At 72.4% G+C, this 55,706-nt stretch carries 51 protein-coding genes (2 of these 51 running past the window's edge); 22 read left to right on the top strand and 29 right to left on the bottom strand.

Going from position 1 to position 55,706, the window contains the following annotated elements; translation table 11 throughout:
• The 5 genes from ACIO9J_RS29110 to ACIO9J_RS29090 all read left to right on the top strand — a co-directional run.
• A protein-coding gene (locus ACIO9J_RS29110) for an enoyl-CoA hydratase/isomerase family protein (RefSeq protein WP_402005875.1) crosses the window boundary here: on the top strand, nt 1-707 show its 3' portion. It extends 127 nt beyond the left edge of the window; 707 of the gene's 834 nt are visible here — the last part of the coding sequence; its start codon lies beyond the left edge, outside the window; its stop codon occupies nt 705-707.
• 215 nt (nt 708-922) lie between these two features.
• Nucleotides 923-1,231 (top strand): hypothetical protein, encoded by a 309-nt coding sequence (locus tag ACIO9J_RS29105; protein ID WP_402005872.1) that lies wholly within the window; start codon nt 923-925, stop codon nt 1,229-1,231.
• A gap of 8 nt (nt 1,232-1,239) precedes the next feature.
• Nucleotides 1,240-2,025 (top strand): ATP-binding cassette domain-containing protein, encoded by a 786-nt coding sequence (locus ACIO9J_RS29100; protein ID WP_402005870.1) that lies wholly within the window; start codon nt 1,240-1,242, stop codon nt 2,023-2,025.
• Nucleotides 2,025-3,236, top strand: coding sequence for a hypothetical protein (locus tag ACIO9J_RS29095; protein WP_402005867.1), 1,212 nt, complete (start codon nt 2,025-2,027; stop codon nt 3,234-3,236). Before ACIO9J_RS29100 ends, ACIO9J_RS29095 begins: the two co-directional genes overlap by 1 nt.
• Complete coding sequence (locus ACIO9J_RS29090) at nt 3,217-3,843, top strand: hypothetical protein (RefSeq protein ID WP_402005865.1); 627 nt, start codon at nt 3,217-3,219, stop codon at nt 3,841-3,843. The genes ACIO9J_RS29095 and ACIO9J_RS29090 overlap by 20 nt, the downstream gene beginning before the upstream one ends.
• A gap of 95 nt (nt 3,844-3,938) precedes the next feature.
• Here ACIO9J_RS29090 and ACIO9J_RS29085 read toward each other — a convergent pair whose 3' ends face one another.
• Entirely contained in the window at nt 3,939-4,889 is a 951-nt protein-coding gene (locus ACIO9J_RS29085) for a hypothetical protein (RefSeq protein WP_402005862.1), read from the bottom strand.
• Between the two features lie 83 nt (nt 4,890-4,972).
• Between ACIO9J_RS29085 and ACIO9J_RS29080 the strand changes: the two genes are divergently transcribed.
• Nucleotides 4,973-5,611, top strand: coding sequence for a flavin reductase family protein (locus ACIO9J_RS29080; protein ID WP_402005859.1), 639 nt, complete (start codon nt 4,973-4,975; stop codon nt 5,609-5,611).
• Nucleotides 5,612-5,623: 12 nt separating this feature from the next.
• On the opposite strand, the gene ACIO9J_RS29075 is transcribed toward ACIO9J_RS29080, so the two are convergent.
• A complete protein-coding gene (locus tag ACIO9J_RS29075; RefSeq protein WP_402006804.1) occupies nt 5,624-6,973 on the bottom strand; it encodes an MFS transporter in 1,350 nt (449 codons plus the stop codon).
• Nucleotides 6,974-7,124: 151 nt separating this feature from the next.
• Between ACIO9J_RS29075 and ACIO9J_RS29070 the strand changes: the two genes are divergently transcribed.
• Nucleotides 7,125-8,129, top strand: coding sequence for a GlxA family transcriptional regulator (locus ACIO9J_RS29070; RefSeq protein ID WP_402005856.1), 1,005 nt, complete (start codon nt 7,125-7,127; stop codon nt 8,127-8,129).
• Here ACIO9J_RS29070 and ACIO9J_RS29065 read toward each other — a convergent pair.
• From ACIO9J_RS29065 to ACIO9J_RS29050, 4 genes are all read right to left on the bottom strand, one after another.
• Nucleotides 8,058-9,368, bottom strand: a complete 1,311-nt coding sequence (locus tag ACIO9J_RS29065) for an MFS transporter (protein WP_402005853.1) — start codon at nt 9,366-9,368, stop codon at nt 8,058-8,060. The two genes, ACIO9J_RS29070 and ACIO9J_RS29065, sit on opposite strands and share 72 nt — an antisense overlap.
• Nucleotides 9,369-9,438: 70 nt before the next feature.
• On the bottom strand, nt 9,439-10,488 hold the full coding sequence (locus ACIO9J_RS29060) for a Zn-dependent alcohol dehydrogenase (protein WP_402005850.1): 1,050 nt from the start codon (nt 10,486-10,488) through the stop codon (nt 9,439-9,441).
• Nucleotides 10,489-10,498: 10 nt separating this feature from the next.
• Nucleotides 10,499-11,734: an acyl-CoA dehydrogenase family protein gene (locus tag ACIO9J_RS29055; RefSeq protein ID WP_402005847.1), complete on the bottom strand. Its 1,236-nt coding sequence runs from the start codon at nt 11,732-11,734 to the stop codon at nt 10,499-10,501.
• 8 nt (nt 11,735-11,742) lie between these two features.
• Nucleotides 11,743-12,654, bottom strand: coding sequence for an SDR family NAD(P)-dependent oxidoreductase (locus tag ACIO9J_RS29050; RefSeq protein WP_402005844.1), 912 nt, complete (start codon nt 12,652-12,654; stop codon nt 11,743-11,745).
• An 84-nt stretch (nt 12,655-12,738) separates the two neighbouring features.
• On the opposite strand from ACIO9J_RS29050, the gene ACIO9J_RS29045 reads away from it, so the two are divergent.
• Nucleotides 12,739-13,698, top strand: coding sequence for a cyclase family protein (locus tag ACIO9J_RS29045; RefSeq protein ID WP_402005841.1), 960 nt, complete (start codon nt 12,739-12,741; stop codon nt 13,696-13,698).
• A 505-nt stretch (nt 13,699-14,203) separates the two neighbouring features.
• On the opposite strand, the gene ACIO9J_RS29040 is transcribed toward ACIO9J_RS29045, so the two are convergent.
• The 3 genes from ACIO9J_RS29040 to ACIO9J_RS29030 all read right to left on the bottom strand — a co-directional run bounded on the left by ACIO9J_RS29040 (nt 14,204) and on the right by ACIO9J_RS29030 (nt 17,166).
• Nucleotides 14,204-14,692, bottom strand: a complete 489-nt coding sequence (locus ACIO9J_RS29040; RefSeq protein ID WP_402005839.1) for an ATP-binding protein — start codon at nt 14,690-14,692, stop codon at nt 14,204-14,206.
• 388 nt (nt 14,693-15,080) lie between these two features.
• On the bottom strand, nt 15,081-15,995 hold the full coding sequence (locus tag ACIO9J_RS29035) for an acyl-CoA dehydrogenase family protein (RefSeq protein ID WP_402005836.1): 915 nt from the start codon (nt 15,993-15,995) through the stop codon (nt 15,081-15,083).
• Between the two features lie 7 nt (nt 15,996-16,002).
• Complete coding sequence (locus ACIO9J_RS29030; protein WP_402005834.1) at nt 16,003-17,166, bottom strand: acyl-CoA dehydrogenase family protein; 1,164 nt, start codon at nt 17,164-17,166, stop codon at nt 16,003-16,005.
• Between the two features lie 201 nt (nt 17,167-17,367).
• On the opposite strand from ACIO9J_RS29030, the gene ACIO9J_RS29025 reads away from it, so the two are divergent.
• Entirely contained in the window at nt 17,368-18,945 is a 1,578-nt protein-coding gene (locus ACIO9J_RS29025) for an AMP-binding protein (protein ID WP_402005831.1), read from the top strand.
• A gap of 61 nt (nt 18,946-19,006) precedes the next feature.
• On the opposite strand, the gene ACIO9J_RS29020 is transcribed toward ACIO9J_RS29025, so the two are convergent.
• Nucleotides 19,007-19,519, bottom strand: coding sequence for an EF-hand domain-containing protein (locus ACIO9J_RS29020; protein WP_402005828.1), 513 nt, complete (start codon nt 19,517-19,519; stop codon nt 19,007-19,009).
• Nucleotides 19,520-19,727: 208 nt separating this feature from the next.
• A complete protein-coding gene (locus ACIO9J_RS29015) occupies nt 19,728-20,102 on the bottom strand; it encodes an STAS domain-containing protein (protein ID WP_402005825.1) in 375 nt (124 codons plus the stop codon).
• A gap of 259 nt (nt 20,103-20,361) precedes the next feature.
• Here ACIO9J_RS29015 and ACIO9J_RS29010 point away from each other — a divergent pair, with 259 nt between their 5' ends.
• Together ACIO9J_RS29010 and ACIO9J_RS29005 are read left to right on the top strand one after the other, a co-directional pair.
• Nucleotides 20,362-20,970, top strand: coding sequence for a sigma-70 family RNA polymerase sigma factor (locus ACIO9J_RS29010; protein WP_402005822.1), 609 nt, complete (start codon nt 20,362-20,364; stop codon nt 20,968-20,970).
• Complete coding sequence (locus ACIO9J_RS29005; RefSeq protein WP_402005819.1) at nt 20,967-22,340, top strand: zf-HC2 domain-containing protein; 1,374 nt, start codon at nt 20,967-20,969, stop codon at nt 22,338-22,340. The genes ACIO9J_RS29010 and ACIO9J_RS29005 overlap by 4 nt, the downstream gene beginning before the upstream one ends.
• A 65-nt stretch (nt 22,341-22,405) precedes the next feature.
• Here ACIO9J_RS29005 and purU read toward each other — a convergent pair whose 3' ends face one another.
• Nucleotides 22,406-23,287, bottom strand: coding sequence for a formyltetrahydrofolate deformylase (purU, locus tag ACIO9J_RS29000; protein WP_402005816.1), 882 nt, complete (start codon nt 23,285-23,287; stop codon nt 22,406-22,408).
• Nucleotides 23,288-23,397: 110 nt separating this feature from the next.
• On the bottom strand, nt 23,398-23,898 hold the full coding sequence (locus tag ACIO9J_RS28995) for a hypothetical protein (RefSeq protein WP_402005813.1): 501 nt from the start codon (nt 23,896-23,898) through the stop codon (nt 23,398-23,400).
• A gap of 118 nt (nt 23,899-24,016) precedes the next feature.
• Here ACIO9J_RS28995 and ACIO9J_RS28990 point away from each other — a divergent pair, with 118 nt between their 5' ends.
• The gene (locus ACIO9J_RS28990) at nt 24,017-25,288 is read left to right on the top strand and encodes an ABC transporter substrate-binding protein (protein WP_402005810.1); all 1,272 of its coding nucleotides are present in this window, start codon (nt 24,017-24,019) and stop codon (nt 25,286-25,288) included.
• A gap of 37 nt (nt 25,289-25,325) precedes the next feature.
• Here the strand turns inward: ACIO9J_RS28990 and ACIO9J_RS28985 are convergent, their stop codons facing one another.
• Nucleotides 25,326-27,479, bottom strand: coding sequence for a hypothetical protein (locus tag ACIO9J_RS28985; protein ID WP_402005807.1), 2,154 nt, complete (start codon nt 27,477-27,479; stop codon nt 25,326-25,328).
• A 159-nt stretch (nt 27,480-27,638) separates the two neighbouring features.
• A complete protein-coding gene (locus ACIO9J_RS28980) occupies nt 27,639-29,027 on the bottom strand; it encodes a transcriptional regulator (protein WP_402005803.1) in 1,389 nt (462 codons plus the stop codon).
• Between the two features lie 285 nt (nt 29,028-29,312).
• Between ACIO9J_RS28980 and ACIO9J_RS28975 the strand changes: the two genes are divergently transcribed.
• From ACIO9J_RS28975 to ACIO9J_RS28960, 4 genes are all read left to right on the top strand, one after another.
• On the top strand, nt 29,313-29,972 hold the full coding sequence (locus tag ACIO9J_RS28975; RefSeq protein WP_402005800.1) for a bifunctional DNA primase/polymerase: 660 nt from the start codon (nt 29,313-29,315) through the stop codon (nt 29,970-29,972).
• A gap of 69 nt (nt 29,973-30,041) precedes the next feature.
• A complete protein-coding gene (locus ACIO9J_RS28970; RefSeq protein ID WP_402005797.1) occupies nt 30,042-30,821 on the top strand; it encodes an ABC transporter ATP-binding protein in 780 nt (259 codons plus the stop codon).
• The gene (locus tag ACIO9J_RS28965) at nt 30,818-32,416 is read left to right on the top strand and encodes a transporter (protein ID WP_402005794.1); all 1,599 of its coding nucleotides are present in this window, start codon (nt 30,818-30,820) and stop codon (nt 32,414-32,416) included. The genes ACIO9J_RS28970 and ACIO9J_RS28965 overlap by 4 nt, the downstream gene beginning before the upstream one ends.
• 480 nt (nt 32,417-32,896) lie before the next feature.
• Complete coding sequence (locus ACIO9J_RS28960; RefSeq protein ID WP_402005791.1) at nt 32,897-34,273, top strand: PAS domain-containing protein; 1,377 nt, start codon at nt 32,897-32,899, stop codon at nt 34,271-34,273.
• A 468-nt stretch (nt 34,274-34,741) separates the two neighbouring features.
• Here the strand turns inward: ACIO9J_RS28960 and ACIO9J_RS28955 are convergent, their stop codons facing one another.
• Genes ACIO9J_RS28955 through ACIO9J_RS28940 form a run of 4 tightly spaced genes read right to left on the bottom strand, consistent with a single transcriptional unit; the run spans nt 34,742 to nt 38,242 of the window.
• Nucleotides 34,742-35,965 carry an ABC transporter permease gene (locus tag ACIO9J_RS28955; RefSeq protein ID WP_402005788.1) on the bottom strand — a complete coding sequence of 408 codons (1,224 nt, stop codon included), beginning with the start codon at nt 35,963-35,965 and terminating at the stop codon, nt 34,742-34,744.
• Complete coding sequence (locus tag ACIO9J_RS28950) at nt 35,965-36,669, bottom strand: ABC transporter ATP-binding protein (protein WP_402005785.1); 705 nt, start codon at nt 36,667-36,669, stop codon at nt 35,965-35,967. The genes ACIO9J_RS28955 and ACIO9J_RS28950 overlap by 1 nt, the downstream gene beginning before the upstream one ends.
• On the bottom strand, nt 36,666-37,736 hold the full coding sequence (locus ACIO9J_RS28945) for a peptidoglycan-binding protein (RefSeq protein ID WP_402005782.1): 1,071 nt from the start codon (nt 37,734-37,736) through the stop codon (nt 36,666-36,668). The genes ACIO9J_RS28950 and ACIO9J_RS28945 overlap by 4 nt, the downstream gene beginning before the upstream one ends.
• A complete protein-coding gene (locus tag ACIO9J_RS28940) occupies nt 37,733-38,242 on the bottom strand; it encodes a hypothetical protein (RefSeq protein WP_402005779.1) in 510 nt (169 codons plus the stop codon). Before ACIO9J_RS28940 ends, ACIO9J_RS28945 begins: the two co-directional genes overlap by 4 nt.
• Nucleotides 38,243-38,365: 123 nt before the next feature.
• Here ACIO9J_RS28940 and ACIO9J_RS28935 point away from each other — a divergent pair, with 123 nt between their 5' ends.
• Together ACIO9J_RS28935 and ACIO9J_RS28930 are read left to right on the top strand one after the other, a co-directional pair.
• Nucleotides 38,366-39,034, top strand: coding sequence for a response regulator transcription factor (locus ACIO9J_RS28935; protein ID WP_402005776.1), 669 nt, complete (start codon nt 38,366-38,368; stop codon nt 39,032-39,034).
• Nucleotides 39,035-39,081: 47 nt separating this feature from the next.
• Complete coding sequence (locus tag ACIO9J_RS28930; protein ID WP_402005773.1) at nt 39,082-40,275, top strand: sensor histidine kinase; 1,194 nt, start codon at nt 39,082-39,084, stop codon at nt 40,273-40,275.
• A gap of 406 nt (nt 40,276-40,681) precedes the next feature.
• Here the strand turns inward: ACIO9J_RS28930 and ACIO9J_RS28925 are convergent, their stop codons facing one another.
• Nucleotides 40,682-41,446 (bottom strand): SIS domain-containing protein, encoded by a 765-nt coding sequence (locus ACIO9J_RS28925; RefSeq protein WP_402005770.1) that lies wholly within the window; start codon nt 41,444-41,446, stop codon nt 40,682-40,684.
• A 150-nt stretch (nt 41,447-41,596) separates the two neighbouring features.
• Here ACIO9J_RS28925 and ACIO9J_RS28920 point away from each other — a divergent pair, with 150 nt between their 5' ends.
• Complete coding sequence (locus ACIO9J_RS28920; RefSeq protein ID WP_402005763.1) at nt 41,597-42,289, top strand: metal-dependent transcriptional regulator; 693 nt, start codon at nt 41,597-41,599, stop codon at nt 42,287-42,289.
• A gap of 610 nt (nt 42,290-42,899) precedes the next feature.
• Nucleotides 42,900-43,763: an alpha/beta fold hydrolase gene (locus ACIO9J_RS28915; RefSeq protein ID WP_402005760.1), complete on the top strand. Its 864-nt coding sequence runs from the start codon at nt 42,900-42,902 to the stop codon at nt 43,761-43,763.
• Nucleotides 43,764-43,860: 97 nt separating this feature from the next.
• Here the strand turns inward: ACIO9J_RS28915 and pdxH are convergent, their stop codons facing one another.
• Nucleotides 43,861-44,499 (bottom strand): pyridoxamine 5'-phosphate oxidase, encoded by a 639-nt coding sequence (pdxH, locus tag ACIO9J_RS28910; protein ID WP_402006801.1) that lies wholly within the window; start codon nt 44,497-44,499, stop codon nt 43,861-43,863.
• Nucleotides 44,500-44,854: 355 nt separating this feature from the next.
• Between pdxH and ACIO9J_RS28905 the strand changes: the two genes are divergently transcribed.
• Entirely contained in the window at nt 44,855-45,955 is a 1,101-nt protein-coding gene (locus tag ACIO9J_RS28905) for a citrate synthase 2 (RefSeq protein WP_402005757.1), read from the top strand.
• A 99-nt stretch (nt 45,956-46,054) separates the two neighbouring features.
• On the opposite strand, the gene ACIO9J_RS28900 is transcribed toward ACIO9J_RS28905, so the two are convergent.
• Nucleotides 46,055-46,387: a DNA-binding protein gene (locus tag ACIO9J_RS28900; RefSeq protein ID WP_402005754.1), complete on the bottom strand. Its 333-nt coding sequence runs from the start codon at nt 46,385-46,387 to the stop codon at nt 46,055-46,057.
• A gap of 494 nt (nt 46,388-46,881) precedes the next feature.
• On the opposite strand from ACIO9J_RS28900, the gene ACIO9J_RS28895 reads away from it, so the two are divergent.
• Nucleotides 46,882-47,619 (top strand): protein kinase, encoded by a 738-nt coding sequence (locus tag ACIO9J_RS28895; RefSeq protein ID WP_402005751.1) that lies wholly within the window; start codon nt 46,882-46,884, stop codon nt 47,617-47,619.
• Nucleotides 47,620-47,768: 149 nt separating this feature from the next.
• On the opposite strand, the gene ACIO9J_RS28890 is transcribed toward ACIO9J_RS28895, so the two are convergent.
• The 7 genes in view from ACIO9J_RS28890 to ACIO9J_RS28860 are tightly spaced (at most 29 nt apart) and all read right to left on the bottom strand, a layout consistent with a single transcriptional unit that may run on beyond the window.
• Complete coding sequence (locus ACIO9J_RS28890; protein WP_402005748.1) at nt 47,769-48,356, bottom strand: TetR/AcrR family transcriptional regulator; 588 nt, start codon at nt 48,354-48,356, stop codon at nt 47,769-47,771.
• The gene (locus tag ACIO9J_RS28885) at nt 48,344-49,078 is read right to left on the bottom strand and encodes an enoyl-CoA hydratase family protein (protein ID WP_402005745.1); all 735 of its coding nucleotides are present in this window, start codon (nt 49,076-49,078) and stop codon (nt 48,344-48,346) included. Before ACIO9J_RS28885 ends, ACIO9J_RS28890 begins: the two co-directional genes overlap by 13 nt.
• Before the next feature lie 11 nt (nt 49,079-49,089).
• Nucleotides 49,090-50,283 (bottom strand): acyl-CoA dehydrogenase family protein, encoded by a 1,194-nt coding sequence (locus ACIO9J_RS28880; RefSeq protein ID WP_402005742.1) that lies wholly within the window; start codon nt 50,281-50,283, stop codon nt 49,090-49,092.
• Nucleotides 50,280-52,148 carry an acetyl/propionyl/methylcrotonyl-CoA carboxylase subunit alpha gene (locus ACIO9J_RS28875; RefSeq protein ID WP_402005739.1) on the bottom strand — a complete coding sequence of 623 codons (1,869 nt, stop codon included), beginning with the start codon at nt 52,146-52,148 and terminating at the stop codon, nt 50,280-50,282. Before ACIO9J_RS28875 ends, ACIO9J_RS28880 begins: the two co-directional genes overlap by 4 nt.
• Nucleotides 52,149-52,177: 29 nt before the next feature.
• On the bottom strand, nt 52,178-53,782 hold the full coding sequence (locus ACIO9J_RS28870; protein WP_402005736.1) for an acyl-CoA carboxylase subunit beta: 1,605 nt from the start codon (nt 53,780-53,782) through the stop codon (nt 52,178-52,180).
• Nucleotides 53,779-55,518, bottom strand: coding sequence for an acyclic terpene utilization AtuA family protein (locus tag ACIO9J_RS28865; protein WP_402005733.1), 1,740 nt, complete (start codon nt 55,516-55,518; stop codon nt 53,779-53,781). The genes ACIO9J_RS28870 and ACIO9J_RS28865 overlap by 4 nt, the downstream gene beginning before the upstream one ends.
• Nucleotides 55,515-55,706, bottom strand: partial view of a TIGR03084 family metal-binding protein gene (locus ACIO9J_RS28860; protein WP_402005730.1) — the 3' end only. The gene runs 606 nt beyond the window's last position; 192 of the gene's 798 nt are visible here — the last part of the coding sequence; its start codon lies off the right edge, out of view; the stop codon is at nt 55,515-55,517. The genes ACIO9J_RS28865 and ACIO9J_RS28860 overlap by 4 nt, the downstream gene beginning before the upstream one ends.

Raw genomic sequence — 55,706 nt, 5'->3', positions numbered from 1 at the left:
GGGACCAGCGCGAACGCGTCATCGCGCTGCTCGACGACGCCTCGGCCGACCCCGCCGTACGGGCCGTCGTGATCACCGCGACCGGCAAGGGGTTCTGCGCGGGCGCCGATCTGCGCGGCGCGCCCGCCACCACCGGCGAGCGCGTGCCGGGCGACGTCGCCCGCACCATCAGGCGGGGCGCGCAGCGGCTGATCGCCGCGATCCTCGACTGCGAGAAGCCGGTGATCGCCGCGGTGAACGGGACGGCGGCCGGGATCGGCGCCCATCTGGCGTTCGCCTGCGATCTGGTCGTCGCCGCCGAACCCGCCCGGTTCATCGAGGTGTTCGTGCGCCGGGGCCTCGTCCCCGACGGCGGCGGCGCCTATCTGCTGCCCCGTCTCATCGGGCCGCAGCGGGCCAAGGAGCTGATGTTCTTCGGCGACGCGCTGTCCGCCGCGGACGCCGAGCGCCTCGGGCTCGTCAACCGCGTCGTACCGGCCGACGAGTTGGCGAAGACCGCGCGTGAGTGGGCGGAGCGCCTCGCCGCCGGGCCCACCCGCGCGCTCGCGATGACCAAGCAACTGGTCAACACCTCGCTGGAGTCGGACCGCGCCACGGCGTTCGCCGCCGAGGCCGCCGCGCAGGAGATCAACATGACCACGGCGGACGCGAACGAGGGTGTGGCGAGCTTCGTGGAGCGCCGGTCGCCTTCGTACGAAGGACGCTGACTCCCTTTCGTACGACGGTTGTTGCCGCAATTCCTGAATTTCCTTTATGGCGACCCGATTGTGAACGGCCGTGACTCTCTACATGACCTCTAGAGCTATAGCAAATTTTGGCTCTTGCTTTACTTGATTCATACTCTGCGGGTCCCTGGTGCTTCCCTGCATGTCTTGTTGGGTGCTGTTTGACCAGGGGGGGAATCAAGTCGAAGGAGACTTACATGTCGATCGCCCGTCGAGTCATGTCCGGTGTCGTCACCGTCGCCATTGGAGGGGGACTCATCGCGGTTACCGCTCCGGCGGCGCAGGCCGCTCCCAAGGTGTCCTGCACCAAGAAGGTATTCAACACTTCCGGTTGGGGAAGCTGCTCGAACTACGGACCGGGCAGCATTCGGGTCAAGCACGTCTTCGACTGCTCCATGCAGGCCGACATGCACTCCGAGTGGAGCAATGTCAGCGCCAACCGCAAGGTCACGCACCACAACGAGTGCCGCTTCTCCATGCGTGACGTCACCGCCCACCTGAAGTAGGCCGGCTGATGACTCCGCCACACACCACGAGTGCGACGACACGCGTCGAAACGTGCGTCGAGACCAGGGAACTGGTCCAGGGATACCCGGGCCGGACCGTCATCGACGGCCTGGACCTCGCGGTCGACGAGGGGGTCTTCGGCCTCCTCGGCCCGAACGGCGCGGGCAAGACGACCCTGCTCAAGACGTTGGCCACCGTCCACGCCCCCAGGGCGGGCACGGTACGACTGCTCGGCCACGACGTGAGCGACCAGGGTGCGCGCCGGCTCGCCAGGCGTGAACTGGGATTCCTGCCGCAGGAATTCGGCTATTTCCCTTCGTTCACCGTGCTCGACTTCGTGCGCTACTGCGCTTGGCTGCGCGAAGTGCCGCGCAAGCGAATAGACGCGGCCGCCCGTGAAGCCGTACAGCGGGTGGGACTTGATGGTGTGCGGCGGAGGAAGCTGCGGCAGCTCTCCGGCGGCATGCTTCGGCGTTGTGGAATCGCCCAGGCCATCGTGGCCGAACCGAAGGTGATCGTGCTCGACGAACCCACCGTCGGTCTGGATCCCGAACAACGCCTTGAGTTCAGAGAGCTGCTGCGCGAACTCGCCCAGTCATCCGCTGTCGTATTCAGCACCCACCTGGTCGAGGATATCGCCGCGGCCGCGGATACCGTCGCCGTCTTCACCTCCGGTTCGGTGCTTTTCCAGGGAACCCCGGAAGGTCTCGCCTCGCTCGCCGACGCGCGGGACCGCGGGGATTCCCCCATCGAGCGCGGCTACATGAAGCTGCTCGCACGAGAGGCCCTGTGATGGGCGGTCTGCGCATCGAACTGCGCCGCTCCCCCCTGCCGTGGTGGACCCTGGCCATGACCGTCGTCGGTCTCGGCTGGCTCTCCGCCCAGTCCGGTGACTGGGACCTGGTGTGGCCACAGGCCGCTGCCGCCGCCCAGGCGACGGTCGTGTTCCTCGGCCCCATGGCCGCCGCGGCCGCCGCCTACGCCGCGGGGCGCGTCCACGGCAACACCGCGTACGACCTCACCCGCGGCGCGGCACGCCCCACCTGGCAGCAGTCGTCGCTCCAGCTGGCATCGACGTGCCTGTACGTCCTCGTCCCGTATCTCCTGGTGGTGCTCGTCGCGCTCGCCGGGCCGCTGTCCGGCGGAGTCTCACCGGGCGGCCCATGGCCCTCGTACGTGCTGCTCGGCGCGATCGCGTTGATGGTGTGCACGGGCGTCGGGCACGCCACGGGACGTCTGGTGGCGGGTCCCGCCGCACCGGCGGCCGTCGCTGTCGCCGCCTTCGTGGGCCTGGGGGTCCTGGCCTCCGACAGCCCCTTCAACCTCACCGTGATCTCCGGGCCCCCGCACCGCGAACTGAGCACGGGCGCGGTGGCCGTCCGCCTGCTGCTCGCCGCGTCGGTCCTGTTCTTCGCGGCCGTCGCCGCACGCCCGGCACCCCGAGCGCGAGCGGGCCGGTTCTGGCTGCTGCCCGGCGCGGCCGCCTCCGTCGCGGTCCTCTCCGTCCTGGCCATGGGTCAGATGGGGTTCCCCCAGGTGGACCGGAGCCCGGTCGCGGCGGTCTGCTCGAAGGGCGCGGCGCAGGTCTGCGTCTGGCCCGAGAACGAGGCCCACCTCGACCACACGGCGAAGCTCGCACGCAAGGTGTCCACGGCGGCGGGGCAGGCGGTCGCCGTCCCCGAGCGCTTCTACGAGCACGGACTCCGCCCGTCCGACGACGGCGAGTCCTCCGGCTTCCGCCTGGCCGTCGGCGACGCCGGGACCATGGACGGCATGATCAGCGAGATCATGCCGACGGCGCCCGACTGCCGGGTGACCGACGCCGGGATCGACCGGCTCGCCGCCGCGGCCCCGGCGCTCGAGGAGTGGCTGTTCGCCCGCGCCCTCGACGAGGAGAGCGACATTCCCACCGTGCGCGAGGTGCTGCACAAGCCCGAGAAGCAGCAGCAGCGGTGGGCCGAGGAACGGGTCGAGGCGATCACCGATGCCCCCTGCCGCCGCTGACTCCCTCGCGTGGGAGTGGACCGGATACCTCAGGGCGAGGGGCCTCGCGCGCATCGCCGGCGGTCTCGCGCTGCTTCTCGCCCTGACCTGGTGCACGGGCGGCCACGCACTGAACCTGCCGAGCTGGCCGGGGATCTCCGCGCCGGTCGACGCCAGTGTCCTGCTCCCGGTTCTCTTCGGACCGTGGGCCGCGTCCTGCCTCCGCAGCCGCATGGTGAGTCTCGAACTGCACGCGGCCCGGCGGCTCCAGCACTGGGACGTGGCCCTGGCCGCGGGTGCCGTCGCGGCAAGCCTCACGCCGAGTCTGCTCGTGCTGGTACAGGACGGTGGACAGCAAGCCGGTGTCACCGCCCGCAACACCCTGTTGTGGGCGGGCATCGCGCTGGTGCTCGCGCGGGTCGTGGGGCAGCAGCGCGTCTGGCTCGTGGTCCTCGCGGCGGCCACCGTGCTGACCGTCACCGGCTGGGACCGGCACGCGTCCCCTCGTGGCTGGGCGCTTCCCCTCCAGCCGCTCGACAGCACTCACGCGGCCGTCGCGGCAACCGTGTCGTCGGCTCTCGGCCTGGCCTGCGTCGCGGCTCCCTGGCGCCGGAGAGCGGACCACTGAGGGGGCGGGCCCTAGGGTCTTTCGTTTGGATCAGGCCGGGCTCGCGGGGTCTGGCACGCCCGCTCCCTGATCCGGCCTGATCCAAACGAAAGACCCTAGCCCTGGTGCAGCTTCTCGATGTCCGGCGCGTCCATGTCCCCCGACACCACGAACAGTTCGAGGTCGTCCTCCGTGCCGCCGATCGTCCAGGACCGGACGCCCTCGCACTTCTTGATCTCGATCAGCACCACCGGTCGCGGCTCACCGCCGAATTCCGCGCTGGTGCCCACGGACCACTTCCCGTCCCCGCCGCACTCGTCACGCGCGCGTGGCACCCTCGCGTGCCCGTCCTCGTCCAGGGTGAACGCGACCTTGCCGCCGTCCTCGTACCGCCAGCTCCCTGCCAGTTGCCGGGGTGAGGGCTGCGGCGGCTCGTACTCCTCGATCAGGCCCGTCGTCGTGGCCAGGACCGCCAGCCCGAAGAGTGCCGCGGTGGCCACGACCGAGGCGAGGGCCGCGCGGAGCCAGACCTTGCGGGCGCGCGGCGGGCGGCCGACGCGGGCCCCGCGCCGCCGGGTGTACTCGGCCGCCAGTACGGGGACGACACCGCTCGCCGCCGCGCCCAGCGCCAGTGCGACGAACGGGCCGCCGAGCAGGGCGAAGAAGGCCCCCCACGCGGCGCCGACCGGCAGCAGTCCGGCCAGCGCGAGCCCGGCCGACCAGGTCTGTTCCCCGCGCCCGTCCCGGGGCCTGCCCGCTGCGCGCGGTCCGATCCTGCGTCGTGCGAGCCGCCCGAGCGCCAGCGCGGGCAGCGTTGTCAGGGAGGCGTGGACCAGGCCCATGACCGGCAGGAGCAGCGGCGCGAAGAGCAGGACGCAGGCGAACCCGGCGCCGGGGACGCTGCTGGCGCCGTAGTCGTCCCGGCCGAGCGACAGGACGTACGCCAGCAGGCCCGCGACCGGCAGCTGGGCCGCGCACGCCGCCGCCGCGACGGTCATGCCGTCGCCGCTCCACAGCTCGTCCGCGGCCGTCCGCGCCGCGGGCTTCGCGGCATTCCCCCACTTCATGGGCCTGAAGATACGCAGCCCCCGGGCGGGGTCCGGCAGCACCCTTCCCATCTGACACCCCGTCAGCTTCAATGGTGGATGTGATGGGACACGCAGGGATGGCGGCCACCGCCGTCCGATACCTCAGGTCGGTCGGGGCCCCCACCACGGGGCCCGTCGAAGCGCACCCGGCTGCCGCGGGACCGTGCGATCCGCCGCGCCCCCGGCTGCGCGCGGTCGGCGACGACGAGCGGGCGCCGCTCGATCCGGGCGAATTCCGGCGCGTGCTCGGGAACTTCGCGACGGGCGTGACCGTGGTCACCGCACCGGCCGCCGAAGGCGAACCGGGCCCGGCGGGCTTCGCCTGCCAGTCCTTCTCCTCGCTCTCCCTCGACCCGCCGCTGGTCTCCTTCATGGTCGCGCGTACGTCCACGACCTGGCCCCGCATCGCGCGCGCGGGCGTCTTCTGCGTCAATGTCCTGGGCGCCGACCAGGGCGAGCTCTGCCGCGGCTTCGCGGTGAGCGGCGCCGACAAGTTCGCGGGGGTGGCGTACGACGCGGCGCCGGTGTCCGGTTCACCGCGCCTGACCGGCGTCCCCGCCTGGATCGACTGCACGATCCAGGCCGTGCACACCGGCGGCGACCATCTGATCGTGGTCGGCAGGGTCGACGCGCTCGGCGCCGAGGACGACGCGGAGCCGCTGCTCTTCCACCGGGGCAGGTTCGGCCGCTTCACGCCCTGACGGCCACCGTGGTCACGCCGCGACGGGCCGCGCGTCCCTCCCGTCGCCGCGCCGGATGACCAGCGCCATCAGCGCCGCCGCCGCGCACAGCGCGCCCGAGGCGTACCAGACCACGTCGTACGACCCGAAGGTGTCCCGCGCGAGCCCGCCGAGGAAGGCGACCAGGGCGGCGCCCACCTGGTGCGAGGCCAGGACCCAGCCGAAGACGATCGCGCTGTCCTCGCCGTACTGCTCGCGGCACAGGGCCAGCGTCGGCGGGACCGTCGCCACCCAGTCGAGGCCGTAGAAGACGATGAAGAAGATCATCGGCGGGTGGACGGTCTCCATGAGGAGCATCGGCAGGAAGAGCAGCGAGATGCCGCGCAGCGCGTAGTACACGGCGAGCAGCCGCCGGGCGTCGAAGCGGTCCGTGAACCAGCCGGACGCGACCGTCCCCACCACGTCGAAGACTCCGATGACGGCGAGCAGCGAGGCGGCCGTCGTGATCTTCATGCCGTGGTCGTGCGCCGCGGGCACGAAGTGCGTCTGGACCAGGCCGTTCGTGGAGGCGCCGCAGATCGCGAAGGTGCCGGCGAGCAGCCAGAAGGGGCCCGTGCGGGCGGCCTTGGCCAGCACCCCGAGCGTGCGCCGCGCGGCCCCGGTGACGGGCGGCGGCTTCGGCACGAACTCCGTGGCCCCGTACGGCTTCAGGCCCACGTCGGCCGGATGGTCGCGCAGCAGCAGCCAGACGAAGGGCACCACCGCGAGGGCGGCGAGCGCGACGGTCACCGCGGCGGGGCGCCAGTCGTGCTCCTCGACGATCCAGGAGAGGACCGGCAGGAAGATCAGCTGGCCGGACGCGGAGGCCGCGGTGAGGATGCCGGTGACCAGACCGCGCCGTTCGGTGAACCAGCGGTTGGTGACGGTGGCCGCGAAGGCGAGCGCCATCGATCCCGAGCCGAGACCCACCAACAGGCCCCAGCAGAGCAGCAGTTGCCAGGCGGAGTCCATCCAGACGGTCAGTCCCGAACCGAACGCGATGATCACGAGCGCGACGGCGACGACCTTGCGGATGCCGAAGCGGTCCATCAGGGCGGCGGCGAAGGGGGCGGTCAGGCCGTACAGCGCGAGATTGACGGAGACCGCGAGCCCGATGGTGCCGCGCGACCAGTGGAACTCGTCGTTCAGCGGGTCGATGAGCAGTCCGGGCAGGGAACGGAAGGCGGCCGCGCCGATGATCGTCACGAAGGTCACCGCGGCGACGAACCACGCCCGGTGGACACGGCGCGTGCGGCGCGGTGGCCGCGGGGCGGCGGTGTTGGGCGTGGGTTGGGTGGTGCCGGGCGGGGGTTGGGTGGTGCCGGGCGCGGGCTCGGCGGGCACGGCCACGGCTCCGGTTGTCGCCGCCAGCCCGGCTGTCGCCACCGGCTCATCCGTCGCCGCCGGGTCGGTTGTCTGGGTCACGCCATAAGGATCCGTACGGATCCGGTCCCGAACGAGTGGCCCGAGGGACAGTGTTCGCTAGGATCGGGCCATGGCCGTCAGCTCCGAACCACCCCCGCCCCCGCCCCACCGCGTCGTGGTCCTCGCCCTCGACGGGGTGATCCCGTTCGAACTCGGCATTCCGCAGCGGATCTTCGGGCGGGCGCAGCGCGAGGGGAGGCCGTTGTACGAGGTGGTGACCTGTTCGATCCGGCCGCCGGGGACCGTGCGGACCGACGCCGACTTCGATCTGCTCGTCGCGCACGGGCCGGAGGCGCTGGCCGGGGCGGACACCGTCGTGGTGCCCGCCTCGTACGAGCTGGGTCCCGTGTACGAGGAGGGGCGGCTGACCGACGAGCTGGCCGCCGCGCTCGCGCACATCAGGCCGGGCACCCGGCTGATCTCCATCTGCTCGGGCGGGTACGTGCTGGCCGCCGCCGGATACCTCGACGGCCGCCCCGCGACCACCCACTGGCGGTCCGCCGAGCACTTCCAGCGGCTCTTCCCGCAGGTCAAGGTCGACGCGGACGTGCTGTTCATCGACGACGGCGACGTACTGACGTCGGCGGGCGTCGCGGCCGGCATCGACCTCTGCGTGCACGTCGTACGCCGCGACCACGGCACCTCGGTCGCCAACGCGGTGGCCCGGCTCACCGTGGTGCCCCCGCACCGCGACGGCGGTCAGTCCCAGTTCATCCAACGCCCGGTTCCCGAGCCCCAGTTGGCGTCCACCAGCGCGGCCAGGGCCTGGGCGCTCGACCGCCTGGAACGGCCGCTCCAGCTGCGCGACCTGGCCGAGCAGGAGTCCATGTCGGTGCGCACGTTCACCCGCCGCTTCCGCGAGGAGGTCGGCATCAGCCCCGGCCAGTGGCTCGCCCAGCAGCGCGTCGAGCGGGCCAGGCACCTCCTGGAGTCCAGCGGCCTCTCCGTCGACCAGGTGGCGCGGGACGCGGGCTTCGGCACGGCCCAGTCGATGCGCCAGCACCTACAGGCCGCGCTCGGCGTCACCCCCACCGCGTACCGCCGTACGTTCCGCGACGTCGGCGACGCCCGCTGAAGAGCCGCTCGCTGAAGAGCCGTCCACTGAGGATCCGCTCGCCGAGGAGCCACCCGCCGAGGACCCGGCCCCCGGCACGGACGGCGCGGGCCGCACCTCGCCCAGGACGCCGACCACCAGCAGGACCACTCCGAGGCCGACGCCCGCCAGGATCGCCGTGGACGGCGCGGCGACGCTGAGCAGCGCTCCCGCCAGTGAACCGCTCGCCGCGTACCCCGCGCCCACCGCCGCGTACATGATCGAGTAGCCCGCCGCGAGCGCGCTGGGCGGCAGGATCTCGCGCAGCGCCAGGTTCCGCGTGAGCATCGCGCCCGCCTGCGCGCAGCCCGCGACGCCGAGGACGGCGAACAGCAGGACCAGTGAAGGCATCAGCGCGACCAGGGCCAGGCAGCCCGTGACGAGGAGCATCAGCACCGTGCTCTGGGTCCGCAGGCGTCCGGGCCAGGTCCGCAGGCCGTAGACGAACGATCCGACGGCGGAGCCGATCGCGAGCCCGGCCAGCAGTGGTCCCGCCCAGCCGACGGCCATCCCGCGCTGCTCCAGGAGCGCGGGCAGGACCAGCTCCGCGAGCGCGAGCATGGACAGGCTCGCGGCCCCGGTGACGTAGACCGGCCAGGCCCGCACGAGGATCCGCGCCATCGGCTCGCCGTCCCGGTCGCCCGCGTCGGAGCGCCAGCCCACGGGCAGCATCCACAGGCCCGCGACGGACGACGCCATCAACGCGGCGCAGAGCAGCGGCGGCAGGACCGGTGAAAGACCGATCGCGAGCCCGGTGACGGCGGCGGGCGAGACCGCCCATATCCCGAAGGTCAGCATCGACTCGACGGACAGGGCCTGGGCCGCGGCCTTCTCCGGCACCACGCTGTTCAGGAGCGCGCGCAGACCGCCGGTCGCGGCGGCGGGGGCGGCTCCCGCGACGAACGCGAGGAACCCGAGGACCACGGGGTGCGCCTGCGACAGGGCGCCGAGCCCGGCGAAGGCGAGCGCGCCGATGCCGAGCCCGACGGCCAGCTGCGGCCGCGCCCGCTCGGCCCGCAGCCGTACGCCGAGCAGCGGGGCGCCGATGATCTCCCCCACCACGTACACCGCGGCGAGCACCGCGCCCAGCGCATAGCCGCCGGGCCGCTCGCGCACCAGGAACACCACGGCGAGCGGCGCCGCGGCCACCGGCATCCTGGCGCCGATGGCCACCGCGCCCCAGCGGACGACGTCCTTCGTCAGCACCTCGCGATAGCTCATGGAACGAAGTTAGGCGACGGCACCGACAGCGCCCACGGTTTATCCACAGGCACGTCCCCGACCGGCCGCCTCAGAACGTCAGCACCCCGCGCGCCACCCGCCCCGCCTCCGCGTCCTCCACCGCCTTGGCGAAGTCCTCCACCGGGTAGGTGGCGGTGACCAGTTCGTCGAGCATGAGCCGCCCCGAGCGGTACAGCTCGGCGTAGAGCGCGAAGTCCCGCTGGGGGCGGGCGGATCCGTAGCGGCAGCCGAGGATGGACTTGTCGAGGAACATCGAGGCGACCACGAACGACGCCTCCGCCGTCGCGGCCGGCATGCCGAGCAGCACCGCCTGGCCGTGCCGGTCGAGCAGGTCGATCGCCTCGCGCACCAGCTCGACGCGGCCCACGCATTCGAAGGCGTGGTCGGCCCCGTCGGGCAGGATCTCCCTGACCCCCTCGGTGGAGCGCAGGAAGTGCGTGGCGCCGAACTGCCGTGCCACGGCCTCCTTTTCGGGGTTGGCGTCGACCGCGACGATGCGGGTCGCACCGGCGATCCTGGCGCCCTGGAGGACGTTGAGCCCGATGCCGCCCGTGCCGATCACCACCACGGAGTCGCCCCGGTCGACCTTCGCGCGGTTGAGCGCGGCGCCGACACCGGTGACCACGCCGCAGCCGATCAGCGCGGCCGAGGTCAGCGGGATGTCCTCGGCGATCTTCACCGCCTGCACGGCCTTGACGATGGTGCGTTCCGCGAAGGCGGAGTTGGCGGCGAACTGGTAGATCGGCTGCCCGCCGCGCGAGAACGGCCGGTCGGGCCTGCCGATGGCCTTGCGGCACATGGTCGGCCGCCCCCTGTTGCACTCCGCGCAGGCCCCGCAGCTCGCGATGGTCGACAGGGCCACGTGGTCGCCGGGCGCGACATGGGCGACCCCGGCGCCGACCGCCTCCACGACCCCGGCCCCCTCGTGTCCGAGCACCACGGGCGGCGGGAACGGAATGGTCCCGTCGATCACCGAGAGATCGCTGTGGCAGAGCCCGGCCGCGGCGATCGCGACCAGCACCTCGCCGGGACCAGGATCACGTATCTCCAGGTCATCCACGACCTCGACCCGCTTACCGTCGAAGACGACACCCCTCACCACGCACCCCTCACCGAGGCCCCCTGGCCTCTCTCGGCAGACCGAGCACGCGCTCGGCGATGATGTTCCGCTGGATCTCGTCCGAGCCGCCGTAGATCGTGTCGGCGCGGGTGAAGAGGAAGAGCCTTTGCAGGGCGTCGAGTTCGTACGGGGAGGTCTCGGACCAGTCCGCGGGCCCGACGGCGGCGGCCGCGCCCCTGACGCCCATCGCGAGCTCACCGAGCCGCTGGTGCCAGCTCCCCCAGAGCAGCTTGGCGACGCTCGGCGCGGCCGCGTCCCCCTGCCCACCACCCTTTTCCGAAGCGGGAGTTGAGGCCGACCCGCCGAGCGTCCGCAGCGCGTTCCACCGCATCACCCGCAGCTCGGCCCACTGCCGTACGAGCCTGTCGCGCAGCACGGGGTCGTCGGCCGCGCCGCCCGCGACGGCCTCGCGCAGCACGCCCGCGAGCTCCTCGGCGAAGCCGATCTGCTGGACGAGCGTGGAGACCCCGCGTTCGAAGCCGAGCAGCCCCATGGCGACGCGCCAGCCGTTGCCCTCGCCGCCGACCACATGGGCGCTACGCGCGCGTGCCCCGTCGAAGAAGACCTCGTTGAACTCGCTCGTGCCCGTCAGCTGCCGGATGGGACGCACCTCGATCCGCCCCGGCTGGTCCATCGGCACGAGCAGGAACGACAGGCCGTGGTGCCCGTGCGAGCCCTCCTCCGTACGGGCGAGGACGAAGCACCAGTCGGCGTCGTGGGCGAGCGAGGTCCACACCTTCTGGCCGCTGATCCGGTAGGCGTCCCCGTCCCGCACGGCGAGCGTCCGCAGCCCGGCCAGGTCGGACCCGGCGCCCGGCTCGCTGTAGCCCTGGCACCAGAGGGCCTCCCCGCGCGCGATGGGCGGCAGGAACTCGTCGCGCTGTTCCTGGCTGCCGTACGCGAGGAGGGTGGGCGCGAGGAGGTTCTCGCCGATGTGCCCGTAGCGGCCGGGGGCCCGCACGCGCGCGTACTCCTCGGCCCAGACGACCTGCTGGGTCAGGGTGGCCCGCCGGTTCCCGTACGCGTCCGAATCCCAGCCGATGCCGATCCAGCCGCCGCGCCCCAACTCGCGCTCCCAGGAGCGGCGTTGCGCACCGCCCTCGTGTTCGCTGCCGGGGCCGCCGCGGCCGACCGCGTCGGCGAAGCCGCCGGTGAGGTGCTCGGCGAGCCAGGACCGCGCCTCGGCGCGGAACTCCTCGTCGTCGGCACCGAAGCCGAACTCCACGGCGCCGCCTACGCGTTCGGCCGGTCTTTGGCGGCCGCCGCCTTGGCCATGGCCTCCAGCTGCGCGAGCATCGGCATGGGATCGACACCGACCGTCCCCGGCAGGAAGTCGGCGATCTTCTCCGGGGTCCACGCGCCGTCCGCGTACCCGGCGCGCAGCTCGCGCGGCTGCGCCCATACGGCGATCTTGGGACCCGCGATCGTGTAGACCTGCCCGGTGATCTTCTCCTCGCGGGCCCGGTCGCTGAGCAGATAGGTGACGAGCGCGGCGACGTCCTCGGGCTCGCCGATCTCCTTGAGCTCCATCGGCACGTTCGCCGACATGCGCGTACGGGCGACGGGCGCGACGGCGTTGGCGGTCACGCCGTACTTGTTGAGGCCGAGCGCGGCGCTGCGCACCAGCGAGATGATCCCGCCCTTGGCCGCGCTGTAGTTGGCCTGCGCCACGGAGCCCTGGTGGTTGCCGCTGGTGAAGCCGATGAGGGTGCCCGAGCCCTGCTTGCGCATGACGGCGGAGGCGGCCCTGAAAACGGTGAAGGTGCCCTTGAGGTGGGTGGCGACGACGGGGTCCCACTCCTCCTCGGACATGTTGAAGAGCATGCGTTCGCGCAGGATCCCCGCGACGCAGACGACACCGTCGATCCGCCCGTACTCGGCGAGCGCGACGTCGACGATGCGCTGGCCGCCCGCCATGGTGGAGATGTCGTCGGCGACGGCGACGGCCTCGCCGCCCGCGGCCTGGATCTCCTTGACCACGGCGTCGGCTATCTCGCTGGCCGGTTCGCCGCCCTCCATGGAGACGCCGTAGTCGTTGACGACGACCCTCGCTCCCTCGGCTGCCGCGGCGAGCGCGACGGCCCTGCCGATGCCGCGCCCGGCACCGGTCACGGCCACCACCTTGCCTGCCAAGAAGTTCCCCACGTCCGGCCCCTTCCCGCGGTTTCTGACGGACCGTTAGATTCTATGACCCGTCAGATACGGAAAGACAAGCCCCGGGGAGCACTCATGTCAGACTCAGCCGACGACGGCGTGCCGGCGGCCGCGATGCCGCCCGAGTTCCACGACATCGCCAAGCGCGTGAACAACTGGGGCCGTTGGGGGTCCGACGACGAGATCGGCACGCTCAACCTCATCACCGACGAGGTGGTGCGCGAGGCCGCGGCGACCGTCGGCAGCGGCCGCCGCGTGCCGCTCGCGCTGCCGCTCAAGGAGGACGGCGTACAGACCGGGATGATCCCCGGGCGGGTCAACCCGCTCCACACGATGGTGCAGATCAACCAGCAGATCTTCGGCCCCGGCACGGTCGCCACCAGCGACGACGCCGTCACCATGGGCCTGCAGACGGCCACCCACTGGGACGCGCTCACCCATGTCTCGCACTCGGGCGTCCTCTACAACGGCCGCCCCGCGGACACCATCACCGCCCACGCCGGGGCCCGGTTCAGCGGCATCGACAAGATCCCGCACCTCGTCTCGCGCGGCGTCCTGCTCGACGTCGCGCGCGCCAAGGGCCTCGACCGGCTGCCCGGCGACCACGCGGTCACGCCCGAAGACCTGGACGAGGCAGCGGAGTTCGGCGGTGTCACGGTGCGGGCCGGGGACATCGTGCTCGTACGCACCGGGCAGCTGCAGGTCTATCTGGCGGGCGACAAGCACGCGTACGCCTACCCCTCGCCCGGACTCTCGCTGCGTACGCCCGAGTGGTTCCACGCGCACGACGTGGCGGCGGTCGCCAACGACACGCTGACCTTCGAGATCTTCCCGCCGGAGATCGAGAACCTGTGGCTGCCCGTGCACGCGCTCGACCTGGTCGAGATGGGGATGCTCCAGGGCCAGAACTGGAATCTGGAAAAGTTGTCCACAGCCTGTGCAGAAGAATCCCGCTACGCCTTCCTGCTCTCGGCGATGCCGGAACCCTTCATCGGCGGCACGGGCACTCCGGTGGCGCCGGTCGCCGTGCTGTGAGCGACGGTCGCAGTGCCGTGACCTGCGGTCGCAGTGCCGCGAGCGACGGTCGCCGCGCCGTGAGCGACCGGCACGCGTGAGCAGCGGGCACGCGTGAGCGACCGGCACGCGTGCGCGGCGGGCACGTCCGAAAGGCGGCGCGTCGGCTTCCGCCCCGAGCGCGCTGCCGCGCGCGCCGCCATCCGGCTCCGGCGCTTGGCCCTGCCCCTCGTGGCCCCGATGGGACTGACGCCGAATCGCGACCCGCTTCTCGTCAAGGACCCTCCCGTCACTGAGCACCCTCGACGTCCCCTCGCGGCGGATCGCTGTTCACAAGCGTGATCAATCGGACACGCTACGTCAACACCCGCTCGAAGATTAGTAACTTATGACCGCTTTGCCCTACCCGCGCACGGGCGCGCGCATCGTGGCACGCGACGGCGCATACGGGGGCAGAAGTCCAGGCAGGGGGCTCAGACCCGCTCTCCTGACGCGGGGAACCACGGACTCCGGGCGCTCCGAGGGTTCAGACCTTCTCGTACGCGACGCCGGAGTCCGCGTCGTCATAGGTGGCGCCGTCGAAGGTGGCCGCCGGGACGCCCCCGTCGCACCGGTCGACCTCGCACCAGATACTCTTGCCCGCGCCCTCGTGCTGCCAGCCCCAGCGGTCCGCGAGGCCGTCGACGAGTTCGAGGCCGCGGCCGTTGGTGTCGTCGCCCTCCGCGTGCCGGGGCCTGGGCGGGCAGGCGCTGCGGTCGGCCACCTCCACCCGGACGGTGCCCGGTGCGTCGGCGGGGCCCGGGATGCCGGGGAGCAGCATGCGCAGCACGGCCGGACAGCCGGTGTGCACAACGGCGTTGGTGACCAGCTCGGAGATCAGCAGGATGAGCGTCTCCGCGACCGGCTCGTCCGCCTCTATCCCCGAGCCCGCGAGCCTCGAACGGGCCCATCGCCTGGCCCGTCCCACCTCCGCGGGGTCGGCCCCGACCTCCAGCTGAACTTGAAGCACCTGCACCGCTCACACCATCCGAACCGGCGGACACATCGCCTCGCGACTCCACAGGGTCACGGAACGTGATCCCCTTGGGAGACAGCATGATTGACGTTCAGTCACCCCAACAAGCGCTTCGGGCATATTCCAGCGCGAAGGAGTACGCGTGCTGCATACTGTGCGACGCGCACCGCAGGGGGTCGAACAGGCGGGCACGAGGCCCCGTCCTGCCCTGCGAGCGGCGCGCATTGCCGGGTCCGGCGCGGCCTCAGGGGCAACACCGGGATGGCTCAGCCTCAGAACCACTCGCATCCCACACAAGGTACCCGAGGCGGACACCGACTCCGTGCCGTGACGAGTCACGCGTAGGACACAACCCGGTATCGACGCTCCGTAGCGTCACGCCGCCGTGTCACAGCGCAGCGGCCAGCGCCTCCTCCGCGTCGCCCGCCGACCGCCCGGCGGCGGCCCGCACCCAGGCCCGCTTCAGATGCAGATGGACGTCCGCCTCCCAGGTGAACCCCATGCCGCCGTGCACCTGGAGGCAGTCCCGGGCGTTGCGCACCGCCGCGTCGTCGGCGAGCAGCTTGGCGCCGCAGGCCTCCAGCGGGTCGCCGGTGACGGCCGCGGCGTAGACGGCGGCGCGGGCGAGTTCGGCGCGTACGAGCATCTGTGCGCAGAGGTGCTTCACGGCTTGGAAGGCACCGATCACCTGTCCGAACTGTGCACGTTCGCGGGCATATTGAACGGCCATCTCCGTGGTGCGCGTGGCGCTGCCGAGCTGTTCGGCGGCGGTGAGCAGCGCACCGGCACCGGTCGGAGCCCCGGCCACCGGCCGGTCCGGCCCGCCCTGGTCCCCCGTGGCGCCCGGCAGCCGGTGCAGCGGCGTCAGCGGGTCGACCGACCGGGTGGGGACGGCGCCCGCCACGTCACCGCCGCGCACGACGTCCGCCTCGTCGAGCCAGGCGACCAGCGCCCCGTCGGCGGACGTCACCACCGCCTCCCCGGAGGCCGCGCCCGGGACCTCCCCCGCCGCGAGGAAGGTGGCCACCAGCGGTCCCGGCAGCAGCACCCGTCCCGCCTCCTCGAAGGCGAGCACCGCGTCGGGCAGTCCGAGCCCGACGCCGCCCTCGGCCTCCGGCAGGGTGAGCGCGAAGAACCCGGCGGCTCCGAGCTCCCGCCACAGTGCGCGGTCGAGCACCGCGGTCCCCTCGTGCCCGGCGGCGTCCACGGCCGCCCGCAGCGCCGTCCGGCCGAAGCGCCCCTCCAGGAGGTCGCGCACCCCGTCCCGCAACGCGCTCTGGTCCTCCGTGAGTTGGAAGTCCATCCGGGCCTCACCGCCCCTTCGGGAGGCCGAGAATCCGCTCGGCGACGATGTTCTGCTGGATCTGCGAGGTCCCCGCGGCGATCGTGTAGGACAGCGCGGAGAGCCGGTCGAGGTTCCACGGGTGGCCGAGGTCGAGCGCGCCGGTGCCGAGCACGTCGGCGGCCGCGTCGTACAGCTCCTGGCGGGCGTGCGAGTAGCGCAGCTTGAAGACCGAGCCGCCGACGCCCGGCACCCCGCCGGTGCGCTGCGACTCGCTCACGTTCCACTGGGTGAGCCGCCACAGCGCGGCGAACTCGGCGCTCAGCCTGCCGAGCCGGCGGCGCAGCACCGCGTCGTCCCAGCGCCCGTTCTCGCGTGCCTCGCGGGCGAGTTCGCCGAGCACCCTGCGACAGGCCACCACCTCCCCCACGAAGGCGGTGCCCCGCTCGTACGACAGGGTCACCATCGTCACGCGCCACCCGTCGTTCTCGTCCCCGACCCGATTGGCCACCGGCACCCGCACGTCGTCGAGGAACATCTCGGCGAACTCGGTCGAGCCCGCGAGGGTCCGCAGCGGCCGCACCGTGATGCCCGGGGCGTCCATCGGCATCGCGAGCCAGGAGATGCCCTGGTGCTTGGGGACGGACTCGCTGACCGGCGTCGTGCGCACCAACAGCTCGCACCAGTCGGCGACCTCGGCGTGCGAGGTCCAGATCTTGGAGCCGCTCACCACGTAGTGGTCGCCGTCGCGCCACGCGCGCGTGCGCAGCGACGCGAGGTCGGACCCGGCGTCGGGCTCACTGAACCCCTGGCACCACACCTCGTCGCCGCGCAGCACGGGCGGCAGCCACCGCGCGCGCTGTCCGGCGTCACCTTCGGAGGCGATGGTGGGCCCCGCGTGCAACAGCCCGACGAAGTTGGCACCCACGTAAGGCGCGCCCGCCTTCTCCGTCTCCTCGAGGAAGATCAGATGCTGGGTGGGGGTCGCCCCCTGCCCACCCGCGTCGACGGGCCAGTGCAGCCCCGCGTACCCGGCGTCGTACAGCCTGCGCTGCCACCCCATGTCGTAGGCACGCCGCCCCGGCCAGTCCAACGGATCGGGAGGCGAAGGCAGTTCGGGCAGTGTCCGGGCGAGCCACCGCCGCAGCCGCACCCGGAACTCGTCCTCCTCAGCGGTGTACGTGAGGTCCACGCGGCGCCTACCCGTCCAGCTGCCGGTAGCAGTCGGTCATTCGGTGTCCCCTCCGGTCCCACGGCCCCACCGGGCAATCTGATGACCCGTCAGAAAGCAGGCTAGCCCCGCACCCCTGGACCGACAAGGCGCCGAGGCCTACGCTCTCCAGCTAATCTGACTCACCGTCAGTTCAGCCCTTCACGAGGGGATCGGGAGCCCATGAGGACCTCGGAGAACGCGATCGCGTACGAACTGGGTGCCTCCCGCACCCTCTGGGAGCTCATCGAGCGCCGCGCCGCGCTCACCCCCGACGCACCCGTCCTCATCCAGTCGGCCGACGACCCCGCCGACGACCGCACGCTCACCTTCGGGGCACTGCGGGACCGTGCCGAACGCGTCGCGGCCGGCCTGTACGCGAAGGGCGTGCGGCCCGGCACGGTCGTCGCCTGGCAGTTGCCCACCCGGATCGAGACGGCCCTGCTCTCCTTCGCGCTGGCCCGCATCGGCGCGGTCCAGTCGCCGGTGATCCCCTTCTACCGCGACCGCGAAGTCGGCTTCGCGCTGCGCGAGTCGAAGGCGGAGTTCTTCGCCGTGCCCGGCGTCTGGCGGGGCTTCGACCACACGGAGATGGCCAGGAAGCTGGGCGCACAGGGCGGGTTCACCGTCTTCGAGGCGTACGACGAGCTGCCCGACGGCGACCCCTCGGTACTGCCCCCGCCGCCCGCCGACGGCACCTCCGTACGCTGGATCTACTGGACGTCGGGCACCACGTCCGACCCCAAGGGCGTGCTGCACACCGACCGTTCACTGATCGCGGGCGGCTCCTGCCTGGCGCACGCGCTGCACCTCAGCTCGGACGACGTCGGCTCGATGGCGTTCCCCTTCGCGCACATCGCGGGCCCCGACTACACCGTGATGCTGCTGCTCTACGGCTTCCCCGCGGTGATGTTCGAGCAGTTCGCGCTGCCGGACGCGCTCGACGGCTACCGGCGGCACGGCGTGACGGTGGCGGGCGGCTCGACCGCCTTCTACTCGATGTTCCTCACCCAGCAGCGCCGACTGCCCCCGGGCGAACGGCTGATACCGACGCTGCGCCTCCTCGCGGGCGGCGGGGCGCCCAAGCCTCCCGAGATCTACCACTCCGTCGTACGCGAGATGGGCTGCCAGCTCACCCACGGCTACGGCATGACCGAAGTGCCGATGATCACGATGGGCGCGCCCGACGACACCGCGGAGAACCTCGCGACGACCGAGGGACTGCCGCCCGAGGGCATGCGGATCCGGATCACGGACGCCGCGGGAAAGGAGCTGCCGCCCGGCACGGACGGCGAGGTGCGGCTGCGCGGAGAGGCCGTCTGCCAGGGCTACTTGGACGCCGGGCAGAGCGCGGGCGTCTTCGACGCGGACGGCTTCCTGATCACCGGCGACCTCGGCCACGTCAAGGAGAGCGGCCATCTCGTCCTGACCGGGCGGGCCAAGGACATCATCATCCGCAAGGGCGAGAACATCTCCGCCAAGGAGATCGAGGACCTGCTCCACCAGCACCCGGCCGTCGGCGACGCCGCGGTCGTCGGGCTGCCCGACCCCGAGCGCGGCGAACGGGTCTGCGCGGTCGTCGAACAACCGCAGGGAGCACCGGCGTTGACGCTGGAGGAGCTCACCTCGTACCTGCGCGCGGAGGGCCTCGCCACCTACAAGCTGCCGGAGCGACTGGAGGTGGTGGAGGCCCTGCCGCGCAACGAGACACTGCGCAAGGTGCTCAAGTACCGCCTGCGGGAACGCTTCTCGGGGAGCTAGGGGCTTTCGTTTGGATCAGGCCGGGCTCGCGGGGTCTGGCACGCGCGCCCGCGGCGGCGGCTCACTCCGGGACCGTGAAGTACGCCGCAAAGGCCGCCACGATCTCGTCCTCGGAGACCCGCCCGTCGCCGTCGGCGTCGAGCGCGGCGGCGGACGCGCCCGCGATGTCCTCGGGCACCCCGAGCGCCCGCAGCGCGCGCTGGGCCTCCTGCGGGCTCGCCGTACCGTCGCCGTCACCGTCGGCGACGCGCAGCACCGCGAGCAGGAAGGGCCGCGCGATCTCCGCGAACCGGCCCGGGTTGTCCCGCAGCCGCTTCACCGCGCCGCCCACGAACTCGTCCCGGGTGATGCGCTGGTCCCCGTCCCGGTCGGCGATCCCGGCCATGCCCTGCCAGAACGCCTCGGCACCGATGTAGAGGGCCTGGCCCTTCTCGGAGCGCGCGGTGGCGCCGAACTCCGCGCACAGGGCGGCCGCCGCCGTGCTGAAGTCCTCACGGGAGATGTAGCCGTTGCCGTCCTGGTCGAAGGTGGCGAACCGGGCCGCGATCCTACGCTCGTACTCGGCACTGTCCATGATCTTCGGGCCGCCTCACTTCCGCGGTTGGGGGGTGTCTTCCGGGTCCTGCCTGGTACTTCTCGCAGCGAGCGTACGTCTTCGGGCACGCCGGGGAGGCGGGAAACCGGCGCTTGTGCCAAGACCGCGAGAAATCTGCGACAAGGGTGTGGCACAGCCGTGATGTGCTGGGCGTGCCAGGGTCAACTCCGGTGACGCGCGGGCGCCGTCACGCCGAGAGCGGCGCCGCCTCTTCGTCCAGCGCCGCGCCGACGTCCGGGTAGACCTCGAAGAGCCGTCGTACGCCGAGGGCCGCGAGCACCCGGTTCACGTGCGAGCCGTCCTCCGCGCCGCGCGCCGGCAGGATCAGCCGCAACCGGCCCTGGCAGGAACGGATCAGACGGCGCGTGGCGATCAGTACGCCGACGCCGCTGGAGTCGCAGAACAGCACTTCGGAGAGGTCGAGGACGATGCTGCGCCGGCCGTCGGCCACGGAGTCGTGCACGTGCTGACGCACCGTGGGCGAGGTCAGCAGGTCCATCTCGCCGGAGACGCACAGCACGGCCCAGCCGGACTGCTCGTCCATCGTCACCTTGAGCGTCACGCGTCACGCCTCTCGCTCGCCCTGCTCTGCCCTGCTCTGTCGACTGGCTCTTCCCTGCTCAGCACCTTGATCCGGAAGCAGTCCCTACGCTTCGTTCTGATGCGGCTGCCCCAGCTGTCCCCCATGAAACACCAGCAGGTCACCGTCACTATCATCCGGTGCCCGCCAGGGGCGCGCTTTGCCGTAAACAGGAGTGCGCTGTCACCGGCGCCGACTACATTCGAGTGAGGGTCGGAAACGGTACGCAGGAGGGGGCCGCATGCCGAAGGACGCGCCGCGGCGCTGGGACCGCAGGATGCAGCAGCGTCTCGCGCACGGGGAAGCCGCCGCGCTCGGCGAGCTGTACGACCGCTTCGCCTCGCTGGTGCACGGCCTGGCCCATCGCGTCCTGGGTGACGAGAGCGCGGCCGACCGCATCACCCGCGAGGTCTTCTCGCACGTGTGGGAGAACCCCGGGGCGTACGACCCCAAGCAGGGCCCGCTGCGCTCCTGGATCGCCACGCTCACCCACCAGCAGGCCGTCCGCAGGCTCCGCCAGACCGAGTCGGCCGCCCTCGCCCGCGGCGGCGAGGGCACCACCGAGGACCTGGAGCGCAAGGTCCGCCGCGCCTCCGCGGCCGCCCGCGCCGACTACATCGTCACGGCCATGCCCACCCCGCTGCGGGCCGCCCTGGAGCTCGCCTACTTCCAGCGGCGCGACTACCGCCAGGCCGCCGCCGACCTCGGCGTCACCGAGGACGAGGCCCGGCGCAGGCTCCGCCTGGGACTCCAGCTCCTGTCCACGGCGAACGACACGGGGGACGCCTCGGCCGGCCTGGCCCACGGCACGTCCCCCGGCACCTCGTCCGGATACGGGACGACGCTGTGAGCGGCGCCGACACCCCCGAGCCGTTCGAAGGCCCCGAGGACCGCGAGGGCCCCGACGACGGGCACACCGGCGGGCCGGGGGACGGGACGGGCGCGGCGGGCCGCGACCCCGGGCCCGTGCCGCGCATACCGTTGCCGCGCTCCTCGATAGAGGACACCGGCGAGCCGCTGCCCGACCCGCCGCCACCGGCGCCCGTGGTGCCGCTCGTCCTCGAACACCGCGTCCTGAAGTCCCTGCTCGGCGCCTGGGCGCTCGCCGCGTGCTCCGCGGAGGAGTCCGCGGCCGTCGAGGAGCATCTGGGCGACTGCGGCCCGTGCGCGGAGGAGGCGCTGCGGCTGCGCGACGCCGTCGGCCTGCTGCACCCCGAGGAGAGCCTCGACCTCGACCCCGGGCTGCGCACCCGCGTCCTGGAGAGCTGCCTGGGCCGCCGTCCGCCGCGCATCCCGGTCCCCGAGTGGGCCGTTCCCTACGACGCGGAGACCGCGCGGCTCGACGCCCTCCTCCAGGACATCGGCGACTCGGAGTGGCACGCCCCGGTGCGGCTGCGCTGGTTCGAGGAGAACGGCCCGGTGACCCGCAAGACGACCGTCGCCGGAGTCATCGCGCACCTCCTCGCGGTCGACGGCCTGGTCGGCCTCGCCCTCGGCCTGGACGACCCGCTGGGCCCGGACGCCAAGGGCCCGCACGACCCCTCCCACCGCACGGAGGCGTACTGGCGCGCCTCGTACTTCCCGCCCACGCGCGCGGTGCGCGGCCCCTGGCGCGACCAGTCGCACGAGCTGATCCGCACGGTGTCGTTCGCGGGCGGCGGCTCGGGCCGGCTCCCCGTGCCGTACGGGACGGTGGCCATTCCCGGACCCGGCACCGGCCCCGGTCCCGCCGGGTCCGACGGGGTGCAGCGGATCGAACTGCCGCTGCGGGACTCGATGGTGGACCGCGCCTTCGAGTGCTGGATCCACGCGGGCGACATCGCCGACGCCGTCGACTACCCGTACGCGCCACCCGCCCCGCGCCATCTGCACCGCATGATCGACCTCGCCGCCCGGATGCTCCCCGGCACCCTGGCCGACCGGCGGCGTACGGGGCTCGCGGCCCCGTCCCGCGGCCTGGTCGCGGCGGGCGCGCCGGGCCGCAGCCTGCGCCTGGAGATCGAGGGCCTGGGCGGCGGCGAATGGTTCATCCCGCTCGACTCGCCGGGCGCGAGCGCGTCCGCCGAGCACGAGGTGGCGCATGTGGCGCTCGACGGCGTGGAGTTCTGCCGCCTGGCCGCGGGCCACGTCTCACCGGAGGAGGCGGCAGCGGGCCAGGACGGCGACCGCGAGGCCATCCGCGACGTGCTGTTCGCGGCGGCCTCGCTGAGCCGCATGTAGAAGGCTTGCGCGCGTGCTTACGTGAGTGCTTGCGCGCGTGCTTACGTGAGTGCTTGCGCGCGTGCTTACGCGAAGACGACGGTCCGGCGCCCGTTGAGCAGGATGCGGTGCTCCGCGTGCCACTTCACGGCGCGGGCCAGGGCCTGGCACTCGACGTCACGGCCGATGGCGACCAGCTGGTCGGGGGTCACGTCGTGCCCGACCCGCTCGACCTCCTGCTCGATGATCGGCCCCTCGTCGAGGTCGGCCGTCACGTAGTGCGCGGTGGCGCCGATCAGCTTCACGCCGCGCGCGTGCGCCTGGTGGTACGGCTTGGCGCCCTTGAAGCTCGGCAGGAACGAGTGGTGGATGTTGATGATCCGCCCGCTGAGCGCCTTGCACAGGTCGTCGGAGAGCACCTGCATGTAGCGGGCGAGGACGACGAGCTCCACGTTCTCCTCGCGCACGATCTCCAGGAGCCGCGCCTCGGCCTGCGGCTTGTTCTCCTTGTTCACCGGGATGTGGTGGAAGGGGATGTCGTACGAGGCGACGAGCTCGGCGAAGTCCGTGTGGTTGGAGACGACCGCGGCGATGTCCACCGGCAGCGCGCCGATCCGGGAGCGGAACAGCAGGTCGTTGAGGCAGTGGCCGAACTTGGAGACGAGCAGCACGATCCGCATCCGGTCCTCGGCGCGGTGGATCTGCCAGTCCATGTGGAAGGAGTCCCCGACCGCGGCGAAGCTGGCCCGCAGCTTCTCGACGGTGACCGGCGCCTCGGCCGAGAAGTGCACCCGCATGAAGAACAGACCGGTGTCGTGATCGCCGAACTGCTGACTGTCCTCGATGTTGCATCCGGTCATGAAGAGATAACTCGACACGGCATGCACGATGCCCTGCTTGTCGGGGCAGGAGAGGGTGAGGACGTACTGCTCAGCGGGCGCGACGGCGCCGACGGACTGCTCGTTCATGCGGGCAAGGGTCCCATAAGGGGCACCGCTGTGGGCAATCGTCCCGCTGGGCGGGACGGGTGGGCACGGCCCCGGTGCCGAGTACGGATGACCGAGGCGCGAGCCCCGTCTCAGGCCGACCGAGTCAAGATCCGCAGCACCTCAAGGGTCCGAGGCGGAACATCCGGGTCCTCGCCGTCGCCCGCCGCCAGGCGGACGTGCGCGTCACGCGCGGCATGCACCGCTTCCGGCCACCCCGGGTGCTGGAGGTAGACGGACACCATCGCGTCCGGCCCCACCTCGTGCATGATCCGCAGGACCCGCAGCACCGCCGCGTCGACGAGCGCCGCCTCCTCCTGGTCCCGGAAGATCGTCCCCACGTACTTCTCCGCGGACCAGTTGTCCAGCCACGTGTCCTCGACGAGCCGGTAGACGGCGTCGGTCACGTCCCCGTACTCCTCGCGCCCCGCGAGCCAGCACTCGCGCTGGAATTCGGGGTCGGAGAGCATGTGCAGCGCCGAGCGCACGTTACTGCGCCAGCGCCACCACGGCATGTCGTTGGTCGGCATGCCGCCCATGGTGCTAGAGCGACGGCCGCGACGGGAAGACTTCTCCGAACCTTGCACGGTCATCGATCGTACGTTCCCACTCTCTGCACTCGAACCGGCCCCCGCACGTTCACCCGGATGTCACGGTCCGTTGAGAACGCGTCACGCCACGGTTGGCGAACCACCGGGATCGTGCATACCCATGACCGGCAGGCGACGCACCTCTTTCCCCCGCCCCTTCCGAACCGCGGCGCTCTCCGCCGCCGCGGCGGCGGCGTGTACCTCGCTCATCGCCGGATGCGGGGTCATCCCTGGCACCACGGGGGGTTCCAGGGAAGACCCCGTCACCGTCATGACCTGGGCGCCGGAGAAGACCAAGGCCACCAACAAACCCGGCGTCCCGGCCATGGCACAGGCGTACGCACGCTGGGTCAACGCGCACGGCGGCCTCGACGGCCGCGAGCTGAAGGTCCTCACCTGCAACGACCACAACGACTCGGCGGGCGCCGCGGACTGCGCGCGCGAGGCCGTCGACCAGAACGTGGCGGCGGTCGTCGGCGCCTACAGCCAGCACGGCCGGTCCTTCCTCGCCCCCCTCGAAGTCGCGGGCATCCCCTACATAGGCGGCTACGGGATCACCGACGACGAGTTCAGCAGCCCGCTCTCCTACCCGGTCAACGGCGGCGAGCCCGCACTCCTCGCGGGCAACGGCCGCCAGCTCGCCGCCCGCTGCGACCGCGTCTCCCTCGTACGCCCCGACACCCTGGCCGGCGACGAACTCCCCAAGCTGCTCAACGCCGGGCTCGCCGACGGCCACCACAAGCCCGTCGCGGACATCCGCGCGCCCGAGGACGGCACCGACCTCACGCCCCAGGCCGAGCAGGCGCTGGGCCACGCGGGCACGGGCGGCTGTGTGACGGCGGCGCTCGGGGCCCGCACGGACACGTTCTACGACTCGTTCCGGCGCGCCAAGGACGGCTATCCGCCGGTACGGATCTCCTCGGTGCTCGGCAGCGTCGACCAGTCCCTCGTCGACCGCACCGGCGGCGCGACGGGCCCCTACGAAGGGGCCTACCTCACCGGCTGGTACCCCGCGTCCGGCGACGCCAGGTGGTCCCAGATGCGCAAGGTCATCCGCGAGCAGGCGTTCGGCGACAACCGGGTCGACCCGGCGGACGCGGGCGTGCAGACGACCTGGATCGCGTACACCGTCCTGAAGCAGGTCGTCGAGTCGCTCGACGGCGGCGACGTCTCCGCCCGCACGCTGCGCCGCGCCCTCGACGACGGCCTCCAGGTCCACACCGGCGGCCTGACGCCCACGCTGAGCTGGCGCTTCGAGGACATGCTCGCGGCCAGCGAGTTCCCGCGCCTGATCAACTCGGACGTCACGTTCCAGGTGGTGCGCGAAGGACGCCTCGTACCCGCGCGCAAGGGGTTCGTGAACGTGGAGAAGACGCTGGAACAGTCGGCGTAGCGGCCGGCCCCGAGAGCCGGCCGCCCCGCCGGGGGCCTCAGAGCTGGGTCTTGTTGCGCTCGGTCAGCTTGTACTTGCGGGCGATCGCGTTCCAGTGGTTGGCGGCCTGCTCCTTGGCGGTCGTCGCCGCGTTGCTCTGCTTGTTGCCCGCCACTGTCTGCGACGTGGTGCGGGCGTGGCCCTTCTTGCAGCCCTTCTTGCCCGCCACCTGGTGCGCCCACGCCGCGTAGTGGTTGTCGGCGGCCGCCGACGCCTTCCACGCGGAGTTCAGGGACTTGACCAGCTGGTCGTTGGCCGGGAGCTTGTCGACCTTCAGCCCGGCGAGCCGGCTGACCAGGCCGTTGCGCTGCTTGGCCGCGTTGCGCAGATCGGTCGCCGACGGGCCGAGGTTCTGGCACTTGCCGACGTTGCGTACGGCGGCGATGACCGAGTCACGGCTGTTGTTGCTGTAGGCCAGGAGCTTGTCGAGGGCGACCGCCTGGTCCTTGGCCGGGTCAGCGGTCGGCGAGGGGCGGTCGTCGGAGGGCGCGGACGCGGAGACGGGCTTGCCGTCGTCCTTCTTCTCGTCGTCGCTGCCGGAGCTCAGGAGCGCGCCCGCGCCGACGCCGAGCACGGCGATGCCGACGCCGAGAGCGGCGATGAGCGGCACCTTCGAGCCGGTGCGGCCGCGCCGCGCGCCGCCCCTTCCTCCGCCGCTGCCGCCCGGCTCCGGGGCGGGCGCGGGGTGCTCGGGGACCGGGACGCGGGGCATCTGCTGCGTGGACGAGGGGCCTTCGGCGGCGCCCTCGGTACGGAAGAGGCTGTCGAACTCGGCGGGCGGCTGGCGGTCGCCGGGGGCGCCGGGGCGGATGCCGTAGGGCGCGGCGGCCGGCTCGGGCGGGGAACCGTTCCCTGCGGGCACGGGCGCGATGAACTGGGTGGGATCACTGTCGGAGACCGGCGCGGCGGGCGCACCGGCACGGCCGAGGAACTGCGTGGCGTCGGCGGCGGGAGCCTCGGGCGGCAGGGCACCGGGTCCCACCGGGGGTATGTACTGCGTGGCCCCCTCGTCGACGGCGGGCACGGGCGCGATGAACTGCGTGGCGCCCTCGTCGACGGCGGGCACCGGCGCGATGAACTGCGTCGCGTCGGCGTCGGACCCGGCACCGGGCGCGGCGACGGGCGGCAGCGGCATGCTCTGCGAGGCCCCGGCGGCGGGCAACGGCTGCGGCTGCGCCTGCGCGACGGGAGGCAACTCCGGACCGGGCTGACCGGCACCGTGTCTCCCGCGCGGGGACTCGCCTTGGGCGGGCAGGGGGGCGGGGCCCGGCTGGGCGGCGTGCTGACCGGGCTGACCGGCGTACGGACCCTGGCCCTGCTGGGCGGGGTAGAGATCCTGGCCGGGCTGACCGGCGTGCGAGCCCTGGGCGGCGTGGCTGCCGTGACCGGGCTGGCCCGCGTGCGCGCCCTGACCTGGCTGCGCGGGGTAGAGGTCCTGGCCGGGCTGACCGGGATACGAGCCGTGCCCGGCCTGCGCGGCGTGGCTGCCGTGACCGGGCTGACCGCCGTACGAGCCCTGGCCCGCCTGGGCGGAGTAGGGGTCCTGCCCGGACTGTCCGGCGACGCCACCCAGACCCGGCTGGCCCGGCTGACCCGGCTGACCCGCGTGCGCGCCCTGGCCGGGCTGAGCGGCGTAGAAGTCCTGGCCGGGCTGACCGGCATGCGCGCCGCCCTGGCCCGGGTGACCGGGCTGGCCTCCGTACGTTCCCTGGGCCTGCGGCCCCCCGTACGTCCCCTGGCCGGGCTGGGGGTACTGCGCCCCCTGGTCCGGCCGGCCCGCCTGCGGCGGATAGCCGTACGCGCCCTGCTGACCCGCCTGCGGCGGATAGCCGTACGCCGCCTGGCCGCCCTGCTGCGGTGCGTAGCCGCCCGCGGGCGGGGGCGTGCCCTCGGGGGGCAGCGGCATCGCCTGGGCGGGCTGGGGCGCGCCCCAGGCCTGGCCCTGGCCGTGGGTGGGCGGCGGGCCCGCCGTCTCGGGACCCCAGGGCTGGCCCCAGGGGGTGCCGCCCGCCGGGGTCGTGTGGCGGCCCGCGGTGCCGGGCAGCAGCGGCTCGCTGCCGTCCGCGGGCAGCACGACGCCCTCGTGGGCGGGCCGGTCCGCGGGCTGCTGCGGATCGGAGGAAGCAGCGCCCTGACCGCTCTGCTGCGTCACCGGGACTCCTACATATGGGGGACCTACGGAACCGTCGGGTCACGCTACCGGGTCGCCGCAGCCCTCGGCCACGCAGCTCAGAACGCCGCCTTCCGCTCGACGTCACGAGTAACAGTTCCACGCGCCCCGACGCTGTTCATGGGCGCGTCCTACGGTCCCTCACGCCGCCTGGAGGTCGACGCGCGCCCCGAACTCCCGTACCACCGGCTCCTCCCGGTAGGGCTCAAGGCGCTGCTGGAAGTCGTCGAGGTACTCCGCGCCGCGGTTGGACCGCAGCGTGCCGAGGAGTTCGACGGCCTTCAGGCCCGTGTGGCAGGCCTGTTCCACCTCGCGCCGCTGCACCTGCGCCGTGGCGAGCAGCACGAGGCCGATCGCGCGGCGCCGCGCCCGCGTCTCGGGGTGGCCGTCGAGGGATTCCTGCGCGCTGCGCGCCGCCGCGTCGGCCTGTCCCAAGTCACGGTGGCAATGCGCCATTTCATCGGCCAGATACGCATGGTCGAAGTGCCGGATCCACACCGGGTCGTCGCCGGACCCGGACTCACCGGTCGCCCGGTCCATCGCGTCGACCGCGCGGCCCGCGACCACCTGCGTCGCGCGCGCGTCACCGAGCAGCGCGTGACCCCGCGCTTCGGCGGCGTAGAACATGGCCTCCGCGCGGGGCGTGACCCGGCCGCGCGTCCCCTCCTGCGCCGCGCGCGCCAACTGCGCGATCTCGCGCGGGTTGCCGAGCTGGGCCGCGAGGTGGCTCATTGAGGCGGCGAGCACGTACCCGCCGTATCCCCTGTCCCCGGCGGCCTGGGCCAGGCGCAGCGCCTGGATGTAGTACCGCTGGGCGAGGCCGGGCTGGCCGGTGTCGACGGCCATGTAGCCCGCGAGCTCCGTCAACCGGGCGACGGCGGCGAACAGTTCGCGGCCGACCGCTTCCCGGTAGGAGCCCGCGAGCAGCCCGGAGACCACGGAGTTGAGGTAGTGGACGACGACAGGGCGCACATGGCCGCTGCCGAACTGGTGGTCGAGCTGGGTCAGCGCCTCGGTCATCGCCTTGACGGCCGCCACGTCCGAGAGCCCGACGCGCGGCCCCGCCGTGCGCCCGACCTGCGGGTCAGGCGAGGAGATCAGCCAGTCCCTGCTGGGCTCGACGAGCGCGGAAGCGGCCACGGACGAACCGGAGAGGAAGTCCCTGCGGCCCACGTCGCTGCGCCACAGCTCGCAGACCTGCTCGATGGCACCGAGAACGGTCGGCGAGAACTGCAGTCCCACGCCCGATGCGAGGTTCTTGCCGTTCGCCATGCCGATCTCGTCGATGGTGACGGTGCGGCCGAGCTTGCGGCCGAGCGCCTCCGCGATGATCCCGGGCGCCCGCCCGCGCGGCTGCTGCCCGCGCAGCCAGCGGGCCACCGATGTCTTGTCGTAACGCAGGTCGAGACCGTGCTCCGCGCCGCACATGTTGACCCGGCGGGCCAGTCCGGCGTTGGAGCAGCCGGCTTCCTGAATGAGCGCTTGCAGCCTTTCGTTGGGCTGCCGCGCGACGAGTGGCCTGGCGGCCATGGCGTACCCCCTGTGTGCACCGGGACCATCGAACCGGACGGCCGCCGTGGACCGCCTCACGATGATCAATGCCCTTGGAGCAAACGGAAGATGCGCCACAAACGGGCGATACGCGCAAACCCGGGCGTCCTCTGGTTGCCCCTGACCTGGCTACCCGCACATGGAAGCCATTTCCCCTGCGCGCCCCCACCCGTGCACCCATGCGCCCCGCTCGCAGGATCGATGCTCCTCCCCCGCCCTCGCGTGCGCCCGTAACCCGAGGTGGCGGCGGGAGTTGAGAACTCCGTGGAAGAGACCATCGGAGTCACGTCAGCCGCGCAGATCCCGAAGCAGCGCGGAGAAGCCTTGCTGGACACGGCCGTGCGATACGCGGAAGAGCGTCACTGGGACGTGTTCCCCGGCACCTGGCTGGAGTCCGCCGAAGGCACCGAGCAGTGCTCGTGCGGGGACACCGGGTGCGCCTCACCCGGCGCACACCCGGCGCGCGAGGACTGGGCGACCCAGGCGACCGGCAGCGCGACGGTGGCCAGGCGGCTCTGGCAGAAGCAGCCCAAGGCGTCGATCCTGCTGCCCACCGGCCGGACCTTCGACGCGATCGACGTGCCCGAGACCGCCGGATTCCTCGCGCTCGCCCGCATGGAGCGCATGGAGCTGACGCTCGGACCCGTCACCTGCACGCCCGACCGGCGCATGCAGTTCTTCGTGCTCCCCGGTGCCACCGCCAAGGTCCCCGACCTCGTCCGCAAGCTCGGCTGGCCGCCCGCCCAGATCGACCTGATCTCGCTCGGCGAGGGCGCGTACGTCGCGGCGCCCCCGACCCGGTTCGGCGCGTCCGGCGCGGTGCAGTGGGCCTGCCGCCCGACCGCTGCCAATCGGTGGCTCCCTGACGCCGAGGAGATCATCTCCCCGTTGGCGTACGCGTGCGGGCGCGAGGCACGCCGGTAGCAACCGCCGCCCCCGGCGGGACGTCCCACGTATCGTGCCGAGCACGGGCCGACGACGAGGGGCAGCAGCGTGACCGAGGCAGCACCGGCGGTACGGGTGACAGGGCTCTGGAAGCGGTTCGGCGAACAGGTCGCCGTGGCCGGCATCGATCTGAGCCTGCCCGCGGGCAAGTTCATCGGCCTGGTCGGCCCGAACGGCGCCGGCAAGACGACCACGCTCTCCATGGTCACCGGGCTGCTCAGGCCCGACCAGGGCACCGTCGAGGTCGTCGGGCACGACGTGTGGCGCGACCCGGTGGAGGTCAAGGCGCGCATCGGCGTGCTCCCCGAGGGCCTGCGGCTCTTCGAGCGGCTCTCGGGGCGCGAACTGCTCGGGTACACCGGACGGCTGCGCGGCCTGCCGGGCGCCGAGGTCGACAAGCGCGCCACCCAGCTCCTGGACGTGCTCGACCTCGCGGGCGCCCAGCACAAGCTGGTCGTCGACTACTCCACGGGCATGCGCAAGAAGATCGGCCTCGCGGCCGCGCTGCTGCACAACCCCGAAGTGCTCTTCCTCGACGAGCCGTTCGAGGGCGTCGACCCCGTCTCCGCGCAGACCATCCGCGGCGTCCTGGAGCGCTACACCGCCTCCGGCGCCACGGTGGTCTTCTCCTCGCACGTCATGGAACTCGTCGAATCGCTCTGCGACTGGGTCGCCGTGATGGCCGCGGGCCGCATCCGCGCCCAGGGCACCCTCGCCGAGGTGCGCGGCGCCGCGCCCTCCCTGCAACAGGCCTTCCTCGAACTCGTCGGCGCCCACGGCCGCGACACCGGGTCCGACCTCGACTGGCTGGGGGGCGGCGCCCGATGAGCGCCGCCGCCCCCGGCATCACCCCCGTCTTCGTACGGCTGAAGCTGTCCCTGCTGCGCAACGGGCTGCGCCAGTCGGCGGGCCGCCGTGCCGCCTACATCGCGTCCGTCACCGTCGCCCTGCTCTTCGCCGCGCTCCAGCTCCTCGGCCTGATCGCGCTGCGCGGCAACGAGCACGCCACGACGGTCTGCGTGCTGCTCGTCGCGCTGCTCGCACTCGGCTGGGCGGTGATGCCGCTGTTCTTCCCCAGCGGCGACGAGACCCTCGACCCCACCCGTCTGGTGATGCTGCCGCTGCGTCCCCGGCCGCTCGTGCGGGCGCTGCTCGTGGCCTCACTGGTGGGCATCGGGCCGCTGTTCACGCTCTGTCTCGCACTCGGCGCGGCGATCGCGCTGGCGCACGGCGCGGCGGCGACCGTCGTCGCCGTGCCCGCCGTCGCCCTGACGGTGCTCGTCTGCGTGGCGCTCGCCCGCGCCGTCGCGGCCGCCAACATCCGCCTGCTGACCAGCCGCAAGGGCCGCGACCTCGCCGTACTCAGCGGCCTTGTCATCGCGGTCGGCGCGCAGGTCGTCAACTTCGGCGCGCAGAAGCTCGGTTCGTCCGGGCTCGACACGCTCGACCCGGCGGCGGACGTGGTGCGCTGGATCCCGCCCGCCGCCGCGCTCGGCGCCGTGGACTCGGTCGGTGACGGGTCGTACGCGACGGCGACGGCCCAACTCGCCCTCACCGTGGCGGCTCTGGTCGCCCTGCTCGCCCTGTGGCAGCGCAGCCTCACCCGTCTGATGACGACGCCGGACGGCTCGACGCTGGCGGCCGCCGAGCCCGACAAGGGCACCTCACGCACCTCGGGCGCGCTCGGCGCCCTGCTCCCCCAGGGCCGCACCGGCACCGTCATGGAGCGCAGCCTGCGCTACGTGTGGCGCGACCCGAAGACCAAGGCGGCCTGGGTGACGTCGCTCGCCATCGGCCTGATCGTGCCGCTCTTCAACGCGCTCCAGGGCACCGGGTCCGTGTACTTCGCGTGCTTCGCGGCGGGGATGCTCGGGATCCTCATGTACAACCAGTTCGGCCAGGACACCTCGGCGTTCTGGATGGTCGCGATGACGATCTCCTCGACGCGCGACGCCTACGTGGAACTGCGCGGCCGCGCCCTCGCGCTGCTCCTGATCACCCTGCCGTACGCGACGCTGGTCACCGTCCTGACGACCGCGCTGCTCGGCGCGTGGCACGCCCTGCCCGAGGTGCTCGGACTCTCCCTCGCGCTGCTCGGCGCGATGCTGGCGACCGGCGCGTGGTCCTCGACGCGCTTCCCCTACTCGATCCCGCAGGAGGGCTACAAGAACGTGGCCCCGGGGCAGGCGGGCCTCGCCTGGATCTCGATCTTCGGCGGCATGGTCGCCGCGGCCCTGCTCTGCGCCCCGGTCATCGCCCTGGCGATCTGGCTGCACGCCTCGTCGTCGGACGCCTGGACCTGGCTGCTGCTGCCGGTCGGCGCGCTCTACGGGGCGGCGGTCACCGAGGCGGGCTCGCGGCTGGCGGCGCCCCGCCTGGCGCGGCGCCTCCCGGAGATCCTCGCGGCGGTCAGCAAGGGCTGAGGCGGCGGTCGGCGAGGGCTGGGCCGTGGTCAGGAAGGGCTGACACGCAGGCGACCCGCGAGCCATTGGTTCCGGCCGTACGAGACGGTCGGAAGCCGGCCGGACGTACCGGCGGCTCGCGGGTCGGGTGACTGCTTGGGATTGGGCCGGCCGCACGCTCGTATCGCGCACTGGTCCGGCACCGCACTCGGTGTGGTGACGGGCCGCTAGCCCGCAGCCACCTCTCGCGTCCGCAATGAAATCACTGCCGGATCACCTCCTTTCGTCGAGTGATGTACACCCTAGGAAGCGGACCGGCGGCGCTCAACCGATTTGTTTCGCCGCGTCGCCGCCCCACATTTCTCTCCAACTTCCGGGAACTTCCTGTGGGGTGCGTCACGTTCGAGTTGAATGATCTGACGTGCGGTATACGCAGTTGACGTGGCTCATGCAGTACAGGCAGCTCATGAGGACGAGGACACGGCCTGCAGGGGGTCCCAGGTGAGTGCTTCGCGACGGAGCGGAACTACCGACGAGCTGGGCCCCGAAGAGCCCGAGCCGGGCGGCGCCGAGCTGCTCGCGGCGCTGCTCGACGGGATGGACGCGGCGCTCTGCGCGCTCGACGCGGACGGTGTGGTGACGCACTGGAACCGCGAGGCCGAGCGGATCCTCGGCTGGTCGGCGGCGGAGGCCGTCGGGCGGCAGGGGTTCTCCGGGTGGGCCGTGCGGGCCGCCGACGCGGCGGAGGTCGAGGCGCGGCTGCTGTCCGCGATGGACGCGCCCGGACGGCAGGTGCACGAGTTCGCGCTGGTCACCAAGGACGGCGGGCGGGTCCTCGTACGGATGCAGTCCGCGGCCGTACGGGGCGGGGACGGCAAGCCCGCGGGGGTGTACTGCGCCTTCAGCGAGGTGCACGCGCAGATAGACCTGGAGCGGTCCATCGCCCTGAGCGAGGCCCTCTTCGAGCACGCGTCCTGGGGCGTCGTGCTCGTCGACGCCGACCTGCGGCCCGCCGTGGTCAACGAACACGCGGCGCGCGCGCTCGGGGTCGGCAGGACCGCCGTGCTCGGGCGGCCCCTCGCGGATCTGCTCGGGCAGGGCGTGGAGGAGCTGGAGAGCGCGCTCGCCCACGTCCTCGGCGAGGGGTCGCCGCCCGCCCCCGCCGAGCTGTGGGTGTCCGTGCGCACCGCCCCCGACAAGGAGGGCGGCGGCTTCGAGCGGCGCTGCTGGCGCAGTGGCTTCGTACGACTGGCATCACCGCTCGCCGAGGAGCCGGTGCCGCTCGGTGTCGGCTGGCTCTTCCTGGACGTGACCGAGGCCAAGCAGACCGAACAGGAGGCGTCCCAGCTGCGCTTCCGCTCCCAGCAGCTGCACCGGGCGGCGCGGGCCGCGGCCGAGTGCGAGGACCCGACCGAGGCGGCCACGGTCCACCTCGACTTCGCCCTCGCGGGCTTCGCCGACCACGCGCTGGTCGACGTGCTCGCGGGCGAGGATCCGGTACGCCTGGTCCGGATCGCGGCGACGCCCGCGGGGGCGCCGGGGCCGTGCCTGCCGGTCAGCAGGGCGGGCATTCCGGTGCGCTACCCCGAGGGCCATCCCGCACCGCAGTGCGTGGCGCGGGTCGGCTCCGTGCGGGCCAGCGCCGGGGCGGTGGCGCCGGAGCGGGCCCGGGAGTGGGCCGAGACCCGGCAGTGGCCGGAGGACTCGGTCCACGCGTTGTGCGCGGTGCTGCGGAGCAGGGGGCGGACGTTGGGCGTCGTGACGTTCTTGCGGGGGCCGGGGCGGGCGCCCTTCGAACGCCCCGACGCGACCTACGCGGAAAGCGTCACGGCCCGGGTAGCAGCGTCTCTGGACCTGGCCCAGCCTTTCCCTCTCTGAGGCGCGGTGGCCTGCGGCCGTGCGGTGGGGTGGATCTCTTCAGCCAGCACGGGGACTCGGTGCGCGATGGGGTGGGTGGGGGAGGCGGTGGGTTTCTACGCCCAGGCCGGTGGTCGTGCGCCTCGGGTGCGGTCGTGGGGCGGGGCCGCGGCGGTATGTCCGTCCTCGCTATCCCGGTGAACCGCCACACCCATGCACCTCGGCACGCGGCTCTCTGTGCTCCGGGCAGACATACCGCCACGTCCCCTCAGGAGCGCTCGCGGCCGCGGGCCGGTGGGGCATCCGGTGAGGGCCACCCCCACCGGGCCGCGGCCGCGCAACTGGCCCGAGGGGACGTGGGGGTATGTGCGAACGGAGCACAAGTGGCCACCGAGGCAAGGAAGCAAGTCCATTGGCTCTTGCCCCGGGATAGCGAGTACGTACATACCCCCGCGGCCCCGCCCCACAGACGAACAGAGCGACCCCGCCTCACACAGCGTGCAGCGCCAACGTCGGGGACAAGCGGGAAGCCCGGATCGCCGGGTACAGACCCGCCACCGTACCGATCAGCAGCGTCGCTCCGAAGCCGCCCGCCATCGACCACGGCGGCACCACCCACGGCAGGCCGCCCGAGACCGCGTACACCGCCGTCGCGCCCGCGCCGAGCACCACCCCGGCGAGGCCGCCCAGGCCGGACAGCATCAGGGACTCCGTGACGAACTGGATCCGGATCTGCCCCCGCGTCGCCCCGAGCGAGCGCCGGAGCCCGATCTCGTAGCGGCGTTCGAGCACCGAGATGATCATGGTGTTGGTGACGCCGACGCCGCCCACCAGGAGCGCGATCCCGCCGAGGCCGAGCAGCAGGGTCGAGAACGCCCCCTCCGTCGCCGCCTTAGCCTGGAGCGCCGACGAGGGGTCGGTGACCTGGACGTTGCGCGGATTCTCCGGGTCGATCGACGGCGCGAGCAGACTCCGCACGTCACGCACCGACGCGTCGGTGGACCGCTCGTACACCGACGTCGGATGCCCGTCGAAGCCGAGCAGCTTCTTCGACGCGTCCCAGCCCGTCAGGGCCGACCGCTCGACATCCGTCGCGAGCGGCAGCGGCCCCAGGATGCCGATGACGGTGAAGTACCGGTCGCCGAGCCACACCTGCTGCCCCGGCGAGGTGATCCCGAGCCGCTCCGCGGCGACCCCGCCGAGGACGACCGACGGATAGCGGCTGTTCGCGGCGTTGAACCAGCTGCCGCGCGCCATCTCCCCGCGCAGCACCTTCAGGAGCCCCTCCGTGGCCGCCTTCACCGTGATGCCCCCGGTCTCCTCCTCGGAGATCTTCTCGCTGCGCCGCACGGACTGTTCGAGGTCCCCCGTGGCGCCGACGTGCTCGACGCCGTCGATCCGCCCGACCCGCCCCGCGGCATCGCGCGGCAAGGTCACCTTCTCCCCGGAGAACATCGGCTCACCGGGGGCCGCGACCAGCATGTTCGTACCCAACTTGTCGAGTTCTCGCATGAGTTGGGCCTGGCTGGACGACGAGATGCCGACGACCGCGACCATGGTCGCGATGCCGATGGCGATGCCGAGGGCGGACAGCACGACGCGCACGGGCCGGCTGCGCAGCCCCGCGGAGCCGACGTGCAGTACGTCCCGGGGCCCGAGCCGCGCGGCCCTCAGCCGCGCACGCCCCGTACCCCTCGTACGACTCCTGCTCATCACACGACCCGCCCGTCCCGAATCCGCACCTGTCGCGGCAGCCGCCCCGCGATCTCCGAGTCATGGGTGATGACGGCGATGGTGGCGCCCTCCGCGTTCAGGTCGTGCAGCAGGTCCATGACCGCCTCGCCGGACTCCGAGTCGAGCGCGCCGGTCGGCTCGTCCGCGAGGAGCAGGTCCGGTTCGCCGACGACGGCGCGGGCGATGGCGACGCGCTGTTTCTGGCCGCCGGAGAGCTCGTGCGGCCGGTGCGTCATGCGGTCGGCGAGCCCGACGCGCTCCAGGGCGTACGCGGCCCTGCGGCGGCGTTCGGCGCGCGGCAGGCCGGAGTAGAGCAGCCCTTCGGCGACGTTGTCGCGGGCGCTGATGCCGGGCACCAGGTGGAACGCCTGGAAGACGAAGCCGATGTGCCGGGCGCGCAGCGCGGACAGGCTGCGGTCGGCGAGGGTGGCGACGTCGTGCCCGGCGATGGCGACGGTGCCCGCGGTGGGGCGGTCGAGGGTGCCGACGATGTGCAGGAGCGTCGACTTGCCGGACCCGGAGGGCCCGACGATGGCGAGGAGTTCGCCCTGTTCGACGGTCAGGTCGACGCCGCGCAGCGCGGCGACGCCGCCGGGGTACTCCTTGGTGACGCCGGTCAACTCCACGACGTTCGGGGGGCCTTGACCGACGCCGCTCGCCACGGACGCGAGTTCGGTGCTCATACCTTCGGCACCCCGACCTTCATCCCGGCCCGCAGTCCCCCGCCGCTCACCTCGACCCTGCCCTGCCCGAACATGCCGAGCTCGACCTTGACGTCGCGGCTGCGGCCGCCCTCGACGACCTGGACGCCGAAGCCGCCGCCGGGCAGCGCGAGGAGCGCGTTGACGGGCACGGAGAGGACGTTCGCGCGCTTCTCGCCGGTGAGGTCCACGGTGACCGGCGACTGGTCGAAGCCGTCGACCTTGCCGGGGTCGGCGAAGGTGACGGTGACGGGGATCTTGGGGGTCTTGTCGCTGGGGTCGTCGCCGGGTCTGGCGGTCTTGCCGACGGCGGCGACCTCGCCGTCGACGGTGGTGCCGTCCGGCAGCGTGACGGTGACCTTCGCGCCCTTCTTCGCGAGCTTGCCCTCGGCGACGTCGAGCTGGACGCGCACGACCCGCTCGGAACCGGTCGTGGAGAGCACGGGCTTGCCGGGTGCGACCTGGTCACCGACGGCCGATTCGGCGGACTTCACCCGGACCGCGGAGGGCTGGAAGGAGATCTGCTCGGGTCCCACGCTGCCGGTCTGCTTGCGGTCGTGGGCCTTCTGCCACCGCTTGACCGCGGCCGCCGTGCCGTCGGTGTAGGTGTCGTCGACGGTGAGCCACCCCCCGTACCCGAGAGCGGCGAGGTTCTGCTCCAACTGCCGTACGTCGTTGCCCTTGTCGCCCGCCTTCAGCGTGCGGTACATGGGCTCGGTGCCGTACATGAGGCGGACGGGAACGCCGTTCACCTCGTACAGGCGGCCGTCCCTGCGGACCGTGGAGCCGGTCTCGGCGGACCAGGTGAGGGTGCCGGTGCCGCCCGCGTTGACCTTGCGTTCCTTGGCGTAGCCGAGGGTCCCGTCGACCTGGGAGCCGCTGGTGAGGTCGCCGCGCTCGACGGACGCGGTGGCGGCGGGGAGTCCCGCGTCGCGCCGGTCGGAGCCGCCCTTGCCGCCCTCGTCGGCGAGCGCGGTGACGGCGATGCCGCCGCCGGTGACGGCGAGCAGGGCCACGACCGTCGAGACGACGGCGGTGCGCCGCCTCATCCGTAGATGCCCTTGCACGCCTTGGCGGCCTTCTCCATCTTGTCGGCCTCGGCACCCTTCGGCATGCGCTGGGCTTCCATGGCTCCGCCGTCGAACTTTGGGTCCGGCATGTTGAAGCCGTTCTTGCGCATGCACTGGGCGTACTTGACGGCCTTGTCCTTGTCGGCCTGCGAGGGGCCGCCGCCCTTGGTCCCGGCGCCGAGACCGCAGTCCTTCATGGCCTTCTGCATCTTCTCCTTGGTCATGTCGCCGCCGATGGTGATGCCCGCGGCGTCCTCGCCGGACTTGGGCTCGGAGATCTTCATGCCGTGCTTGCGCAGGCACTCGCGCTCCTTGAACCGCTTGTCGGCGTCGGCGCCCTTCCCGCCGTCGGCGCCGCTGCCCGAGCCGCTCGCCTCGCTGTCGCCGTCGGAGCCGCCGGAGCAGGCGCCGGCGAACAGGGCGAGGGCGGCGAATCCTGATGCGAGCACCGCTGAGCGGGTGCGGTTCCTCATGACGTGGCTCATGGCGTGGCTTCCCTTCACGTGGGGCGTGCGTGACGGCCACAGACTGGCGGGAAGCGGGGTTTCGTTTCTCTCAACGGGGACGCTTACACCGACGAAAGGTCACTCTCCGGTACACAGGGCGGCATGCGCGTACTGCTGGTGGAGGACGAGGACTTCCTGGCCGAGATGATCGCCGAGGGGCTGCGGCGCGACGCGGTGGCCGTCGACATCGCGTCCGACGGCCTGACCGCACTGCGCAAACTGCAGCTCGGGGAGTACGACGTGGTGATCCTGGACCGCGATCTGCCGGGTGTGCACGGCGACGAGGTGTGCCGCCGCGTCGTGCGCCAGGGGCTGCTCACCCGGGTCCTGATGCTGACGGCCTCGGGCACGGTGCGTGACCGGGTGGCGGGGCTCGGCCTCGGCGCCGACGACTACCTCACCAAACCGTTCGCGTACGACGAGCTGCTGGCCCGCGTCCTCGCGCTCGGCCGCCGCACCCGGCCCGCGCTGCCCCCCGTGATCGAACGGGCCGGGCTCGTCCTGGACACCGCGCGCCGCCAGGCCAGCCGCGACGGGCGCCATCTGGCGCTGTCCCGCAAGGAGTTCGCGGTCCTCGAAACGCTGCTGCGGGCGGACGGCGCGGTGGTCAGCGGCGAGGACCTGATCGAACAGGTCTGGGAGGAGGACACCAGCTACCGCACCAACGCGGTCCGGGTCACCCTCTCCAAGCTCCGCGCGAAACTGGGTGAGCCGACGGTGGTGGAGACGGTGCCGGGCGCCGGGTACCGGATCACGGGGCGGTCCCTGTGAGGCCGGGGAAGCGGGCCGGGCGCCGCGGGCGGCTGCCCTCGCTGGGGATGAGCAGCGAGCGCTCCCGGCTCACCGCGCTGTACGGCGGGCTGCTCGTGCTCGCGGGGGCGCTCCTGACCGGCGTGGTGTACCTGCTCGTGCAGCAGGGCCTGTACGCGTCGATCAGCACGGCGGTGACCACCGCGGTGCCGCGCGAGCCCGTGCCGCCGTGGGCGTCGGCCACCGCGCCGCTCTCCACCGTGGTGCCCGCCAGGCCGGCGAAGGCCCTGGCGGGGCGGGCCACCGCCGACGACCTCGAAGGCATCGCCGTCACGAAGATCAGCGACCTGGCGGGCGAGGCCGCGCTCAACCGCCTCCTGACCGTCTCCGTGATCGTCTTCGCCGCGTACGCCGTGGTGTCGATCGCCCTCGCCTGGTGGATGGCGGGCCGGGTGCTGCGCCCCGTCTCGGTGATCACCGGCACCGCGCGGCGCCTCTCGGGCGCCAATCTGCACGAGCGGATCGCCCTGGACGCCCCGCAGGGCGAGCTGAAGCGCCTGGCCGACACCTTCGACGAGATGCTGGACCGGATAGAGCGCCTGGTCGGCGCGCAGCAGCGGTTCGCGGCCAACGCGGCGCACGAGTTGCGCACGCCGCTCGCCGTGCAGCGGGCGGCCGCCGAGATCGGTCTCGCCGGTGAGCCCGACGCGGAGCGGGTGGCGATGATCCGCAAGAAGCTGATCTCCGTGGCGGACGACAGCGAGGAGCTGATCGAGGGGCTGCTGCTGCTCGCCGCCTCCGAGCAGGGCCTGGAGCGGCGCGAGCCCGTCGCCCTGGACGTCCTGGCCCACGCGGTCACGGACGGCCTTTCCGAAGCGGCCACCGAACGGGACGTCACCGTGACGGTACGGGCCGAGCCGCTGACGGTGGAGGGCGACGGCGTACTCCTGGACCGCCTCGTCCACAACCTGGTGGCGAACGCGGTGCGCTACAACGTCCCGGGCGGCCGGGTCACCGTCCGGACCGACCCGGACGGCACCCTGGAGATCACCAACACGGGCCCCGAGGTCCCCCCGGAAACGGTCCCCCACCTCTTCGAACCCTTCCACCGCCTCCACGAACGCACCCACGCACGAGGAGAGGGCGCGGGCCTGGGCCTGTCGATCGTCTCAGCGATCGCAAGAGCACACGAAGCGGAGGTAACGGCGAAGCCGAACGGCTCGGGGGGCGGCTTGACGATCCGGGTCAGCTTCGCGCGGTAGGGGGCGTCGAGGGGTGCGGGGAATGGGCGCCGTCGTCTGGGGGCGCGGGAGACGCCGCGGCCTTCTGGGCGCGCGAGGGAACGGGCGCGGTCGTCCGGGTGCGGGGGACGGCGCGGTCTTCTAGGCGCGCGGGGAACGGCGGGGTCTCTCTAGGGGCGCGGGGAACTGCGCAATCTTGAAGGCGCACGGAGAGCGGCGGGATCCGTCCAGGGGCGCGGGGAACTGCGCGATCTTGTAGGCGCGCGAGGAACGGCGCGGTCCGTTCCAGGGGCGCGGGGAACGGCGCAGTCCTTTAGGGGCGCGGGGAACTGCGCGACCAGCCACGACGCGCCCGCGGGGACCGGCGCGCCCAGCCACGACGCACCCACCCCCGCCCAAGCCAAGCGCAGCTCATCGCAGCGAGGGCTCAACGACGGTAAAAGATCCGATCCCCGTACTCCTCGAACACCCGCCCATTCCAGTCATGCCCACCATCCACATTCGCCGACCGAAGCAACGGCGGCTGCACCCCACGAGCGACGAGCTCCTCGACGGCCGCGGCCATCATCGACTGCATCAGCGCGTTGGTGACCACACTGGACGCGGGCGCGAACGGCGCGTCGACCCCGTCGACGGCGAGCTCCGCGTCCCCCACCGCGATCTTGGAGTCGATCACGACGTCGCAGTGGTCCTTGAGGAAGCTCCCCGAGACGTGCCGCGACCGGGTCTCGGTGGCGTACGCCACCGAGGTGACGCCGATGACCTTCAGACCGAGGGCGCGCGCGTTCATCGCCATCTCCACCGGCAGCGAGTTCCTGCCGGAGAGCGAGATGATCACGAGTACGTCGCCGGGGCGGGCCGGCGAGGAGTCGAGGACGGCGCCCGCGAGCCCGTTGACCCGCTCCAGGGCGGAGCCGAGCGTGGCGGGCATGACGTCGACGCCGACGACGCCCGGCACGGCGAGCAGGTTCATCAGGGCGAGGCCGCCCGCGCGGTAGACGACGTCCTGCGCGGCCAGCGAGGAGTGCCCGGCGCCGAAGGCGAAGAGCCGTCCGCCGTCCTCGACGGCGTCGGCGAGCACGGCGCCCGCGTCGGCGACGTTCCGGGACTCCTCGTCGCGGACGCGCTGGAGTAGCCCGATGGCGGCGTCGAAGTACTGTGCGGCCAGTTTGCTCTCGCTCTTGGAGCTCATTCGCATCACGTTGCGGTCTGGACCTGTGCCCTGTCAACACTGTCCCAGGCCCGCCAGCGGCGGGAATTCCACCGGCGCGGCACGGTTGTCAGTGGTATGCGTCAGAATTGAGGGCAGGGCCAGCGCACGAGCGAATTCTGAGGGGCACCCATGTCGGGGCTGATTGACACCACTGAGATGTATTTGCGCACCATCCTCGAACTGGAGGAGGAAGGTGTGGTCCCCATGCGCGCCCGGATCGCCGAGCGGCTGGACCAGAGCGGACCGACGGTGAGCCAGACCGTGGCGCGCATGGAGCGCGACGGCCTGGTGGCGGTCGCGAGCGACCGTCACCTGGAGCTCACGGAGGAGGGCCGCCGCCTGGCCACCCGCGTGATGCGCAAGCACCGCCTCGCGGAGTGCCTGCTCGTCGACGTGATCGGGCTGGAGTGGGAGCAGGTGCACGCCGAGGCGTGCCGATGGGAGCACGTGATGAGCGAGGCGGTCGAGCGCCGCGTCCTGGAGCTGCTCCGCCACCCCACCGAGTCGCCGTACGGCAATCCGATCCCGGGCCTGGAGGAGCTGGGCGAGAAGGACGGCGCGGACCCGTTCCTCGACGAGGGCATGGTCTCGCTGACGGATCTCGATCCGGGCACCGAGGGCAAGACCGTCGTCGTCCGCAGGATCGGTGAGCCGATCCAGACGGACGCGCAGCTGATGTACACGCTGCGGCGCGCGGGCGTGCAGCCCGGCTCCGTGGTGAGCGTGACGGAGTCCGCGGGCGGTGTGCTCGTGGGCAGCAGCGGTGAGGCCGCGGAGCTGGCCTCGGAGATCGCTTCGCACGTCTTCGTCGCCAAGCGCTGAGCGTTCCGCATCGGGCGGCGGTCGCCGTACGTTGGGGCGTACGTCGCCGGATGCGGGCACTGAGGTCAACTTCCGTTACGGAAGGGGAAGTTGGCGGTCTCCCGGAATCTCCACGAGATCTATCGGAGTCCAAGATTCAGTGTGCGGAATCGCAGCGCCCGAGCGTTTTGCGTGCAAGGCTGTCGCGAGAGGCATATGACCTGAGGGCTCTTGACCGCGTCGGCGCCAGGTCTGGCCGTGCGGCCGGAGAGGGGGCAGGAGGATGTGCCCGTCTGGTGAGCGCGTACGTCCGCCCGGTGGGCGGTCCCGTACCACCCGCGGACCAGCAGAGGGCCCCGGCGCCCTTGAGCGCCGGGGCCTGTCCTCCCCTGTGCTGACCTGGAGCCCCGAGCTCTCAAGGTCATTCCCCTCGGACCGGTTTCCCCGAACGGCCCGCCCCCCGATGAAGATCTCCCCTCGGCAGCGGCGGCCAATCCTTGAGGCCGGTCACCCGAACGAGGGGTGTTATCGCCGATCCGGTCGCTTTCGAAAAGGAGTTCGATAGCGTGCGGGGGTGTGAGGCAGGACCAGGCGTGGATCCCGAGCGGAATCAAGGGGGGTGCCAGGAATCATGGTGCGGCGCATCGACGTGACGGGCGCGGGTGGCGTACGCCTCGCCGCCTGGGAGTACGCCGACCCTCCCAAGCTCAGGGAGGCCGAGTCCTCGCCCGGCGGGGTGCTGTTACTGCACGGCCTCATGGGCCGCGCCTCCCACTGGGCGGGCACCGCCCGCTGGCTCTCCGAGCGCCATCGCGCGGTCGCCCTCGACCAGCGCGGCCACGGACAGAGCGAGAAGCCCCCCGAGGGCCCCTACAGCCGCGACGCCTACGTGGACGACGCCGAGGCCGCCCTCGTCCAGCTCGGCCTCGCGCCCGCCGTGCTCATCGGCCACTCCATGGGCGCGCTCACCGCCTGGCAGCTCGCCGCGCGCCGGCCCGACCTCGTCCGGGGCCTGATCATCTGCGACATGCGGGCCTCCGCGCTCGGCGCCGCCTCGCAGCGCGAGTGGGCCGACTGGTTCAAGTCCTGGCCCGTGCCCTTCGCCACGCTCGCCGACGTACGGAAGTGGTTCGGCGAGGACGATCCCTGGGTGGAGCGCCCCAACCCCGCGCGCGGCGAGTTCTTCGCCGAGGTGATGGCCGAGGGCCCGGACGGCTGGCGGCCCGTCTTCGACCGCGCCCAGATGCTCAAGTCCCGCGAGACGTGGGTGCACGACGCGCACTGGGAGGAGCTGATCCAGGTCCGCTGCCCCACCCTGGTCGTCCGCGGCCTGGACGGCGAGCTGGGCCGCGCCGAGTCCCAGGAGATGGTCCGCGTGCTGCCCCGCGGGGAGTACGCGGAGGTGGCGGACGCGGGGCACCTGGTCCACTACGACCAGCCGGAGGCGTGGCGGGCGGCGATCGAACCGTTTCTGGACGGGGTCCTGACGGGGTAGCTGCGCCGTGCTTGAGCAGGGATTCGTGGCCTGCGGCCTACTCGTCCTCAAACGCCGGACGGGCTGAAAACCGTCGCCCTCGGCACCGGACGTGACATCACGGGCTCAGGCGCTCGATGCGCCAGCCGCCCCCGCCCTCCTCCGTGCGTGCGTACCTGAGGCGGTCGTGGAGGCGGTCTCTGCGGCCCTGCCAGAACTCCACCGCTGTCGGGGTCACCCGGAAGCCGCCCCAGTGCGGGGGGACCGGGACCTGTGCGCCCTCCGGGTAGCGTGCGGCCAAATCCGCGTAGGCGCGGTCCAGTTCGGCGCGTGAGGTGAGTACGGAGGACTGGGCGCTGGCCCAGGCGCCGAGCTGGGAGCCGTGCGGGCGGGTGCGGAAGTAGGCGACGGTCTCCTCGCGGCCCACCCGCGCCGCCGTGCCCGAGACGATGACCTGGCGGGCCATCGGGTGCCAGGGGAAGAGCAGCGAGACGTACGGGTTGGCGGCCAGCTCGCGGGCCTTGCGGGACTCGTAGTTGGTGAAGAAGACGAAGCCGCGCTCGTCGAAGCCCTTCAGGAGCACCGTGCGGGAGCTGGGCCTGCCCTCGGCGTCGGCCGTGGAGACGACCATCGCGTTGGGCTCGTGGACGGCGTCCACGTCGCGGGCCGCCTCCTTGAACCAGAGCGCGAACTGCTCCAGGGGATCGGCGGACAGACCCGCTTCGGCGAGCCCGCCGGTGACGTACTGCTCGCGCATGTCGGCCGGTTCAGGAACAGGGGAACGGGAGTCGGTCACGCGGTCATCCTGCCGTATACGAAGGGGCGCTCGACGGGGCGCACTGCGCCATGAAGAGGTGACGTGTGGCACTGAGTGCCGCATTCCATCGCCAAAGGTGGCACCGAGGTATATCGTCCTGCTGCCGAATCGGTTGGGTGACCACCAGCCTCACGGGGCATCACGGGAATGACCGTTCCGGACCGCGAGTCAGCGAAATTGACGCACACGACCGTGGAACCGGAGCGAAATTGCCCATTTTTGACACATGGTCACGAGCTGATCGCACCCCATCTCTCGAAACCATCTTGTCGAACACATCACGAGGAGCCGCCTGATGTCCGACTTCGTACCCGGACTTGAAGGAGTCGTCGCGTTCGAGACGGAGATCGCCGAACCGGACAAGGAGGGCGGCGCCCTCCGCTACCGGGGCGTCGACATCGAGGATCTGGTCGGCCACGTCTCCTTCGGGAACGTGTGGGGCCTGCTCGTCGACGGCGCCTTCAACCCCGGTCTGCCGCCGGCCGAGCCCTTCCCCATCCCGGTGCACTCCGGTGACATCCGGGTCGACGTCCAGTCCGCGCTCGCCATGCTCGCGCCCGTCTGGGGGCTGCGCCCGCTGCTCGACATCAGCGAGCAGCAGGCCCGCGACGACCTGGCCCGCGCCGCCGTCATGGCCCTTTCGTACGTCGCCCAGTCCGCCCGCGGCCAGGGCCTGCCGATGGTCCCGCAGCGCGAGATCGACAAGGCGGAGACCGTCGTCGAGCGCTTCATGAAGCGGTGGCGCGGCGAGCCCGACCCCAAGCACGTGCAGGCCGTCGACGCGTACTGGACCTCGGCCGCCGAGCACGGCATGAACGCCTCCACGTTCACCGCCCGCGTCATCGCCTCGACCGGCGCGGACGTGGCGGCGGCGCTCAGCGGGGCCGTCGGCGCGATGTCCGGGCCGCTGCACGGCGGGGCGCCGTCCCGCGTCCTCGGCATGATCGAGGAGATCGAGCGGACCGGGGACGCGGTCGCCTACGTCAAGCAGGCGCTGGACAAGGGTGAGCGCCTGATGGGCTTCGGGCACCGGGTGTACCGGGCCGAGGACCCGCGCGCGCGGGTGCTGCGCCGTACGGCCCGTGAGCTGGGCGCGCCCCGCTTCGAGGTCGCCGAGGCGCTGGAGAAGGCGGCCCTGGACGAGCTGCACGCCCGCAGGCCCGACCGTGTCCTCGCCACCAACGTGGAGTTCTGGGCGGCGATCGTCCTCGACTTCGCCGAGGTGCCGGCGCACATGTTCACGTCGATGTTCACGTGCGCACGTACGGCGGGGTGGTCGGCGCACATCCTCGAACAGAAGCGGACGGGTCGGCTTGTCCGCCCCTCGGCCCACTACGTGGGCCCTGCCTCCCGTGTGCCTCAGGCGATCGAGGGCTTTGACGAGATCGCGCGCTGAGCCGCGCGTAGGTAGTCCCGTCGGCTGGCGGAAGGGCCCGGCCACTCCTCGAAGTGACCGGGCCCTTTCGCATCCTCGTCTCCACCCCGGTCCTCGCCCCTACTCAGGGGCGCGGCTGTAACGCTCCAGGACCGCTTTACCGGTAGAAGGATCCATGAGCCGCAGCTCCCACGGTCCGGTGTTCACATCGAAGTCCTTCCCGAACCCGACCCACTTACCGGCCATCCTGCGCCCGGTCGGCTCCACCAGCAGCTGGACGGCCCCGTGATACCGGGCTCCCTGGTAGTAGCCACCAGGGGCCGTCTGCTCCATCCACGATCCGGTGACGACGGACTGGTCCACCGTCAGGTCGATGGAGAGCGGACTGTCCGGATTGCTGGACGCTCCCGGAAGACTCCGCACCGTGAGCCGGTTGCCGGACTGCACCAGCACGACCGCTTGCTGGCTTCGTTGGAATCTCCCATCTCCTCACCTGCCCGGCGCAGGGCGCGGGCCAGATCCTCTTGGCTCATGCACATGCCGATACGGACGGCGCGCAAGGTGTCGTTCGGCTCCGCGACCGTGGCTGTCATGTGATTCACGCTAGACCGGCATCCACTGCGTCTACCTGCACACCAAGGACGCCGCAGCGCTCTTCGACCGCATCGCGGGCAGGTTCCTGCACCACAACCCGCACCCCGAGAGGGGGGCTCGTCCTGCTGGCTCGCTGATCTGTACGAAGTCCGCGATGCATGACGCGGGCTTCGTCGTCGAGGACACGTATGGGGCGCACATCGAAGGCAGGGTCTCGCAGTGCGACTCCGACGACGGACGTCCCTACTAGGAGCCGCGCCGGACCGGCCCTCGCGCTGAGGGCCGGTCTGCGGCCTCCATTTTCCCGCCTCCCGTCTCTCGATTCCCCGATTCCCCCCCCAGGAAGGGCAGCAATGGCTGACACACTCACGGAGTTGCCGCTAGAGGTCGAAGCGGTCGTGCGGCCGAGGGCCGTTCTCGCCCCCGCCCGCGAGGCAGCCGTCCTGCATGCCCTGGGGAGACCGCACATCGCCTACGGCCCATGGGACCGAGGCACGTTCAGCGTGCAGCCCTGGTACGACGGAGTCGCCCTTTGGCCTCTCTGGGAGTACCGCAGGAAGGGCGCCCAGACGCCCATCGACTACGAAATCGCGGCTCAGTGCGCGGAAGCCCTCGACCGGCTCCACAGTGACGGCTGGGTCCATGGCGACATGCAACCCGCCCACCTGATCGTGGACGGCGGCAGCGTCCACCTCATCGACCTCGCGTTCGCACACGGCGGCTCCGTCAACTCCCGCTACGACTTTCCGTATCCGGGCTGCCTCGTCCACTACGAGGCCCCCGAGATCTCCCGCGCCGTGCTGGCCACCGGCACGGCCACGCCGTCCCCAGCGGCCGACGTGTACGCCCTGGGGGCCTCCCTGCTGATCTCTGCCACTGGCATCAGGGCGATGGAGTACCCGGACCATGCGGAGCGCGAGGAACAGCGGCAGGCCATCGTCGACAACAAGCGACGCCCGTTCGACCTGCCGGTGCCCTTCGGCGGCATGATCGACCGGATGCTGAGCTACGAGCCATGCGACCGTCCGGCTCTCTCGGAGGTGGCGGCGGCTTTCCGCACAGCGACGACGTGGAAAGAGCCCACCAGGTGACCCGTCCGGTCCGCGCTCGGCGCCGGGTTGGCGCCCAGCAGCCGGTGGCGTGAGGGCACGCCGGGAGGGGGCGGGCGGGTGGGACGGGGCGTCGGCGCTGCGGGGCCGAGGGCGGGGCTCCGAGGCATTGCCCGGGTGGAGGCGAGGCTCTAGAGGGCCGATTCCACCAGCACCGTCCACTGCGCCACCACCCGCTCCCTGCGCGCCCCGTCGTCCGTCAGCAGGTTCGCGAGCCCGAGGCCCCGCGCCATGTCCAGCAGCCCCTGGATCGTCTCCCTGACTCCCGCGCGGGACTCGTCCGCGTGCAGGAGTTCCACGGCGATGCGGTGCGTCTCGCGGCCGACGCGGGATTCGAGTTCCGTGACGCGCGAGCCCAGTTGGGGCTCGTTGGACGCGGCGACCCACAGATGGAGCGCCGCGCGGAAGAGCGGGCCCGTGTAGAGGTCGACGAGCGCCGCGACCACCGCCGCCCTGTCCTGCGCCCGCAGCCCCCGCAACGCGGTGGAGCGCTGCTCGGCGACGTACTCCACGGCCGCCGTGAAGAGGTCCTCCCGGGTCGGGAAGTGGTGCTGGGCCGCGCCCCGCGAGACGCCCGCGCGCTCGGCCACCACGGAGACCGTCGAGCCCGCCCAGCCGTGCTCGGCGAGACAGGCCACCGCGGCCTCCAGGAGCTTCTGGCGCGTGGCGCGGCTGCGGTCCTGCTTGGGCGCGCGGTCGGCGGCGGTCACAACGCCCATGGGCGCTCCCGTCGTTCGAAGAACGCCGCCATCCCCTCCCGGGCCTCGGCGGAGCCGAAGAGCCGCGCGGACAGGGCGATGAGGGCGTCCGAGTGGTCGTCGAATGCGTCGAGCACCTTAGCCGTGAGCAGCTTCTTCGTCTCGGCCAGGGCACCGGGCGCCGCCGCCCGCACCCCGTCGAGCAGGGCCTGGACCGTACTGTCGGGGTCGTCCGCGTACGCCGTGACGAGGCCGATCCGCGCCGCCTCCGCGCCGTCGAAGCGCTCCCCCGTGAGGTAGTAGCGGGACGCGGCGCTCGGGTCGACGCGGGGCAGCAGCGGCATGGAGATCACGGCGGGCGCGACGCCGATGTGCACCTCGCTGAACGCGAAGGTGGAGCCGGGTCCCGCGACCGCCAGGTCGCAGGCGCCCAGGAGGCCGAGCCCGCCCGCCCGTACGTGTCCCGTCACCCGGGCGACGACCGGTTTCGGCAGCTCGACGAGTTGCCGGAGCAGCGCCACGAAGGCGGCGGGGTCCGGCGGGTCCTTGAGGTCGGCGCCCGCGCAGAACGTCGTCCCGGTGTGGGTGAGCAGGATCGCGCGGGTGCCGGGGTCCTCGCCGAGGCGGCCGAGCGTCCCGGCGAGCGCGCCGAGCAGGTCCGCCGAGATCGCGTTGCGCCGCTCGGGCAGGTCGAGGGTGACGGTGGGCACGCCGCGCACCGGCGAGGAGACGGACACGCTCATGCAGGGGCTCCTCAGTAGGACTTGGGCAGGCCGAGCGTCTGGTGGGAGACGTAGTTGAGGATCATCTCCCTGCTGACCGGCGCGATCCTGGCCACCCGCGCGGCCACGATCAGCGAGGCGAGCCCGAACTCCTTGGTGAGTCCGTTGCCGCCGAGCGTGTGCACGGCCTGGTCGACGGCCTTCACACAGGCGTCGGCCGCGGCGAGCTTGGCCATGTTGGCGGCCTCTCCCGCGCCGGCGTCGTCGCCCTCGTCGTAGAGCCTGGCGGCCTTCTGCGTCATCAGGCGGGCGAGTTCGATCTCGATGTGGCACTGGGCGAGCGGGTGCGCGATGGCCTGGTGGGCGCCGATGGGGGCCTTCCAGACGGTGCGTTCCTTGGCGTACTCGGTGGCGCGGCCCAGCGCGTAGCGGGCCATGCCGAGGGCGAAGGCGGCGGTCATGACGCGTTCGGGGTTCAGGCCGGCGAAGAGCTGGAGCAGGCCCGCGTCCTCGTCGCCGACGAGCGCGTCGGCGGGCAGCCGCACGTCGTCGAGGGTCAGCTCGAACTGCTTCTCCGGGGCCTGGAGTTCCATGTCGATCTGCCGCCGCTGGAAGCCGTCGGCGTCGCGCGGGACGATGAACAGGCACGGCTTGAGGTTGCCGGTCCGCGCGTCGGAGGTGCGGCCGACGATCAGCGTGGCGTCGGCGATGTCCACGCCGGAGATGAAGACCTTGCGGCCGGTCAGGAGCCAGTCGCCGGAGTCGGGGTCGCGGCGGGCCGTGGTGGTGATGCGGTGCGAGTTGGAGCCCGCGTCCGGTTCGGTGATGCCGAAGGCCATCGTGCGGGAGCCGTCGGCGAGGCCCGGCAGCCACTCCCGCTTCTGCGCCTCGGTACCGAAGCGGGCGATGACCGTGCCGCAGATCGCCGGTGAGACGACCATCATCAGGAGCGGGCAGCCCGCGGCGCCCAACTCCTCAAGCACGATGGAGAGTTCGGCGATGCCGCCGCCTCCGCCGCCGTACTCCTCGGGCAGGTTCACGCCCAGGTAGCCGAGCCCCGCGGCGTCCGCCCACAGCTCGTCGGGGTGGCCGTCCTCCTGGACGACGCGGGTCATGTACGTACGGCCGTAGCGCTTGCCGAGGGCCGCGACGGCGGCGCGCAGGGCCTGGTGTTCCTCGGTCTCCAGGACGACGCTGCGAGAGGCGGTGCTGCGAGCGGTGCTCATACGGACTCTTCCTCCTGTACGACGGCGAGCAGCGCGCCGACCTCGACCTGATGGCCGGGGACGGCGTGCAGGACGGTGAGCGTGCCGGAGGCGGGAGCGGAGATCCGGTGCTCCATCTTCATGGCCTCCAGCCAGACGAGGGGCTGCCCGGCGGTGACGCGCGTGCCCTCGGCGAGCCCTTCGGCGACGCGGACGACGGTGCCGGGCATCGGGGCGAGCAGCGAGCCGGGCTCGCGGCGCGCGGTGGGCTCGGGGAGCAGGGGCAGCGCGGTGAGGACGGTGACGCCCCGGGGCGTGCCGACGTGGACGCGATCGTCGCCGTACCGGTCGACCGTGAACTCCCTCCGTACGCCGTCGACTTCGAGCACCACGCGGCCCGACGTCACGGTGACCACGCGCACCCCTTCGGCGGTCAGGCCGTCCCGGGTGTGCTCGTAGCGGACCTCGTGCTCGGCGCCGCCGGGTTCGGCGCGGTAGCGCTTGACGCTCGGCTGCGAGCGGAGGTTGCGCCAGCCGCCGAACCGGGAGCGGCCGTGCGCGTCGGCGAGCGCGGCGGCCAGCGGGGCGTGCGGTTCGGGCGCGGCGGCCGTGAGGCCGGCGAGGTGCCGGTCGTAGAAGCCGGTGTCCATCCTGGCGGCGGTGAACTCCGGGTGGCGCAGGGAGCGTACGAGCAGGTCGCGATTTGTCACCGGGCCGTGCACCGCCGCCCGTTCCAGGGCCCCGGCGAGCTTGCGCACGGCCTCGGCGCGGGTGGGGGCGTGCGCGACGGCCTTGGCGAGCATGGCGTCGTAGTGCACGCCGATGGTGTCGCCCGCCGCGTACCCGGTGTCCAGGCGCACCCCGGGCACGGTCAGGCGGTGCAGCGTGCCGGTCTGCGGGGTCCAGTCCGCCGCCGGGTCCTCGGCGTACAGGCGGGCCTCGACGGCGTGCCCGTGCGCGGTGGGCGGCTCCCCCTCCAGCGGGCGCCCCTCGGCGATCCGGATCTGCAACGCCACCAGGTCGATCCCGAACACCGCCTCGGTGACGGGGTGTTCGACCTGGAGGCGGGTGTTCATCTCCAGGAAGTGCGCGCGGCCGCCCGCCACGAGGAACTCCACGGTGCCCGCGCCCCGGTACTCCGTGACCCGCGCGGCCCGCACGGCCTGCGCGTGCAGCTCGTCGACCAGCGCCGGGGGCAGCCCCGGCGCGGGCGACTCCTCCACGACCTTCTGGTGGCGGCGCTGGAGCGTGCAGTCACGGGTGCCGAGCGGCCACACCGCGCCGTGCGCGTCCGCCATGATCTGCACCTCGACGTGCCTGCCGCCCTCGACGAACGGCTCGACGAAGACCTCGCCGTCCCCGAACGCGCTCGCCGCCTCCGCCCGCGCGGCCGCCAACTCCCCTTCCAGCGCGGCCAGTTCCCGTACGACGCGCATCCCGCGCCCGCCGCCGCCCGCGGCCGCCTTCACCAGGACCGGCAGATCGGCCTCGGTGACCTCCTTGAGCGGCTCGACGCCCATCAGCTCCTTGGCGCGCGTCTTGGACGCCATCGCCTCGATCGCCTCGGGCGGCGGCCCGATCCAGACCAGTCCGGCGGCCAGGACGGCGCGCGCGAAGTCCGCGTTCTCGGAGAGGAAGCCGTAGCCGGGGTGCACGGCGTCCGCGCCCGCCGCCCGCGCGGCCCGCACGATCAGCTCGCCGCGCAGATACGTGTCGGCGGGCGCCGCGCCCGGCAGCCGTACGGCCGCGTCCGCCTCCCGTACGTGCAGGGCGTCCGCGTCGGCGTCCGAGTGCACGGCGACCGTGGAGATGCCCAGCTCCCGGCAGGTACGGAAGACCCGGCAGGCGATCTCGCCCCGGTTGGCCACCAACAGCGTGGAAATCATGGGGAGTTCCTCAGAGGTCATGGGGTTCCTCACATCCGGAAGACGCCGAAGCCGCCGCGCGCGCCCTCGTAGGGGGCCGTGTGGATCGCGGAGAGGCACAGGCCGAGGACGGTGCGGGTGTCGCGCGGGTCGATGACCCCGTCGTCGTAGAGCCGCCCGGACAGGAACATCGGCAGCGACTCGGACTCGATCTGCTGCTCCACCATGGCGCGCAGCGCGGCGTCCGCCTCGTCGTCGTAGGGCTGCCCCTTCGCGGCCGCCGACTGCCGGGCGACGATGGAGAGGACGCCGGCGAGCTGCTGCGGCCCCATCACCGCGGACTTGGCGCTCGGCCAGGCGAACAGGAAGCGCGGGTCGTAGGCGCGCCCGCACATGCCGTAGTGCCCCGCGCCGTAGGAGGCGCCCATGAGGACGGACAGGTGCGGCACCCGCGAGTTGCTGACCGCGTTGATCATCATCGCGCCGTGCTTGATGATGCCGCCCTGCTCGTACTCCTTGCCGACCATGTATCCGGTGGTGTTGTGCAGGAAGAGCAGCGGGATGTCCCGCTGATTGGCCAGTTGGATGAACTGGGCGGCCTTCTGCGACTCCTCGCTGAACAGCACGCCCTGCGCGTTGGCGAGGATCCCGAGGGGGTGGCCGTGCAGCGCGGCCCATCCGGTGGTCAGGCTCGGCCCGTACAGCGGCTTGAACTCGTCGAAGTCCGAGCCGTCGACGATCCGCGCGATCACCTCGCGCGGGTCGAAGGGCCTCTTCAGGTCGCCGGGGACGATGCCGAGCAGCTCGTCCTGCGCGTACTTCGGCGGCCGGACGGCGGCCGGGCCCGGATCGGCGTACGCCTTGCGCCAGTTGAGCCGTGACACGACCCTGCGGGCCTGGCGCAGCGCGTCGCGCTCGTCCTCGGCGAGGTAGTCGGCGAGGCCCGAGGTGCGGGCGTGCATCTCGGCGCCGCCGAGCGACTCGTCGTCGCTCTCCTCGCCGGTCGCCATCTTCACCAGCGGCGGCCCTCCGAGGAAGACCTTCGCGCGTTCCTTGACCATGATCACGTGGTCGCTCATGCCGGGCACGTACGCGCCGCCCGCCGTGGAGTTGCCGAAGACCACGGCGACCGTGGGGATGCCCGCCGCCGAGGACTGCGTGAGATGCTTGAACAGGGCACCTCCCGGGATGAAGATCTCCTTCTGGGAGGGCAGATCGGCCCCGCCGGACTCCACGAGGTGGATCGAGGGCAGCCGGTTGGCGTGCCCGATCTCGTGCGCGCGGAACGCCTTCTTCAGCGTCCACGGATTGCTCGCGCCGCCGCGCACGGTCGGGTCGTTGGCGGTGATCAGGCACTCGACGCCCTCGACGACGCCGATGCCGGTGACCATCGAGGCGCCGACCGGATAGTCACTGCCCCAGGCGGCCAGCGGCGACAGCTCCAGGAACGGCGTGTCCGGATCGAGCAGCAGCTCGATCCGCTCGCGGGCCAGCAACTTGCCGCGCTTGTAGTGGCGTTGGACGTACTTCTCACCGCCGCCCGCGAGGGCCTTGGCCTGCTCGGTGCCGAGCTCGTCGAGCCTGGCCAGCATGGCCTCGCGGTGCTCGGCGTACTCGGCGCTCGCGGGGTCGAGCGCGGAGGCGAGGACGGTCACAGGAGTACCTCCGGTATGTCCAGGTGGCGGGCGCGCAGCCACTCCCCCAGGCCCTTGGCCTGCGGATCGAAACGGGCCTGCGCGGCGACGCCCTCGCCGAGCAGTCCCGCCACGACGAAGTTCAGCGCGCGCAGATTGGGCAGATCGTGCCGGGTGATCGTCAAGTCAGCTGTCTCCGGCAGCAGTTGACGCAACTTGTCGACGGTGAGCTCGTGCGCGAGCCACCGCCACGCCTCGTCGGTCCGCACCCAGACCCCGAGGTTGGCGTCGCCGCCCTTGTCACCGCTGCGGGCGCCCGCGATCAGGCCGAGGGGGGCGGGGCGGGTGGGGCCTGGGGGGAGCGGGGGTGGGAGGGGCGGTGGGGTGGGGGCCTTCGGTACGGGGAGGTCGCCCGTGTCACCTGTAGCGCGCGAGTCGTTGGCCTCACGCGCGCCGCCCGCCGCGACGGGCCTGCGTTCGCCGCTCGGCAGGACCGCCACGTGGGGCACCTCGTCCCGCTCCACGTACGCCGCCTCGAACACCCCGTACGGCGCGCCCTTGCCCGGCGGCGCCGTCACGTGGAAGCCGGGGATGCTGCCGAGCGCCAGCTCGATCGCGGCGCCGCTGAGCGCCCGGCCGACCGCATCCGCGTCCGCGTCACGCACGACGAGTCGCAACAGGGCGCTCGCCGTCTCTTCCGTCGCCGCGTCCGGCCGATCCGTCCGTGAGAGGTCCCAAGTGACCGCCTCCGGGCGGCACTTCCCCCTTCCGAACGCGTCTTCCAACTGCGCCCGCACCAGCGCCGCCTTGGCCTCGATGTCGAGGCCGGTCAGCACGAACACCACTTCGTTGCGGAAGCCGCCGAGACGGTTCAGGCCCACCTTGAGCGTCGGCGGCGGCGCCTCGCCCCGTACGCCCGACACGCGCACGCGGTCCCTGCCCTCCTGCGCCAGACGCACCGTGTCGAGGCGCGCCGTCACGTCCGGGCCCGCGTACCGCGCCCCCTGCGTCTCGTACAGCAGCTGCGCGGTGACCGTCCCGACGTCCACGAACCCGCCCGTGCCGTCGTGCTTCGTGATGACCGCCGAGCCGTCCTCGTGGATCTCCGCGAGGGGAAAGCCGGGGCGGCGCAGCTCGCGGGGGTCCCGCTCCGCGAAGAACGCGTAGTTGCCTCCCGTGGCCTGGGTCCCGCACTCCAGGACGTGGCCCGCCACCACCGCGCCCGCCAGCCTGTCGTGGTCCTCCGGCGACCAGCCGAAGTGCGCGGCGGCCGGGCCCGTGACGAGCGCCGCGTCCGTGACGCGGCCCGTCACCACGATGTCCGCGCCCGCCCGCAGGCACTCCGTGATGCCGGCTCCGCCGAGGTAGGCGTTGGCGGTGAGCGCGGTGGGGTGACGGGCGGCGAGGTCGTCCCCCGTCACGTACGCGACGGTGGCGGGGATGCCGAGTCGCTCCGCCAACTCCCTTGTCGCCGACGCCAGTCCGGCCGGGTTGAGGCCCCCCGCGTTGGTCACGATGCGTACGCCCCGCTCGTGCGCGAGCCCGAGGCACTCCTCCAGCTGGCGCAGGAACGTCTTCGCGTAGCCGCGTCCGGGGTCCTTGAGGCGGTCCCTGCCGAGGATCAGCATGGTCAGCTCGGCGAGGTAGTCGCCGGTGAGGACGTCCAGGGGGCCGTCGGTGAGCATCTCTCGCATGGCGTCGAAGCGGTCGCCGTAGAAGCCGGAGGCGTTGCCGATGCGGAGGGGCGCGGGGGTCATCGGGCTCCCCCGCGCGGGGCGCGGCCCTTGCCCGGCGGGCCCGCGAAGGCCTGCGCGATGTCCAGCCAGCGGTCCGCGTCGGGGCCTTCGGCCCGTACTTCGAGGTCCGCGCGGTGGGCCCTTCGGGTGACGAGGAGGCAGAAGTCCAGGGCGGGCCCTGTGACGCGCTGCGGTGCGTCCTCGGGCCC

It is taken from the genome of Streptomyces sp. NPDC087300 (genome assembly GCF_044744425.1).
GTDB lineage: Bacteria > Actinomycetota > Actinomycetes > Streptomycetales > Streptomycetaceae > Streptomyces.
The sequence above is the reverse complement of the archived record's forward strand: the minus strand, read 5'-3'. Positions and strand labels throughout refer to the sequence as shown.

What these genes read in the sequence shown, in the direction of transcription:
- ACIO9J_RS28995 (WP_402005813.1), bottom strand. Translation starts at nt 23,898, where the DNA reads ATGACCGTGCAAGGTTCGGAGAAGTCTTCCCGTCGCGGCCGTCGCTCT.
- ACIO9J_RS29010 (WP_402005822.1), top strand. Translation starts at nt 20,362, where the DNA reads ATGCCGAAGGACGCGCCGCGGCGCTGGGACCGCAGGATGCAGCAGCGT.
- ACIO9J_RS29080 (WP_402005859.1), top strand. Translation starts at nt 4,973, where the DNA reads ATGGGACACGCAGGGATGGCGGCCACCGCCGTCCGATACCTCAGGTCG.
- ACIO9J_RS28950 (WP_402005785.1), bottom strand. Translation starts at nt 36,669, where the DNA reads ATGAGCACCGAACTCGCGTCCGTGGCGAGCGGCGTCGGTCAAGGCCCC.
- ACIO9J_RS28890 (WP_402005748.1), bottom strand. Translation starts at nt 48,356, where the DNA reads ATGGGCGTTGTGACCGCCGCCGACCGCGCGCCCAAGCAGGACCGCAGC.
- ACIO9J_RS28875 (WP_402005739.1), bottom strand. Translation starts at nt 52,148, where the DNA reads ATGATTTCCACGCTGTTGGTGGCCAACCGGGGCGAGATCGCCTGCCGG.
- ACIO9J_RS28965 (WP_402005794.1), top strand. Translation starts at nt 30,818, where the DNA reads ATGAGCGCCGCCGCCCCCGGCATCACCCCCGTCTTCGTACGGCTGAAG.
- ACIO9J_RS29105 (WP_402005872.1), top strand. Translation starts at nt 923, where the DNA reads ATGTCGATCGCCCGTCGAGTCATGTCCGGTGTCGTCACCGTCGCCATT.
- ACIO9J_RS29085 (WP_402005862.1), bottom strand. Translation starts at nt 4,889, where the DNA reads ATGAAGTGGGGGAATGCCGCGAAGCCCGCGGCGCGGACGGCCGCGGAC.
- ACIO9J_RS29035 (WP_402005836.1), bottom strand. Translation starts at nt 15,995, where the DNA reads ATGGACTTCCAACTCACGGAGGACCAGAGCGCGTTGCGGGACGGGGTG.
- ACIO9J_RS28980 (WP_402005803.1), bottom strand. Translation starts at nt 29,027, where the DNA reads ATGGCCGCCAGGCCACTCGTCGCGCGGCAGCCCAACGAAAGGCTGCAA.
- ACIO9J_RS29070 (WP_402005856.1), top strand. Translation starts at nt 7,125, where the DNA reads ATGGCCGTCAGCTCCGAACCACCCCCGCCCCCGCCCCACCGCGTCGTG.
- ACIO9J_RS28905 (WP_402005757.1), top strand. Translation starts at nt 44,855, where the DNA reads ATGTCCGACTTCGTACCCGGACTTGAAGGAGTCGTCGCGTTCGAGACG.
- ACIO9J_RS28925 (WP_402005770.1), bottom strand. Translation starts at nt 41,446, where the DNA reads ATGAGCTCCAAGAGCGAGAGCAAACTGGCCGCACAGTACTTCGACGCC.
- ACIO9J_RS29090 (WP_402005865.1), top strand. Translation starts at nt 3,217, where the DNA reads ATGCCCCCTGCCGCCGCTGACTCCCTCGCGTGGGAGTGGACCGGATAC.
- ACIO9J_RS29045 (WP_402005841.1), top strand. Translation starts at nt 12,739, where the DNA reads ATGTCAGACTCAGCCGACGACGGCGTGCCGGCGGCCGCGATGCCGCCC.
- ACIO9J_RS28865 (WP_402005733.1), bottom strand. Translation starts at nt 55,518, where the DNA reads ATGACCCCCGCGCCCCTCCGCATCGGCAACGCCTCCGGCTTCTACGGC.
- ACIO9J_RS29020 (WP_402005828.1), bottom strand. Translation starts at nt 19,519, where the DNA reads ATGGACAGTGCCGAGTACGAGCGTAGGATCGCGGCCCGGTTCGCCACC.
- ACIO9J_RS28955 (WP_402005788.1), bottom strand. Translation starts at nt 35,965, where the DNA reads ATGAGCAGGAGTCGTACGAGGGGTACGGGGCGTGCGCGGCTGAGGGCC.
- ACIO9J_RS28940 (WP_402005779.1), bottom strand. Translation starts at nt 38,242, where the DNA reads ATGAGCCACGTCATGAGGAACCGCACCCGCTCAGCGGTGCTCGCATCA.
- ACIO9J_RS29065 (WP_402005853.1), bottom strand. Translation starts at nt 9,368, where the DNA reads ATGAGCTATCGCGAGGTGCTGACGAAGGACGTCGTCCGCTGGGGCGCG.
- pdxH (WP_402006801.1), bottom strand. Translation starts at nt 44,499, where the DNA reads ATGCGCGAGCAGTACGTCACCGGCGGGCTCGCCGAAGCGGGTCTGTCC.
- ACIO9J_RS28885 (WP_402005745.1), bottom strand. Translation starts at nt 49,078, where the DNA reads ATGAGCGTGTCCGTCTCCTCGCCGGTGCGCGGCGTGCCCACCGTCACC.
- ACIO9J_RS29095 (WP_402005867.1), top strand. Translation starts at nt 2,025, where the DNA reads ATGGGCGGTCTGCGCATCGAACTGCGCCGCTCCCCCCTGCCGTGGTGG.
- ACIO9J_RS29100 (WP_402005870.1), top strand. Translation starts at nt 1,240, where the DNA reads ATGACTCCGCCACACACCACGAGTGCGACGACACGCGTCGAAACGTGC.
- ACIO9J_RS28930 (WP_402005773.1), top strand. Translation starts at nt 39,082, where the DNA reads ATGAGCAGCGAGCGCTCCCGGCTCACCGCGCTGTACGGCGGGCTGCTC.
- purU (WP_402005816.1), bottom strand. Translation starts at nt 23,287, where the DNA reads ATGAACGAGCAGTCCGTCGGCGCCGTCGCGCCCGCTGAGCAGTACGTC.
- ACIO9J_RS28990 (WP_402005810.1), top strand. Translation starts at nt 24,017, where the DNA reads ATGACCGGCAGGCGACGCACCTCTTTCCCCCGCCCCTTCCGAACCGCG.
- ACIO9J_RS28945 (WP_402005782.1), bottom strand. Translation starts at nt 37,736, where the DNA reads ATGAGGCGGCGCACCGCCGTCGTCTCGACGGTCGTGGCCCTGCTCGCC.
- ACIO9J_RS28880 (WP_402005742.1), bottom strand. Translation starts at nt 50,283, where the DNA reads ATGAGCACCGCTCGCAGCACCGCCTCTCGCAGCGTCGTCCTGGAGACC.
- ACIO9J_RS28935 (WP_402005776.1), top strand. Translation starts at nt 38,366, where the DNA reads ATGCGCGTACTGCTGGTGGAGGACGAGGACTTCCTGGCCGAGATGATC.
- ACIO9J_RS28920 (WP_402005763.1), top strand. Translation starts at nt 41,597, where the DNA reads ATGTCGGGGCTGATTGACACCACTGAGATGTATTTGCGCACCATCCTC.
- ACIO9J_RS29025 (WP_402005831.1), top strand. Translation starts at nt 17,368, where the DNA reads ATGAGGACCTCGGAGAACGCGATCGCGTACGAACTGGGTGCCTCCCGC.
- ACIO9J_RS28915 (WP_402005760.1), top strand. Translation starts at nt 42,900, where the DNA reads ATGGTGCGGCGCATCGACGTGACGGGCGCGGGTGGCGTACGCCTCGCC.
- ACIO9J_RS28895 (WP_402005751.1), top strand. Translation starts at nt 46,882, where the DNA reads ATGGCTGACACACTCACGGAGTTGCCGCTAGAGGTCGAAGCGGTCGTG.